Origin of the sequence: Bombilactobacillus bombi (genome assembly GCF_013607485.1) — a bacterium.
In the GTDB taxonomy this organism is placed as follows: Bacteria; Bacillota; Bacilli; order Lactobacillales; family Lactobacillaceae; genus Bombilactobacillus; species Bombilactobacillus bombi_A.
The window spans coordinates 1-57,671 of sequence record NZ_SCHP01000003.1 but is presented as its reverse complement, the minus strand read 5'-3'; the positions used below and the strand labels follow the sequence as shown (position 1 = coordinate 57,671).

The 57,671-nt window shown below is 35.8% G+C and carries 57 protein-coding genes and 4 pseudogenes (1 of these 61 running past the window's edge); 43 read left to right on the top strand and 18 right to left on the bottom strand.

Annotated elements, in window-relative coordinates; translation table 11 throughout:
• On the top strand, nucleotides 1-721 hold the 3' portion of the coding sequence (locus EQ827_RS01645) for an aldose epimerase family protein (RefSeq protein ID WP_181189233.1). It extends 278 nt beyond the left edge of the window; the window shows 721 of its 999 coding nt (coding positions 279-999); its start codon lies beyond the left edge, outside the window; its stop codon occupies nucleotides 719-721.
• 112 nt (nucleotides 722-833) lie between these two features.
• On the opposite strand, the gene EQ827_RS01640 is transcribed toward EQ827_RS01645, so the two are convergent.
• Nucleotides 834-1,280, bottom strand: coding sequence for a Fur family transcriptional regulator (locus EQ827_RS01640; protein WP_181189232.1), 447 nt, complete (start codon nucleotides 1,278-1,280; stop codon nucleotides 834-836).
• A 109-nt stretch (nucleotides 1,281-1,389) separates the two neighbouring features.
• On the opposite strand from EQ827_RS01640, the gene EQ827_RS01635 reads away from it, so the two are divergent.
• The 5 genes from EQ827_RS01635 to EQ827_RS01615 all read left to right on the top strand — a co-directional run bounded on the left by EQ827_RS01635 (nucleotide 1,390) and on the right by EQ827_RS01615 (nucleotide 5,465).
• Complete coding sequence (locus EQ827_RS01635; RefSeq protein ID WP_309109320.1) at nucleotides 1,390-2,283, top strand: metal ABC transporter solute-binding protein, Zn/Mn family; 894 nt, start codon at nucleotides 1,390-1,392, stop codon at nucleotides 2,281-2,283.
• The gene (locus EQ827_RS01630) at nucleotides 2,280-2,924 is read left to right on the top strand and encodes a metal ABC transporter ATP-binding protein (RefSeq protein ID WP_181189231.1); all 645 of its coding nucleotides are present in this window, start codon (nucleotides 2,280-2,282) and stop codon (nucleotides 2,922-2,924) included. The genes EQ827_RS01635 and EQ827_RS01630 overlap by 4 nt, the downstream gene beginning before the upstream one ends.
• Nucleotides 2,911-3,708 (top strand): metal ABC transporter permease, encoded by a 798-nt coding sequence (locus EQ827_RS01625; RefSeq protein WP_181189230.1) that lies wholly within the window; start codon nucleotides 2,911-2,913, stop codon nucleotides 3,706-3,708. The genes EQ827_RS01630 and EQ827_RS01625 overlap by 14 nt, the downstream gene beginning before the upstream one ends.
• A gap of 317 nt (nucleotides 3,709-4,025) precedes the next feature.
• A complete protein-coding gene (locus tag EQ827_RS01620) occupies nucleotides 4,026-4,745 on the top strand; it encodes a RibD family protein (protein WP_181189229.1) in 720 nt (239 codons plus the stop codon).
• A gap of 63 nt (nucleotides 4,746-4,808) precedes the next feature.
• On the top strand, nucleotides 4,809-5,465 hold the full coding sequence (locus tag EQ827_RS01615; protein ID WP_181189228.1) for a flavodoxin family protein: 657 nt from the start codon (nucleotides 4,809-4,811) through the stop codon (nucleotides 5,463-5,465).
• A gap of 159 nt (nucleotides 5,466-5,624) precedes the next feature.
• On the opposite strand, the gene EQ827_RS01610 is transcribed toward EQ827_RS01615, so the two are convergent.
• From EQ827_RS01610 to EQ827_RS01595, 4 genes and pseudogenes are all read right to left on the bottom strand, one after another.
• Nucleotides 5,625-6,665, bottom strand: coding sequence for a zinc-dependent alcohol dehydrogenase family protein (locus EQ827_RS01610; protein ID WP_181189227.1), 1,041 nt, complete (start codon nucleotides 6,663-6,665; stop codon nucleotides 5,625-5,627).
• A gap of 18 nt (nucleotides 6,666-6,683) precedes the next feature.
• A pseudogene (locus EQ827_RS01605) lies at nucleotides 6,684-7,507 on the bottom strand (SDR family oxidoreductase).
• A 17-nt stretch (nucleotides 7,508-7,524) separates the two neighbouring features.
• Nucleotides 7,525-8,169: an NAD(P)H-binding protein gene (locus EQ827_RS01600; protein ID WP_181189226.1), complete on the bottom strand. Its 645-nt coding sequence runs from the start codon at nucleotides 8,167-8,169 to the stop codon at nucleotides 7,525-7,527.
• Nucleotides 8,170-8,179: 10 nt separating this feature from the next.
• Nucleotides 8,180-8,788 (bottom strand): NAD(P)H-binding protein, encoded by a 609-nt coding sequence (locus tag EQ827_RS01595; RefSeq protein ID WP_181189225.1) that lies wholly within the window; start codon nucleotides 8,786-8,788, stop codon nucleotides 8,180-8,182.
• Nucleotides 8,789-8,967: 179 nt separating this feature from the next.
• Between EQ827_RS01595 and EQ827_RS01590 the strand changes: the two genes are divergently transcribed.
• Complete coding sequence (locus EQ827_RS01590; protein ID WP_181189224.1) at nucleotides 8,968-9,402, top strand: MerR family transcriptional regulator; 435 nt, start codon at nucleotides 8,968-8,970, stop codon at nucleotides 9,400-9,402.
• 125 nt (nucleotides 9,403-9,527) lie between these two features.
• Here the strand turns inward: EQ827_RS01590 and EQ827_RS01585 are convergent, their stop codons facing one another.
• A complete protein-coding gene (locus EQ827_RS01585) occupies nucleotides 9,528-10,298 on the bottom strand; it encodes a biotin--[acetyl-CoA-carboxylase] ligase (protein ID WP_181189223.1) in 771 nt (256 codons plus the stop codon).
• A gap of 250 nt (nucleotides 10,299-10,548) precedes the next feature.
• On the opposite strand from EQ827_RS01585, the gene fabZ (EQ827_RS01580) reads away from it, so the two are divergent.
• From fabZ (EQ827_RS01580) to EQ827_RS01520, 13 genes are all read left to right on the top strand, one after another.
• Nucleotides 10,549-10,980: a 3-hydroxyacyl-ACP dehydratase FabZ gene (gene fabZ / locus EQ827_RS01580; RefSeq protein WP_181189222.1), complete on the top strand. Its 432-nt coding sequence runs from the start codon at nucleotides 10,549-10,551 to the stop codon at nucleotides 10,978-10,980.
• 85 nt (nucleotides 10,981-11,065) lie between these two features.
• On the top strand, nucleotides 11,066-11,527 hold the full coding sequence (locus EQ827_RS01575) for a MarR family winged helix-turn-helix transcriptional regulator (protein WP_181189221.1): 462 nt from the start codon (nucleotides 11,066-11,068) through the stop codon (nucleotides 11,525-11,527).
• A gap of 4 nt (nucleotides 11,528-11,531) precedes the next feature.
• Nucleotides 11,532-12,506 carry a beta-ketoacyl-ACP synthase III gene (locus tag EQ827_RS01570; RefSeq protein WP_181189220.1) on the top strand — a complete coding sequence of 325 codons (975 nt, stop codon included), beginning with the start codon at nucleotides 11,532-11,534 and terminating at the stop codon, nucleotides 12,504-12,506.
• Between the two features lie 36 nt (nucleotides 12,507-12,542).
• The gene (locus tag EQ827_RS01565; protein WP_181189219.1) at nucleotides 12,543-12,791 is read left to right on the top strand and encodes an acyl carrier protein; all 249 of its coding nucleotides are present in this window, start codon (nucleotides 12,543-12,545) and stop codon (nucleotides 12,789-12,791) included.
• Nucleotides 12,792-12,795: 4 nt separating this feature from the next.
• A complete protein-coding gene (gene fabK / locus EQ827_RS01560) occupies nucleotides 12,796-13,749 on the top strand; it encodes an enoyl-[acyl-carrier-protein] reductase FabK (RefSeq protein ID WP_181189218.1) in 954 nt (317 codons plus the stop codon).
• Nucleotides 13,746-14,675: an ACP S-malonyltransferase gene (locus EQ827_RS01555; protein ID WP_181189217.1), complete on the top strand. Its 930-nt coding sequence runs from the start codon at nucleotides 13,746-13,748 to the stop codon at nucleotides 14,673-14,675. Before fabK ends, EQ827_RS01555 begins: the two co-directional genes overlap by 4 nt.
• Nucleotides 14,676-14,677: 2 nt before the next feature.
• A complete protein-coding gene (fabG, locus tag EQ827_RS01550; protein ID WP_181189216.1) occupies nucleotides 14,678-15,412 on the top strand; it encodes a 3-oxoacyl-[acyl-carrier-protein] reductase in 735 nt (244 codons plus the stop codon).
• A 12-nt stretch (nucleotides 15,413-15,424) separates the two neighbouring features.
• The gene (gene fabF, locus EQ827_RS01545; protein ID WP_181189215.1) at nucleotides 15,425-16,654 is read left to right on the top strand and encodes a beta-ketoacyl-ACP synthase II; all 1,230 of its coding nucleotides are present in this window, start codon (nucleotides 15,425-15,427) and stop codon (nucleotides 16,652-16,654) included.
• Nucleotides 16,654-17,100 carry an acetyl-CoA carboxylase biotin carboxyl carrier protein gene (gene accB, locus EQ827_RS01540; protein WP_181189214.1) on the top strand — a complete coding sequence of 149 codons (447 nt, stop codon included), beginning with the start codon at nucleotides 16,654-16,656 and terminating at the stop codon, nucleotides 17,098-17,100. The genes fabF and accB overlap by 1 nt, the downstream gene beginning before the upstream one ends.
• Before the next feature lie 15 nt (nucleotides 17,101-17,115).
• Entirely contained in the window at nucleotides 17,116-17,562 is a 447-nt protein-coding gene (gene fabZ, locus EQ827_RS01535) for a 3-hydroxyacyl-ACP dehydratase FabZ (protein ID WP_181189213.1), read from the top strand.
• An 11-nt stretch (nucleotides 17,563-17,573) separates the two neighbouring features.
• Complete coding sequence (locus tag EQ827_RS01530) at nucleotides 17,574-18,944, top strand: acetyl-CoA carboxylase biotin carboxylase subunit (protein WP_181189212.1); 1,371 nt, start codon at nucleotides 17,574-17,576, stop codon at nucleotides 18,942-18,944.
• 2 nt (nucleotides 18,945-18,946) lie between these two features.
• The gene (locus EQ827_RS01525) at nucleotides 18,947-19,813 is read left to right on the top strand and encodes an acetyl-CoA carboxylase carboxyltransferase subunit beta (protein ID WP_181189211.1); all 867 of its coding nucleotides are present in this window, start codon (nucleotides 18,947-18,949) and stop codon (nucleotides 19,811-19,813) included.
• Nucleotides 19,810-20,580 (top strand): acetyl-CoA carboxylase carboxyltransferase subunit alpha, encoded by a 771-nt coding sequence (locus EQ827_RS01520; RefSeq protein ID WP_181189210.1) that lies wholly within the window; start codon nucleotides 19,810-19,812, stop codon nucleotides 20,578-20,580. Before EQ827_RS01525 ends, EQ827_RS01520 begins: the two co-directional genes overlap by 4 nt.
• 165 nt (nucleotides 20,581-20,745) lie before the next feature.
• Here EQ827_RS01520 and EQ827_RS01515 read toward each other — a convergent pair whose 3' ends face one another.
• Both EQ827_RS01515 and EQ827_RS01510 read right to left on the bottom strand, forming a co-directional pair.
• Complete coding sequence (locus tag EQ827_RS01515; RefSeq protein ID WP_181189209.1) at nucleotides 20,746-21,735, bottom strand: D-2-hydroxyacid dehydrogenase; 990 nt, start codon at nucleotides 21,733-21,735, stop codon at nucleotides 20,746-20,748.
• 14 nt (nucleotides 21,736-21,749) lie between these two features.
• A complete protein-coding gene (locus EQ827_RS01510; RefSeq protein ID WP_181189271.1) occupies nucleotides 21,750-22,925 on the bottom strand; it encodes an aminotransferase class I/II-fold pyridoxal phosphate-dependent enzyme in 1,176 nt (391 codons plus the stop codon).
• A 537-nt stretch (nucleotides 22,926-23,462) separates the two neighbouring features.
• Here EQ827_RS01510 and EQ827_RS01505 point away from each other — a divergent pair.
• The 9 genes from EQ827_RS01505 to EQ827_RS01465 all read left to right on the top strand — a co-directional run bounded on the left by EQ827_RS01505 (nucleotide 23,463) and on the right by EQ827_RS01465 (nucleotide 33,153).
• A complete protein-coding gene (locus EQ827_RS01505; protein WP_181189208.1) occupies nucleotides 23,463-24,863 on the top strand; it encodes an amino acid permease in 1,401 nt (466 codons plus the stop codon).
• Nucleotides 24,864-25,035: 172 nt separating this feature from the next.
• Nucleotides 25,036-26,118, top strand: coding sequence for a S66 family peptidase (locus EQ827_RS01500; RefSeq protein ID WP_181189207.1), 1,083 nt, complete (start codon nucleotides 25,036-25,038; stop codon nucleotides 26,116-26,118).
• 164 nt (nucleotides 26,119-26,282) lie between these two features.
• Nucleotides 26,283-26,969 carry an ABC transporter ATP-binding protein gene (locus EQ827_RS01495; RefSeq protein WP_181189206.1) on the top strand — a complete coding sequence of 229 codons (687 nt, stop codon included), beginning with the start codon at nucleotides 26,283-26,285 and terminating at the stop codon, nucleotides 26,967-26,969.
• Nucleotides 26,969-28,237, top strand: a complete 1,269-nt coding sequence (locus EQ827_RS01490) for an ABC transporter permease (RefSeq protein ID WP_181189205.1) — start codon at nucleotides 26,969-26,971, stop codon at nucleotides 28,235-28,237. Before EQ827_RS01495 ends, EQ827_RS01490 begins: the two co-directional genes overlap by 1 nt.
• A 222-nt stretch (nucleotides 28,238-28,459) precedes the next feature.
• Nucleotides 28,460-29,794 (top strand): aspartate aminotransferase family protein, encoded by a 1,335-nt coding sequence (locus EQ827_RS01485; RefSeq protein ID WP_181189204.1) that lies wholly within the window; start codon nucleotides 28,460-28,462, stop codon nucleotides 29,792-29,794.
• A 116-nt stretch (nucleotides 29,795-29,910) separates the two neighbouring features.
• On the top strand, nucleotides 29,911-30,060 hold the full coding sequence (locus EQ827_RS01480; RefSeq protein ID WP_181189203.1) for a hypothetical protein: 150 nt from the start codon (nucleotides 29,911-29,913) through the stop codon (nucleotides 30,058-30,060).
• Nucleotides 30,061-30,287: 227 nt separating this feature from the next.
• Nucleotides 30,288-30,851, top strand: coding sequence for a MarR family winged helix-turn-helix transcriptional regulator (locus EQ827_RS01475; protein ID WP_181189202.1), 564 nt, complete (start codon nucleotides 30,288-30,290; stop codon nucleotides 30,849-30,851).
• A gap of 88 nt (nucleotides 30,852-30,939) precedes the next feature.
• Nucleotides 30,940-31,971, top strand: a complete 1,032-nt coding sequence (locus EQ827_RS01470) for a lipoate--protein ligase (RefSeq protein WP_181189201.1) — start codon at nucleotides 30,940-30,942, stop codon at nucleotides 31,969-31,971.
• A 162-nt stretch (nucleotides 31,972-32,133) separates the two neighbouring features.
• Nucleotides 32,134-33,153 carry a linear amide C-N hydrolase gene (locus EQ827_RS01465; protein WP_181189200.1) on the top strand — a complete coding sequence of 340 codons (1,020 nt, stop codon included), beginning with the start codon at nucleotides 32,134-32,136 and terminating at the stop codon, nucleotides 33,151-33,153.
• A gap of 89 nt (nucleotides 33,154-33,242) precedes the next feature.
• Here the strand turns inward: EQ827_RS01465 and add are convergent.
• Nucleotides 33,243-34,274 (bottom strand): annotated as a pseudogene (add, locus tag EQ827_RS01460) (adenosine deaminase).
• Between the two features lie 170 nt (nucleotides 34,275-34,444).
• Between add and EQ827_RS01455 the strand changes: the two are divergent.
• The 3 genes from EQ827_RS01455 to guaB all read left to right on the top strand — a co-directional run bounded on the left by EQ827_RS01455 (nucleotide 34,445) and on the right by guaB (nucleotide 38,809).
• Entirely contained in the window at nucleotides 34,445-35,785 is a 1,341-nt protein-coding gene (locus tag EQ827_RS01455) for an NCS2 family permease (protein WP_181189199.1), read from the top strand.
• Nucleotides 35,786-35,802: 17 nt separating this feature from the next.
• Entirely contained in the window at nucleotides 35,803-37,584 is a 1,782-nt protein-coding gene (locus EQ827_RS01450) for an adenine deaminase C-terminal domain-containing protein (protein WP_181189198.1), read from the top strand.
• An 88-nt stretch (nucleotides 37,585-37,672) separates the two neighbouring features.
• Complete coding sequence (guaB, locus tag EQ827_RS01445) at nucleotides 37,673-38,809, top strand: IMP dehydrogenase (RefSeq protein ID WP_181189270.1); 1,137 nt, start codon at nucleotides 37,673-37,675, stop codon at nucleotides 38,807-38,809.
• Nucleotides 38,810-39,264: 455 nt separating this feature from the next.
• Here the strand turns inward: guaB and EQ827_RS01440 are convergent, their stop codons facing one another.
• On the bottom strand, nucleotides 39,265-40,116 hold the full coding sequence (locus EQ827_RS01440; RefSeq protein ID WP_309109319.1) for a LysR family transcriptional regulator: 852 nt from the start codon (nucleotides 40,114-40,116) through the stop codon (nucleotides 39,265-39,267).
• Nucleotides 40,117-40,535: 419 nt separating this feature from the next.
• Here EQ827_RS01440 and EQ827_RS01435 point away from each other — a divergent pair, with 419 nt between their 5' ends.
• The 7 genes from EQ827_RS01435 to EQ827_RS01405 all read left to right on the top strand — a co-directional run bounded on the left by EQ827_RS01435 (nucleotide 40,536) and on the right by EQ827_RS01405 (nucleotide 48,906).
• Entirely contained in the window at nucleotides 40,536-41,492 is a 957-nt protein-coding gene (locus EQ827_RS01435; protein ID WP_181189197.1) for a DMT family transporter, read from the top strand.
• Nucleotides 41,493-42,408: 916 nt separating this feature from the next.
• Nucleotides 42,409-42,669, top strand: coding sequence for a DUF1727 domain-containing protein (locus tag EQ827_RS01425; protein WP_181189195.1), 261 nt, complete (start codon nucleotides 42,409-42,411; stop codon nucleotides 42,667-42,669).
• A gap of 269 nt (nucleotides 42,670-42,938) precedes the next feature.
• Nucleotides 42,939-43,955, top strand: coding sequence for a type I glyceraldehyde-3-phosphate dehydrogenase (gap, locus tag EQ827_RS01420; RefSeq protein WP_181189194.1), 1,017 nt, complete (start codon nucleotides 42,939-42,941; stop codon nucleotides 43,953-43,955).
• Between the two features lie 216 nt (nucleotides 43,956-44,171).
• Nucleotides 44,172-44,411 carry a helix-turn-helix domain-containing protein gene (locus EQ827_RS01415; protein WP_181189193.1) on the top strand — a complete coding sequence of 80 codons (240 nt, stop codon included), beginning with the start codon at nucleotides 44,172-44,174 and terminating at the stop codon, nucleotides 44,409-44,411.
• Nucleotides 44,412-44,755: 344 nt separating this feature from the next.
• Nucleotides 44,756-44,839 carry a putative holin-like toxin gene (locus EQ827_RS09210; protein ID WP_219912611.1) on the top strand — a complete coding sequence of 28 codons (84 nt, stop codon included), beginning with the start codon at nucleotides 44,756-44,758 and terminating at the stop codon, nucleotides 44,837-44,839.
• 797 nt (nucleotides 44,840-45,636) lie between these two features.
• Nucleotides 45,637-47,220, top strand: a complete 1,584-nt coding sequence (locus EQ827_RS01410; protein WP_181189192.1) for an ABC transporter transmembrane domain-containing protein — start codon at nucleotides 45,637-45,639, stop codon at nucleotides 47,218-47,220.
• Between the two features lie 6 nt (nucleotides 47,221-47,226).
• Nucleotides 47,227-48,906, top strand: a complete 1,680-nt coding sequence (locus EQ827_RS01405) for an ATP-binding cassette domain-containing protein (RefSeq protein WP_181189191.1) — start codon at nucleotides 47,227-47,229, stop codon at nucleotides 48,904-48,906.
• Nucleotides 48,907-49,184: 278 nt separating this feature from the next.
• Here the strand turns inward: EQ827_RS01405 and EQ827_RS01400 are convergent, their stop codons facing one another.
• From EQ827_RS01400 to EQ827_RS01385, 4 genes and pseudogenes are all read right to left on the bottom strand, one after another.
• On the bottom strand, nucleotides 49,185-50,330 hold the full coding sequence (locus EQ827_RS01400) for an MFS transporter (RefSeq protein ID WP_181189190.1): 1,146 nt from the start codon (nucleotides 50,328-50,330) through the stop codon (nucleotides 49,185-49,187).
• A gap of 77 nt (nucleotides 50,331-50,407) precedes the next feature.
• Nucleotides 50,408-50,698, bottom strand: coding sequence for an ArsR/SmtB family transcription factor (locus EQ827_RS01395; protein ID WP_181189189.1), 291 nt, complete (start codon nucleotides 50,696-50,698; stop codon nucleotides 50,408-50,410).
• A 203-nt stretch (nucleotides 50,699-50,901) separates the two neighbouring features.
• Nucleotides 50,902-51,743 (bottom strand): annotated as a pseudogene (locus tag EQ827_RS01390) (IS30 family transposase).
• A 199-nt stretch (nucleotides 51,744-51,942) separates the two neighbouring features.
• Nucleotides 51,943-53,700 (bottom strand): MFS transporter, encoded by a 1,758-nt coding sequence (locus EQ827_RS01385; RefSeq protein WP_181189188.1) that lies wholly within the window; start codon nucleotides 53,698-53,700, stop codon nucleotides 51,943-51,945.
• Nucleotides 53,701-53,871: 171 nt separating this feature from the next.
• Between EQ827_RS01385 and EQ827_RS01380 the strand changes: the two genes are divergently transcribed.
• On the top strand, nucleotides 53,872-54,432 hold the full coding sequence (locus EQ827_RS01380; protein WP_181189187.1) for a TetR/AcrR family transcriptional regulator: 561 nt from the start codon (nucleotides 53,872-53,874) through the stop codon (nucleotides 54,430-54,432).
• Between the two features lie 3 nt (nucleotides 54,433-54,435).
• Here the strand turns inward: EQ827_RS01380 and EQ827_RS01375 are convergent, their stop codons facing one another.
• The 3 genes and pseudogenes from EQ827_RS01375 to EQ827_RS01365 form a co-directional block, all read right to left on the bottom strand.
• Complete coding sequence (locus tag EQ827_RS01375; RefSeq protein WP_181189186.1) at nucleotides 54,436-54,720, bottom strand: hypothetical protein; 285 nt, start codon at nucleotides 54,718-54,720, stop codon at nucleotides 54,436-54,438.
• Nucleotides 54,717-55,100 carry an AMP-binding protein gene (locus EQ827_RS01370; RefSeq protein ID WP_258231770.1) on the bottom strand — a complete coding sequence of 128 codons (384 nt, stop codon included), beginning with the start codon at nucleotides 55,098-55,100 and terminating at the stop codon, nucleotides 54,717-54,719. The genes EQ827_RS01375 and EQ827_RS01370 overlap by 4 nt, the downstream gene beginning before the upstream one ends.
• A 41-nt stretch (nucleotides 55,101-55,141) precedes the next feature.
• A pseudogene (locus tag EQ827_RS01365) lies at nucleotides 55,142-55,971 on the bottom strand (IS30 family transposase).
• Between the two features lie 207 nt (nucleotides 55,972-56,178).
• On the opposite strand from EQ827_RS01365, the gene EQ827_RS01360 reads away from it, so the two are divergent.
• The 3 genes from EQ827_RS01360 to EQ827_RS01350 are packed head-to-tail and all read left to right on the top strand — an operon-like array spanning nucleotide 56,179 to nucleotide 57,180.
• Complete coding sequence (locus tag EQ827_RS01360; RefSeq protein WP_181189185.1) at nucleotides 56,179-56,556, top strand: carboxymuconolactone decarboxylase family protein; 378 nt, start codon at nucleotides 56,179-56,181, stop codon at nucleotides 56,554-56,556.
• Nucleotides 56,549-56,854, top strand: a complete 306-nt coding sequence (locus EQ827_RS01355) for a hypothetical protein (RefSeq protein ID WP_181189184.1) — start codon at nucleotides 56,549-56,551, stop codon at nucleotides 56,852-56,854. The genes EQ827_RS01360 and EQ827_RS01355 overlap by 8 nt, the downstream gene beginning before the upstream one ends.
• On the top strand, nucleotides 56,836-57,180 hold the full coding sequence (locus EQ827_RS01350; protein ID WP_181189183.1) for an SIR2 family NAD-dependent protein deacylase: 345 nt from the start codon (nucleotides 56,836-56,838) through the stop codon (nucleotides 57,178-57,180). The genes EQ827_RS01355 and EQ827_RS01350 overlap by 19 nt, the downstream gene beginning before the upstream one ends.
• A 202-nt stretch (nucleotides 57,181-57,382) precedes the next feature.
• On the opposite strand, the gene EQ827_RS01345 is transcribed toward EQ827_RS01350, so the two are convergent.
• Nucleotides 57,383-57,671: MerR family DNA-binding protein (locus EQ827_RS01345; protein ID WP_181189182.1), on the bottom strand; the 289-nt coding region annotated here is incomplete at its 5' end.

The following is a 57,671-nucleotide window of genomic DNA, read 5'->3' as shown; positions in this document are numbered from 1 at the left end:
AATGCCTGCTAATGAGAATGATAACTTGTTGCATAGTGGCAAAGCAGGTTTACAGCATCAAAATTTCCAGGGAAAAGAAGTAGACGAGCAAACAGTAGAATTTTCCTATACTTTAAGTGCTGAAAAAAATGTTTTTCCAGGCAGTTTACAACTAAGAGTGCGTTATCAATTAACAGATGATGATCGTGTGAACATTACTTATTATGGCACTAGCAGTCAAACTACTCTATTTAATCCGACTTGCCATGTGTACTTTAATTTGGACCAAGCAACCAGTATTAATGAACAAACTTTACAAATTAATGCTGATCAATACTTAGAATTAACAGATCAAAAAGTGCCGACTGGCAAATTATTAGCTGTAGATGCGGCTACTGACTTTCGTCAGCCTAAAACAATAGCTCAAGGATTAGAAACATTGCACCAGCAAACTGGTAAAACAGAATTTGACCATGTTTACTATACACCCACGGATTTGGTAGCTACGGTTCAAACTTCTAAGTATGCTGTCGATCTATATTCTGATCGGGATGCTTTAGTAGTCTATACCGGCAGTCCAGAAGCGCCCCAGGATCATACTTGGCATGATTATACAGGCTTAGCTTTAGAAATGCAGAGCTTGCCAGATGCAATTAATCATGCTGGTTTTGGCGATATTATCCTGCCCGCCAATAAGACCTGTCAATATATGAGCAGTTACCAGTATCGGTCATTAAAGTAGTAATTTAAACAAATCTAAAAACAAACTTTTGATTTTTAAAAGTTAATAAAAGGGATTGGGACAATAATATTTGTCTCAACCCCTTTTTAGATATATGTTAGAAAGCAAACTTTTAGGCTTTGGTTGTAGAGTCGTTTTTAGTTTGACAGAGGTCACAAATACCCCAAATTTCTACATGATAGTTGTTAATTTGATAATTGCGCAACTGTTCATGGGTTTTAGAAAAATCAGGTAATGGAATTTCGAGAGCACGACCACATTGCTGACAAATGAAATGGCTATGCTCTTGTTTATGAAAATCACATTGGAATTTCACACGTAAACCATTTTGAAACATTTTAGTTTCTAAAACGCCAATTTGCTGCATTTCTTTGACATTACGATAAATTGTATCATGACTCATCTTAGGAAAAAATGTCCGCATGTGCTGGTCTAATTGGGTTAAAGTAATATAAAAATCTTCATGACTAGCGAGATATTCTAAAAGGTAATGGCGTTGTTTAGTAAGTTTATAATTATTTTGCTGTAAAAGCTGTAAAGCCAGGTGCAGATTAGACATGAAAATTCCTCCATATATTTTCATAGACAGCGACTTGAACCTATGCTAAAATGCAAAGCGTAATGATTACTATTTAGATTGTAAAAGGTGATAGGAGAAAAGTCAATTGGTGAAGCTATTGCAACGAATAATGTTAATTATAGGTCTGCTGGGAATAATGATAATCAGCAGTGGCTGTCATCAGGGCACTCAAGCCCCCAAAACTTCATGCCCTATTAAAATTGTTGCTTCAACACCTACTTATGGTCAACTGGCACAAGCTGTTGTAGGAAAGTATGGCCAAGTTACGACTATTATGTCTAACCCGAATATTGATCCACATGACTTTGATCCGACAGTCCGCGACGCTGAAGAGACTAGCAAATCCCAGATTGCACTGTACAATGGTCTGGGCTATGATTCCTGGATGCAGCGGCTATTAGTGAATAATGAGCAGGTAACTTCAATAAACTTGGGCAAGCTAATGCATAAAAAAATGGGTTCTAATCCGCATTTATGGTATCATCCGGATGCTTTGCCTACTGGGGCAGTACATTTAGCAACTATATTAAGCCAAAAAGACCCGGCTCATCGGCATTATTATCAGCAACAAGCACAAAAATATATTCAAACCTTACAGCCTTTACAAAAGCAAATCCAACAGATTAAATCAACACGGCGCCAACATCAAGTTGCTGTGAGTGAACCAGTTTTTGACTATTCACTGCAACAAATGGGCTATCAGGTTGCCAATCCACATTTTGCTAAGGCTATTGAAGAAGGGGCAGATCCTTCGCCGCAAGATATTCAACAAGTCCAGCAGCTCATTAAAAATCGCCAAATTGCCTTTTTTGTGGATAATCAACAGGCAACTAATCCTGTCGTGGCTAACTTAGTGGCACAGGCGCGTAAACAGCGGATACCAGTCATCAAGGTAACTGAAACTCAACCCCGTCATTTGTCTTATAGTCAGTGGATGCAGCAGCAATATCAAAAAATTCTAAAAATTGAGGCACAAAAATGAGTACAAAAGTTTTAATTGAGGCACAAAACTTATTGGTTCAATTTAACCAGCAAGTGATTTTTCGAGACTTGAGTTTTACAATTGATACTGGTGATTTTTTTTGTATTGTAGGCCCCAATGGTTCTGGTAAAACCACTTTATTACGCGTGATTTTAGATGAATTAACACCTACAGCTGGTAAAATCCAGCGTTATTTAACTAATGACCAAATTGGCTATATTCCACAGTTTCGAAATATTGAGACTGACTTTCCCTTATCTGCTCAGGCTTTTGTAGAATTAAAATTACAGCAACGATTTTGGCCGTGGCTAAGTTATGGCGAAAGACAACAAGTCCACCAGGCTTTAGGAGCTGCACATTTGATTGCTAAAAAAAATTTGCGTCTAGGACAAATGTCTGGTGGCGAAAAACAACGAGCATATTTAGCGCAAGCCATTGTCAATCAACCACAATTGTTAATTTTAGACGAACCTACAGCCAGTTTAGATGTAGCTGCTAAATATGAAGTTATGAATGTGGTGCAGTCTCTTAATCGGCAGGGAACGACAGTAATATTTATTACTCATGACCCGCAATTATTAGAGAAATATGGAACTAAGACCCTTCAATTAGGAGATAAAGATAAGAATGCTACAATATGAATTTATGCAAAATGCAGCCATTGTAGCCACAGTGATTTCTATTTTATGTGGTGTTATTGGCGTTTTTATTACAGCCCGTCATTTATCATTTTTAACACATACAATGTCGGAAATTGGTTTTTCAGGAGCTAGTTTTGGTCTGTGGATGGGATGGACACCCTTAAATGGGATGCTATTATTCACAGTGTTAAGCGCTTTGGCTGCTGGCACAGTCAATAAGAATCGCCCTTTAAAAAGTACAGCTATTAGTTTAATTTCGGCTTTTTTTATGGGATTAGGTGTGTTATTTTTATCGATTTCGCAAGCCAGTTCTTCTTATGCTACTAATATCTTATTTGGCAGTATTGTCGGTATTAGCCGGGCTGATGTTGTACAAATTAGTGTCATTGCTGTCCTTGAATTGACAGTAATTTTACTTATTTATCGACCGTTAAAATTTGATTTTTTTGATCCTCTAGGAGCCCAAAGTGGAATTCGTTTTAGCGGGAGTATCAACTTGGTTTTTTTAATCATGATGTCTTTAAGTGTCAGTATGGTTTCTCAAATTGTCGGGGCATTATTGGTCTTTGCCTTGCTCACTTTACCGGCTGCCGCGGCGCAATTTTGGGGTAAAACTGTTCATGCTCTTATTGGCTGGAGTATTTTATTTGCTTTACTGGGAACTTGGCTGGGTTTGGCATTGGGTTATTGGACGAATTTACCAGTGACATTTTTTATTACTACTATTGAAAGTATAATTTACTTAATTGCTTGGGGCAGCAGCAAATTAAAACAAGCCCTCTAGTTATTTGCGCTGATAGTTTTCAAGGACTAATTGGTCTGGGACTTAGGCAGGTGTAGTTTTTGGTAATGTTATCCGCTTTAGTTTCCGCAAGAAAATTATGCAATTTTATTTAAAATTTTCATTATATAATTAATTCAAGTTAGGTTAGAAGCTCGGTCCAATTATGGCCTGAGCTTTTTTCATTATTATAGCGACTTGTTAAAAACTCTAATAAGGCCCTATTTACAATGGTTAAGTTACTACAAAATCCTTGACTTAGAGCTTACTGGAAGGAGTAATTTTGATAGTAGATAAGGGTTAGGAAAGAAGGAGTTTAAATGCAACGACCTTATATTTTTTGTCATATGGGCATGTCTTTGGATGGCAAGATTACAGGCAATTATATGGATGCACCTGGTAATGAAGCGGCAGGAAAGTTATTCTATCATGAAGCTTTTGAAAAAGATGGCGTTTATCCTAATCAAGGATGGTTATCTGGGAGAACTACTAGTGATGATAATTTTACATTTTATAAAAAACCAAAACTAAACTTACATGCTGCTCCTGTCCCGAACGGCGATTTTATAGTGCCAACTAAGTTTAAGAAACACTATATTTCGATTGATCCTCATGGAAAATTGGCCTGGCAGTCAAATGAATTGGTTTATAATACCACTCATGCAGCGGTTTTAGAAGTCATTACGCAACAAGTAAGTAATGGATATAAAGATTTTTTACGGCGTCAAAATATTTCGTATATTATTGCTGGTACCAAAGAATTAGATGCAGCCTTGGCGCTAAAGAAGTTAAAGGAGCTCTTCCACATGCAGACCGTAATGTTGGGTGGCGGGGGTGTCTTGAACTGGTCTTTTATTCAAAAAGGATTATGTGATGAGATTAGTATTGTAATTTCTCCGGCGGCTGATGGTTCCACAAAGACTCCCACATTATTTCAAGCTCAAGCAGGTTTATCAGATACGACACCAGTAACTTTTACGTTAAAGGACGTACAAGCGGTTAGTAATGCTGTTTGGTTGCGTTATTTAGTTAATAAATAATCCTATTAAAAATCAATAATCGTTTGAAGGGCAGCCATTTTTTATTTAAGAGAAGGTAAGATAATGGATTTTAAAAATAAATTATTCTCATTTAATTTAGAAGAAGATATTGCTAGAGCAAAACAGCTGCAGCGTGATGAGCATTTGTGGCAGCATGGACGGGGCACAGCGTCTGATGGACAAGATACTAATGCTCATTGTCAGCCGACTTGTCATTTGACAACAGCCGCAGATAGTATCGTGATTTATTATTCAAGATCAGGCAGTACTGAATTGTTAGCCCATTCAATTGCTTCAATCATTAAAGGCGATATTTTAGAGATTGTGATTCAAAATCCATATGATACTAATTATCAAAAGACGCTCGAACGTGCCAATTATGAACGCGTAAACCAGAATTATCCTTTATTAAAAATGAAGATGCCTAATTTAGATCAGTATCAAACTATCTATTTGGGTTATCCAGTTTGGGCAATGACGCTTTCACATCCGATGACTGCCTTTTTGAACACTTATGGTTCAAAATTGCATCAGAAAACGATCGCTCCTTTTATGACTCAAGGAGGATATGGTGCTGGTGATAGTATTGATAAAATTAAAGAAATTTTGTATCAGAAGCATAGCAATAATAACTTTGTCAATCCCTTAGTGATTGATGGGAATAAAGTTAATCAAGCTCATAATCAAATTGAACGGTGGTTAAGTTCTATTAGGAAATAGTAGTGTTAATAGTTTAGTAAAAAGTAGAATTTGTAGCGTGATAATATTAAAAAAATGGGTCTGGGATAATATTTATCCCAAGCCCATTTTTATGCAATAATCTTAAGCTAAATTCTAGATTACAATTGTGTCAAACAGTTTTGCCTGAATTGATTGGAATTACTCACTAACAATTAATAATGACTTAATGGCTTCCCGCCGATCCATGGCTTCATAAGCAGCTTGAATTTGTTCTAAGGTAAAACGCTTAGTAAAGACTTTGCCAGGATGGATTTGGCCCTTTAAGACGGCCTCTAATAAAACCTTGCGGTCATCAGTTGTTACCGAAGCAATACCACCACGCAGTCCAATATTCTTCCAGAATAAGTTATTGGTATTCATTTCCGCTTTTTGTGGGATTCCCACGCGGCCAATCACTGCTCCGGGACGGCCAACTTGTAAGGCGGTTTGGACCGATTGTTCAGTACCCACACATTCTAAGATAGCATCAGCGCCGTTGCCCTTGGTTAAGTCCATGACCCGTTCAACGGCTTGTTCGCCTCTTTCGGGAACAATGTCAGTTGCACCAAATTCTTTTGCTAATTGTTGACGATCTTCGTGACGGCTCATGGCAATAATTCTTTTAGCACCTAATAGTTTGGCAGCAATGACACCACACAAACCGACAGCACCATCACCAAAGACCACTACCGTATCGCCATTTTTAACCTCAGCGCTGGCAGCAGCATGGTAACCGGTAGCCATCACGTCGGATAGGGTCAATAAATCGTTGAGTTGGTCGTCGGTATAATCACTTGGTTGGCCAGGAATCTTGACTAATGCCCAAGCAGCGTTTGGAAATCTGAGGTATTCGCCTTGATAACCGCCATTGGCTTCATCACTCTGATTAAGACAATCACCATCAAAACCAGCTAAACAAGCAGCGCAATGACCGCAGCCATGGGTAAAAGGTGCAATCACAAAATCACCTGGTTGAACAGCTGTTACTTGGGAGCCGACCTCTTCTACAATACCGATGGCTTCATGACCAACTGGGGTATTATGAGGACGTTGGGAGATTCCACGATACCACCATAAATCAGAACCACAGACGCATGCCCGAACAATTTTGATGATAGCATCTGTATCAGCTTGGATTTGAGGTTTTGGATATTCTTTCAGTTCCATTTTTCCTGGTTCTATAAAAGTTGCTGTTTTCATGATTACTTTTCCTCCATTCTATTTGTCACCATAATAATAGTTGGCAGTGGCGCCTCCGTCAATTAAGAATGTTGCGCCGGTGATAAAAGCACCTTGGGAACTCATCAATAATTGGGCTACATTAGCAACTTCGTCGGCCGTTCCTGGGCGCCCTGCTGGGGATTTGGCAAACATTTCTTTATAAAAGTCTCCTCGAATACCATTAAATTCATCTAAAGCCAAGGGAGTAACAATAATTCCGGGAGCAATTGCATTTAATCGAGCTTTGCGTTGTGTCCATTTCAAAGATTCTGCCATTACTCGTTTTTCGTTACAGCGTTTAGCCAGTTGATATGCTTGTAAAGTATCCTTAATATTTGAAGCTTGTAAAAGTTCTAAATTCAGCAGTTCTTCACTAGGAGTAAGAGCCAATTGCTTGTCTTGCTCAGCGGTTAAGGCCGGCATTCGATGCCCTGATTGACTAGAAATAGTTACTCCTACACCGTCTTCAGCAATAACTTGACCCACTTCTTCGAGTAAAACAGCCGTACCATAGAGATCAACTTTTAAAATAGCTTCAATGGAGTCTTGACTGGGTGATAAGCCCGCGCCGTTAATAAGAGTCTCTTAATAGGGCCAAATTTTTGACCGACAGCAATCATATTTTTGATGGAAGGGCGAGAGGACAAGTCCATTTCAAGAGGTTCAACGTCAAAACCTGCCTCTTGTAATATCTTGCCCGTGTCCTGGGCATTTTTTAAATTTTTATCTCCTAAGATGATTTTTTGGTCGGCACCGATTCGGCGGGCAATGGCCATACTAATTTGGCCTGCACCGACAACTAACATTACTGGTTTAGTCATAATTATAATTCTCCTTTTTAATATAATGGGCGGTTTTCACCTTGAGTATCAGGATCAGCAATTCCAATACTTTCATTAACAAATAAACTCGGGTTAATGACAATTTGTAAAATCACATCAGCAATGCTTTGACGGGAGGCGCAAACGCCATTATAAGGCTGATTATGTGTAGTAATTGTATATTTGATTTCATTACGATCATTAAGCCAAGGTAAGCGTAAAGTAGTGTATTGAAGACCAGAATCAGATAATAATTGATCGGAATTAATTGCTGATTGTAAACCGGGCAAGACACGCTCATGGTTCCAACGACCAAATTCACCGCCTACTTCGTTATACAATCCAAGAATATTAGCGAAGATAACTCTGGGAACGTGATGCTTTTTCATAGCGGCAATCACATTTTTAGTGATGACATTATTAGGGGTGCGGTCGACGACTCCTACAAAAACTAGGTCTTGACCAGCAACTGCTTGTTCAACATCTTGGGCATTAGCTAAATCGACTTCTAAAATACGGGCTTGTTTTTGTAAGTTAGCTAGGCGGCTGCTATTACGGAGTCCTAATGTTAAGTGCACATCTTTAAATTGTGGCTCATTGAATATGCGGTGTTCAACAAGTTGTGATATTTGGCCATTAGCTGCTAAAATTAATAAATTCATTATTATCTCCTTATATACGATTAATTCCTAAGCTATCACGACTACCGAGTTGAGGATCATGGGCTAAGTGTAATACTAGGTCAGCAATGCTCTTACGTGAGACATCATGACCGCCAAACGACTCACCTTTATGGGTGATTTGATAGTCAAGATCATTACCATTGTCGAACCATCCCGGGCGAATGATTGTATAATTCAAAGTAGAAGCTGCAATGATGTCGGCCGCTTGGCGATAGGTTGACAATAGCGGATTATTTTTCAGATTACCTTTGGTACCGATGGTCGCAGGAATTTCATTATAGATACCCATTGAACTAATAAAGAGTAATCGCTGCACCTCTGATTTGGTCATTTGTTCGACTAGTGAATGAGCCATTTTGGGTAAATCACCACTCAAAGCGGCGAAAACGACCTCTTGCTCTTGTAAAGCAATTTTCAGATCCTTAGGATTTGTAACATCTCCAGTGATTAAGCGCTCTCTTTGAGGATTTAACTGCTTTTGCAAAGAGTTTGTGTGACGTGCCATTAAAGTCAATTGATCATCAGAATTATTTAAAAAATATTGCCGGGTAACTCGACCTATTGAACCGGTAGCTCCAATAATTAAGACATTGGTCATTGATACTCTCCTTTCATCGCATGCTTAGCGCTATTGTATTCCCTTAGTCTTACTGTAAGGCAACGTAAACTTTAAAAAAATTGAAGCCTAATGCAGTAGGAAAAGACAACTTAAAAGTGGCTCTTATTCTAAATAAGCCTTATACTTGGTAATAAAACAAAGATAAAGGAGACTAATTGATGAATTATAGTGTCCAACAAGCAGCGGATAAAATGGGCTTAACTACCTACACTTTGCGCTATTATGACAATCATGGAATGTTACCCTATGTCAAGCGCGATGAAAATAACAACCGAATTTTTGATGATGTGGATTTGGAATGGGTTCAAATCATTATTTGTTTACGGGAGACGGGGATGCCCTTAAAGAAGATCCAGCATTATTTACAATTGGTTGTGCAAGGAGAACAAACAGTTCCAGAACGTTATCAGATTATGCTAGAACAACAGCAACAAACTTTAGCCGAAATTAATGAGCTTAATCAGCATTTAGTAACTATTAATAAAAAAGTTGCCCACTATGCGGATATTCTCATTAATAAAAAACCGGATTCTTATGAGCCGTCCAATATTGCCAATAAAAATCCTCAATCACAGCCACAAAAAGTGTTGTAAAAGGACGGTATTATAAAAAGGTGTTGCGCAAGATTATGACGCAACACCTTTTTTAGATATAATTGCTAAAAATATAACATTAATGTACAAAGGCAAAAATCTAAGATAGATACTTGCTCAGTTTTTTATGTTTTAGAATTCCAATTAACTTTAGTCACTTCCCCCATGCTAAGAGAAGTAATGCCAGTTTTTGTTTTAAGCAGTAAATTTCCTTTGTCATCAATATCAGTGACTTGTCCTGTAATTACCTTATGTCCTAGCTGGATTTGAACGGCTTTATTTAATAATATGAGATGTTGTCGGTAAAGATTTAAATAACAAGATTTAGAAAAATCCGGTAAAAATTCTAGTAAGTTACGAATTAAGAGAGCCGTGAATTGAACAATTTCAATGTTTTTAGGAATATAGGCTAATAAATTTGCAGCTTGTGGAAGTGTTGCAGTTAAGTCTTTTTGGTATAAGTTTAGGCCAATGCCGATAATTACTAGTTGAGATGTGGGATGTTCCACAAGAATACCAGCAATTTTTTGGTGCTTAAATAAAAGATCATTAACCCATTTAATTTGACAATTAATTTGCCAATATTGGTTAATTGATTGCTGCAAAACAGCTACAATACCAGTTGTTAAGAGCCCAATATTATCATTATTTAAGTTGTGAATTGGCGTAAGTAAAGATAAGTACAAACCTCCTGGTTTAGAGATGAATTGACGACCTCTTTTGCCATAACCACTAGTTTGTTGGTTACTGATGATAACAACAGGTGTTTGTAAAGCTGAATTAATCTGGTCAGCAGCTTTTAGATTGGTAGAATTAAGGCTTTGGTACCATTCTATTTGTAAAGTAAGATCGGATAATAATTTTTGTAATTGCAGCTGCTTAAAATAATCGTTCATACTAAGTTTTCCTGTCTAAAATTATTAAAAACTAGTTTTGTGCTATCTGCTAATATTAACAAAAGGTAATTAATTTGCAATATACTTTGCTGTTCAAAGTTTTATTATAATTATGCTAGTTATGCTTTAAAGGGCACTATCAAAGTTTTTTAAATAAAACTTGACAATAATAATGATATAATATATTGTGTTTTTTAATCAAACACTTTGATGTTTGAAATATTTTTGAAAAGGGGTTATGTAAATAAATATGCAATTAAATGCAGATGAAATACAGGAATTAATTCCTAATCGTTACCCGATTTATTTCATCGATCAAGTAGAAGATATTCAAACTGATAAATCAATTCGAGCTATTAAAAATGTTACCGTTAATGAGTGGTTTGTCAAAGGTTATATGCCTGGACAATATGTTATGCCTTCAACTTTAATTATAGAAACATTAGCTCAAGCAGCTTCAATATTTATTTTAAAATCACCGATGTTTCGTAATAAAACGGCTTATTTAGGAGGTATCACTCAGGCCAAATTTAAACGTCGAGTTTATGCTGGCGATCGTCTTGTATTAGATATTTCATTAAAAAAGCAACGTCAAAACATCGGATTGGTCAGTTGTTTAGCAACTGTGAATGGAGAAACTGCAGTCGAAACAGAATTAATGTTTATTGTCGAAATGAAGTAAAGATTGCTTAATGGTTGACGTAGGTGGTAACTGTTGCTAATATTTTGATATTCAAAATATTAGAATATCAAAATAGGTGGTATTAATGAAAAAACAGCAGATGGAAAAAATTAGTCGACTTTTAACAACAATTTATACAGAGATTATTCAAGTAGAGCAGCGAGAGCTGCGTAAAAGTACTTTTAATGATGTTTCGATTCATGAAATGCATGCAGTAAATGCGATTACGATGTACGAACATAAAACTAGTTCCCAAATTGCTAGGGAATTAAAGATCTCTCCGGGTACAGTAACTTCTATGATAAATAATTTAGTCAGAAAAGGCTATGTTATTCGGATTAGAGGTAATGATGATCGCCGCTTTGTTAGATTGGGTTTAACTCGAAAGGGACGTTTATTATATCGGGCTCATGACGCTTTTCACCGTTCCTTAGTAAAAAGCTTTATTGAAGGTTTTAGTGAAGAACAAATTTCTTGGATAGAGCAAGCACTATTGAATATTCATATTTTTTTAGAATATCCACCTGTAAGTAGTGACAAGGAGTAATTTAATGGGATTAAGAATTATGCAAACGGCGCATTATGTTCCAGACAAAATTATCCATAATAATGATTTGACTAAGCTATTAGATACTTCAGATGAGTGGATTAAGACAAGAACTTATATTAGACAACGCCATATTTCGCAAACTGAGCAAACTTCAGAATTGTGTATACAGACAGCAAAAAAGCTTTTATCACAGTCTTCATGGACTGCCGATCAATTGGATTTTATTATTGTAGCTACTATGTCTCCTGATTACTTATCACCATCTACGGCGGCAATTGTTCAAGGAGAGATTAAGGCTGATAATGCTTTTGCTTTTGATTTAAATGCTGCCTGTTCAGGTTTTATATACGCTCTGGTTCAAGCTGATCAATTGCTGAAGGGATCATATCGTCGGGGGATGATAATTGGCGGAGAAACACTATCTAAGTTAGTAAATTGGCAAGATCGCTCAACGGCAGTTTTATTTGGTGATGGTGCTGGAGGTATCCTGGTAGAATCTCAATTAGATTCACAATCCAAAGTTGTCGGCCATGATTTACACACTTTTGGACAATCAGCACAGTATTTAACGGCGGGTTATCAACCGTTAGATTCGGCCTTTGCACATGACTTAACTGAACCCGAAAAAAAGTATTTTATTATGGATGGACGTCAAGTTTATAATTTTGCGACTCGTGAAGTGCCTAATTCGATTCTGAGAGCCTTAAACAAGGCAAAGTGGACAGCAGCACAAGTTGACTGGTGGCTGTTACATCAAGCAAATGGTCGTATTAATAGAGAAATTGCAAAACATTTAAAGCAGTCAAGCGAGCGCTTTTTATTAAATGTTGATGCCTATGGTAATACTTCAGCAGCTAGCATTCCAATTTTGCTGGATGAATGTGTTCGTTCACAGACTATTAAAAGAGGTCAAAAAATAGTTTTAAGTGGTTTTGGCGGGGGCCTGACCGTGGGCTCCATTGCCTTAGTATATTAGTTTTAACAAATAATTATAAGTTAGAGGAGAATTATCATGACTGAAGAAGAAATTTTTACAAAAGTACAAGCTATTATTGCTGATCAAACAGGCGAAAGTAAGGATAAAGTTACATTAAATGCCAATATCAAAGATGATTTAAATGCTGATAGTTTAGATGTTTTTGAAGTTATTAATGAATTAGAAGATGAATTTGATATCAAAATTGAAAATGAAGATGGTATTAAAACGGTTCAGGATTTAGTGGACTTTGTCAAGAATCAATTAGATTCGAAAGAGGGATAATTTTATGCAATTAAGTCCATTTATGCGGTCATTAGGTCTAAAGTATCCACTATTTCAAGGTGGAATGGCTTGGGTTGCTGATGGCAAATTAGCGGCAGCGGTATCGAATGCTGGCGGTTTAGGTATTATCGGTGGCGGGAATGCTCCCGGAGAGGTTGTTTACAACGAAATTAAAACCGCTATTTCACTAACAGATCGTCCTTTTGGAGTCAATGTTATGTTATTGTCTCCTCATGTTGATGAAGTAGTAGAAGCAATATTGCAACAAAAGGACAATATAGCAGTGGTAACAACTGGTGCAGGCAATCCTTCTCGTTATTTGAAAAGGCTTCAAGAAGCAAATATTAAAGTAATACCAGTCGTAGGTTCTGTAGGATTAGCCAAAATTATGGAGCGTAGTGGTGTCGATGCAGTTATTGCTGAAGGTATGGAATCAGGGGGACATATTGGTAAATTAACAACTATGACCTTGGTTCCTCAAGTAGTTGATGCCATTAAAATCCCAGTTATCGCTGCTGGCGGTATTGGAGATGGACGCGGCTTAGCAGCAGCCTTTATGTTAGGCGCTCAAGGGGTCCAAATGGGGACTAGATTTTTAGTAGCTCGTGAATCTAAAATCAGCCCTATTTATAAGCAGGCAGTATTAAAAGCCAAAGATATTGATACTTTAGTTACGGGAGATTTTGCTGGTCATCCTTCTCGCGTTTTAAAAAATCCTATGGCTCGAAAATATCTACAAATTGAAAAAGCTGAAGCGGCCAAAGATCATCCAGATTTTAATTCTTTAGATGAGTTAGGCAATGGTAGTTTGAGACGTGCGGTCGAAACCGGTGATCCTAATACAGGTGCTTATATGGCAGGTGAAATTTCTGGAATGATTAAAAAAGAACAAACTGCTAAAGAAATAGTAGAAGAAGTCTGTCAAACAGCCAGCGACCTTTTAGGTGGTGTGCAATGATTGGTTTATTGTTCAGTGGTCAAGGATCGCTGAAAACTGGAATAACTCAAGATATCTATCAGCAAGTACCTGAGTATCGGCAAACAATTGATAAGGCTAGTGAAATATTACAATTAGATATTGGCAAGTTGATGTTTGATGAACAAAAAGCGACCCAGTTATTACAAACCCAGTATTCTCAACCTGTAATTCTTTCCATTAGTTTGGGACTATATCAAATTCTAAAGCCAGCTTTATCTGGTCACAAGCTAGTGGGTATGGGATTAAGTTTAGGTGAATATAGTGCTTTGGCTTGCAGTGGTTATCTAGATTTTTCTAGTGCGCTTAAAGTTATCAAGCGTCGGGGAGAATTAATGCAGCAAGCTAGCGAACAAATAGATAGTAAAATGGTGGCAATTTTAAAAGCTGATTTGACTGCTGTGCAGCAAGCTTGTCAAAAGGCACAGAAAAAGGGAATAGTGAGCATTGCAAATGTTAATACTCCAGATCAAATCGTAATTGGCGGTCAAAATCAGGCCGTAGATTATGCTATAGAACTACTAACTGCAGAAAAATCTTTGCGAGTTGTAGAACTGAAAGTTAGTGGTGCCTTTCATACTCCGATAATGCATTCAATTCAAGCTGGTTTAAAACAAACACTTGCCCCAATTAATTGGCAAGAAGGCGATTTTGAAGTTATTAGTACTACTACGCAAAAACCTTTTGCCCAGTCTAATTTGACAGCCAATCTGACCCAGCAATTAGTTTCGACTACGTATTTTTCCCAAACATTTCAAAAAGTTGCCTCTCAATTGGAAGCTGTGATTGAAATTGGACCAGGGCACACCTTATTAGGATTTGTGAAGAAAATTGATAAGCAAATACCTCGGTATAGTGTAGATAGTTTGGAGACTTTGCGCCAAACTCAACAGTTACTAGGAGTGTAAGTATGGAATTAAAAGATAAAGTAGTGCTCATCACTGGTAGTTCACGGGGAATAGGTTTAGCCATTGCTCAAGCGTTTGCAAAACAAGGTGCTAATATTGTTTTAAATGCTCGTAAACCCATTGATGAGACAGTGATTGCCCAAATTAAACATCTGGGCAGTGATTGTTTAGCCTTAACTGCAGATGTCACGAATATGGATGAAGTAAAGCAATTAATTGCTGATATTATTTCTAATTGGGGACACTTGGATGTAGTCGTAAATAATGCAGGTATTGTACACGATGGTCTGTTGAATCGAATGAGTTCATCTGATTTTCAGAGTGTTTTGGATACTAATTTAGTTGGAACTTTTAATGTAACTAAACAAGCATTACGCCCAATGTATAAGCAGCGTTCTGGTTGTTTTATCAATATGGCTAGTGTAATTGGACTAACGGGTAATATAGGTCAAGCTAATTACGCTGCTAGTAAGGCCGGAATTATTGGTTTTACAAAGTCTGTAGCGCATGAATCAGCTTTACGTAATTTGCGCTGCAACGCGCTTGCTCCAGGAATGATTGCGACCCAGATGACTCAACAGCTAAGTGATAAAAGACAAACAGAGATTATTGAACAGATACCCTTAAAACGATTAGGAACTGTTAATGAGGTTGCTCAAGCTGCTATCTTTTTAGCGCAAAATGATTATATTACAGGACAAACCATAACAATTGATGGTGGCTTAACAATGCAATAAAAGGAGAAAATAATGGTAAGAGTGGTAATTACAGGCATGGGAGCTGTTACTCCTATTGGCAATGATGTGCCTAGTTTTCAAAAGGGATTATTTCAGCAAAAGGTCGGTTTTCAACCTATTTCTACCTTTGATCCTTCGGCAACTGGTGTTACATTGGCCGGAGAAATACACGATTTTGACCCTTTACAGCATTTAACGCGCAAAGATCTTAAAAGAATGGATCAGTATACTCAATACGCAGTTTATGCTGCTGAAGAAGCTATGCAGCAAGCTCAAATAACTGATGATGTGGTAGATAATGATCTTTTCGGAGTGATTTTAGGTACTGGCATTGGAGGCTTAACTACAATCCAAAATCAAGTGATTAAGATGCATGATAAGGGTTTAAATCGTGTATCGCCAATGTTTGTGCCAACAGCTATTTCTAATATGGCATCTGGTAATTTGGCCATGCGTTTTCATGCTCACGGTATCTGTACAGCTATAGTAACTGCTTGTGCTTCAGGAACTAATGCAATTGGGGAAGCTTATCGGCAAATTAAAAATGGCCAGTGTGAAGTGATGATTACTGGAGGCGCAGAAGCAGCCGTTAATGAAATTGGTATTGCTGGCTTTGCAGCTTTATCTACTTTATCGACAGCAACTGATCCATCTCAAGCTAGTCTTCCATTTGACAAAAATCGTTCTGGATTTGTGATGGGTGAAGGTGCTGGAATATTGATTTTGGAATCTTTAGAACATGCTACTAATCGCGGCGCCAAAATTTTAGGAGAAATAGTAGGATATGGAGCTACGGCTGATGCTTACCACATTACCTCACCTGATCCAAGCGGTAAACAAGCTGCTCGAGCAATGAAGTTGGCGGTCCAAGAAGCTCAAATTAATCTGGAACAAGTTGATTATATTAATGCCCATGGTACTGCTACCAAAGGCAATGACGCTGCCGAATCACGAGCTATTAAATCATTATTCACTAATCATTTGCCTTGGGTTTCTAGCACTAAAAGTATGACCGGACATTTATTAGGTGCTGCGGGAGCTATTGAAGCAATAGCAACTGTTATTGCCTTGCAGCAGCAAAAGCTGCCTGTGAATGTCGGTTTAACTAATATTGATCCTGAATGTGATATTCCTTTAGTCACGCAGTCTGATTGTGCACAAACAGTTAATTATGCTTTAAGTAATTCATTTGGATTTGGTGGTCATAACGCAGTTTTAGCTTTAAAGAGGTGGTTGGATTAATGACTTTTGAAGAAATTCAAAAATTGATGCAGCAACTTAATCAAAGTGATTTTACTGAGTTGGAATTAGATTTTGATGGCGGACATTTATATTTAAATAAAAATAAAACTGCAACTCAAGCCGTTAAACAAATAGAACGTCCTAATTTGACTCCTAGTAATCAGCAAACTGAATCATCAACTTCAACAACAAAAACAAATAAAATTGATGCAGACTTTATCAAAGCCCCTTTAGTAGGGATTGTTTATTTACAGTCTTCACCTGAGCAGCCACCTTATAAAAAGGTTGGTGATCATGTTTCAAAGGGTGATGTAGTCTGTGTGATTGAAGCAATGAAAATGATGACGAAGGTTAAAAGCCAAATTAGTGGGACAATTAGTGAAATATTAGTGTCTGACGAAGAAGTTGTGGAATATAATCAGCCATTAATTAAAGTAACTCAATAAAAAGAGGATGAATTTATGGATTCAGCAAATACAAAGAAAATTTTAGAAGCTAATCAAATACAAAAGATATTGCCACATCGCTATCCCATGTTATTAGTCGATCGAATTTTAGACTATCAACCAGGTGAATATGCTATTGGTGTGAAAAATGTCTCTGTTAATGAAAACTTTTTTCAAGGTCACTTTCCAGGCAACCCAGTAATGCCAGGTGCCTTAATTGTCGAGGCTTTAGCGCAAACGGGAGCAATTGCCCTATTGAGCTTGCCTTCTTTTAAGGGAAAAACAGCTTATTTCGGTGGTATTCGAAAGGTGAAATTTAGACAAATGGTTCGTCCAGGTGATCAATTAAAATTGGAAGTACATTTAGATAAATTACGTGGAAATGCTGGCTTAGGCCATGCTAATGCCTATATTGGTGAGAAGTGTATTTGCAGTGGTGATTTGGTTTTTGCGATCGAATAGTAGGTGATGAATTGTTTACCAAAGTTTTAGTTGCAAATAGGGGCGAAATTGCTTTAAGAATTATACGGGCTTTACGAGAAATGCAGATTAAATCGGTAGCTGTTTACTCTACTGCTGATCGCAATGCTCGTTTTGTACAAGCAGCTGATGAGGCTGTTTGCATCGGGGGTCCACTTCCAAGTGATTCTTATCTTAATATGGAAAATATTATTAGTGCGGCTGTTCTCACAGGCGCTCAAGCCATTCATCCGGGTTACGGCTTTCTAGCTGAAAATGCAGAATTTGCACAATTATGTACTGATTGCCAGTTAAAATTTATTGGACCAGATCCTAAGATTCTCTCACTAATGGGTAATAAGGCTAATGCGCGAACTACTATGCAGGCTCATCATGTGCCCGTCATTCCTGGAAGTACTGGATTTGTTGAAAATTACAATCAAGCTAATAAAATTGCCCAGCAAGTAGGTTTTCCTGTTATGTTAAAGGCAGTGGCCGGTGGCGGCGGTAAAGGAATCCGCAAGGTGCAATGCTTAGAAGACTTACCCAGTGCCTTTACAAGTGCTCAAAAAGAAGCCCAATTATCTTTTGGTGATCAACGTATGTATTTAGAAAAAGTTATTTCACCAGCTAAACATATTGAGATTCAAGTCATAGGAGATCAATTTCAAAATGTAGTTGCTTTTCCCGAAAGAGATTGTTCTTTGCAACGTAAACAGCAAAAAGTAATCGAAGAAAGTCCGTGTGCTTTAATTGATTCGAAGCAACGTCAAAAAATTCAACAAATTGTAATTAAAGCTTTACAAGAAATTGGTTATCAGAATGCAGGAACTGTAGAATTTTTGCTGGATGATAAACAAAATTTTTATTTTATGGAAATGAATACCCGCATACAAGTAGAACATCCCATAACTGAAGAAGTTACTGGGATCGATTTAATAAAAGCCCAGATTAAAGTAGCAGCCGGCGAGCGATTAGACTTTAATCAAGAAGATATTATCTTAAATGGGGCTGCCATAGAAGCACGTATTAATGCTGAAGACCCTCAGTATGATTTTCGACCACAAGCGGGTCTAATTAGCCAGCTAAATTTACCCGGAGGCCTAGGAATTCGCTTAGAAAGTGCAGTCAAAAGTGGAGATCAAATTTCCCCTTATTATGATTCTATGATTATTAAGATTATCGCGCATGCCGCTAATCGTAGGGAAGCTTTAATTCGCTTACAAAATGCCTTACAAGAATTAGAGATTCAAGGTTTAAAGACTAATCAATCGTTTTTACAAGAATTACTTAATCAGCCTATGGTGACTTCTGGAAAATATCAAATTAATTACATTGATCAAAATTTTAGTCAAATCCTTAAAAGGCAGCAAAAGGGAGCTTAAAAATGGACGCTAATGATCGCTTTCGTAATTTTGTACGTCATCCCAAAGATGCATTACAACATTATAAGATTAATGTTCCTCAAGGTTTATTCCGTACTTGTCCGAAATGTCATGCCCATTTTTATTTTCGAAAAGCTGGTCATTACCAAGTGTGTCCGGATTGCGGTTATGGCTTTCGCGTATCTGCCCATCAACGTTTAAAAATGCTAACCAAGACTTACCAAGAGTGGGATGCCCAAATTTCAACGCAAGATCCTTTACAATTTCCAGATTATTTGAAAAAGATTAAAGATGCGCAAAATAAAACGCAACTGCAAGATTCTGTTTGGACAGGAAAAGCAAAAATTGGTGATTATTCCGTAGCATTAGGAATAATGGATCCCTATTTTATTATGGGCAGCTTGGCACCTGCGACGGGTGAGCGTTTAACAAAATTATTTGAGCGAGCTACTCAGCAAAATTTGCCGGTAGTTCTTTTAACGGCATCGGGCGGTGCACGTATGCAAGAAGGTATATTGTCTTTAATGCAGATGGCCAAAGTATCCCAGGCAATTAATGACCATCGGCAAGCTCATTTGTTATATTTGGCAATTTTGATGGATCCTACAACTGGTGGGGTAACAGCTAGTTTTGCTTCTCAGGCTGATATAATTTGGGGAGAGCCGCGAGCTTTGATCGGTTTTGCTGGACGGCGAGTAATTGAGCAAACAATAAACAAAAAATTACCCCGTGATTTTCAAAATGCAGAGAAAGTTTTACAAAATGGCTTTTTAGATGCTATTGTCCCTCGCGAGCAACAAGTAGCACAATTACAGCGGGTTTTGGCTATTTTTGCAGCGCAAACATGGAGAGGTGAACAAGTGGTATGAAAGAAAGTAAAGTCAGTGAAATAATGTCCGGTGCGCGCAGTGATAGTAAAGCCGATATGAAGGCAATTATTTCCAACCTTTTTGATGACTTCGTAGCTGTTTCGGGAGATCGAGTTAATGGTGATGACCCAGCTATGATTGCTGGTTATGCAACTATTGGTGACCGCGCAGTTGCAGTTGTAGCAACTAATAAGGGTCAAGAATTGGAAGAACGCCTGCAAACCCATTTTGGCAGTCCGGTTCCCGCAGGCTATCGCAAGGCTTTGCGCATTATGCAAACAGCGGCTGACTTAAATCTTCCTATTATTAGTTTGATTAATACTCCAGGTGCCTATCCCGATGAGCAAGCGGAAGCCGAAGGACAAGGCCAGGTAATTGCTCAAAATATTAGTAAAATGCTCCAGTTGCCTACGCCTATTTTAACTATTATTATTGGCGAAGCTGGATCGGGGGGAGCTTTGGCCTTAGCATGTTCAGATGAAATTTGGATGCTAGAAAAAAGTATGTATACGGTCTTGTCCCCCGAAGGTTTTGCTTCAATTATGTGGAAGGATGCTCATCTTGCGGAGCAAGCAGCAGAATTAATGCATATTAATCCGGAGTGGCTAAAAGAGCATCACGTTATTGATAAAATAATTCCTGAATCGTGGTTGAGGGATGATAACAATCAGTTGCGGCGTCACATAATTCAGCAATTAGTAAATTTTGATCAGTTGACACCAACTGAATTATTAAATAAACGCAAACAAAAATTCCGGTCTTTATAAAACCGGAATTTTTTAGTGATTCATGAAGATAATTAGTTCTTTTGTTACTGTCATATCCTTTAATTGCCATCAACAAAAATGTATTTTTCTTAATTGAAAAATAAACTGGAGTATTGCGTCTATGCTTTATTAGGGTTTTAAATTCTGCATATATAATGGAAGAAACTAGTTCAACACATGTTCGCAAGGCTGATCTTTAATCAATTGAACGGCATCATCGAGGCTAATATCGATCATATTTTGCACAGCAATATTGGTGTAAAATCCGATATGTGGGGTAATAATGACATTATCCATGGCACGTAGTTGCTTTAATTGCTCACTAGGGAGTTCTTGACCGTGTAGATCAACATTAAAGAAGTTCTCTTCACCAGTCAAAGTATCTAAAGCTGCACCAGCAATCTGTTTTTTCTTTAAAGCTGCAATTAAAGCATCGGTGTCAATAACGGGTCCCCGGCACTCATTGACGATGTAAGCACTTGACTTCATGAGGCTGAGGGCTTTAGCGTCAATTAAATTTTTAGAAGTTTCGTTTAAGTCGACATGTAAGCAGACAACATCTGATTCTTGTAATACTTCTTCCTTACTTTTGAAGGTTAAGATAGCATCTAAGTCATGATTGGGCTTGGTATCGTTGGCGATTACTTTGGCACCTAAAGTATGGAAGATTTTAGCAGTGGTGCTGCCAATGCGTCCAGCTCCAATGATACCAATGGTTAAAGAGCTAATTTCTTTGGCTTGTAGCCCTTGCCAGCGAAAATCTTGCTGAGCCATACGGGCATCAAAAAGTGGTAATTGCCGAATTAAGCGCATAGTATGAGTTAGGGCTAATTCAGCCACTGAATGGGGCGAGTAAGCAGGAACATTGCTGACTTTTAGTCCATTAGCAGTCGCTAGTGGTAAGTTAATCACGTCAAAGCCGGCAGTTCGTGTTGTTAACTGTTTGAAACCTAATTCTTTTAATTGTGGGTAAACTTCATCTTCAATTTGACTCCGCTGTTGTGCAATCACACCGTCAAAGCCTTGCAAGCGTTGAACGGTATCAGGATGTAGTTCCCAATTGGCAGTTTGTACTTTAATATCAGAGTGGCGGGCTTGCCATTGTTTAATGGCTGGTAATTCATCATCACGTACACTAAGTAAAATTAATTTCATTGTTTAACTCCTCCTTATTTTTGGCGTTGCTTTTGGACGTAAGTTTGCATCAGCTGCATACCGCGTTGGATTTCTTCCATACTGGTAGCGTAACTAAATCTTAGATAGCCAGCGCCACCAGGTCCAAAGTAGGAACCGGGAACTGCAGCAACTTGGCCATTGGTAGCTAAGTCATGAGCAAAACGATCGTCATCTTGATCTAAATCAGACGGAATATGAGCAAAAATGTAAAATGCGCCACTAGGTGTTGCACAGTCAAAGCCCATTTGACTCATTTGTTCGACGATGTAATCACGGCGTTTTTGGTATTGCTGACGCATAGGAATGGCATCATCTTGGCCATTTTGTAAAGCTTCTGCAGCGGCATCTTGTGTGACTGTGGCTGCTGAAGTAATGGTGAATTGATGGATTTTGCTAAGTTCATCAGTAATTGCTTGAGGTGCACAGAGCAAACCAATGCGCCAACCAGTCATGGCATGTGACTTGGAGACACCAGTAACTAAAATCACTTGCTCATGCAGGCTTTTGGATAAACTGGCATGTGGTCCGTCATAATTTAATTCACTATATATTTCATCACAGAGGACAAAGATTGGTTGATCTTTGAGGACTGCCGCCAAACCATCTAATTCTTTTTGGGTATAAGTAACACCTGTTGGATTGCTAGGGTAATTTAAGATGACTAATCTCACGCCAGAACCAGCATCTTGGATTGCTTGCTTTAACATTTGTGGTGATAATTTAAAGTTATTGCTGGAAGTATCAACTAAGATAGGCTGTCCGCCAGCTAAGATAGTATCAGCAATGTATAAAGGAAATGTTGGTGTAGGAATAATTACCTTATCTCCAGGATTTAAAACCGACATGACTGCAGTATAAATACCTTCAGTAGCGCCAGCAGTGACAATAATTTCTTCAGGAGCATAATGCTGGTCATATTTTTTGGCTAAGAAATTTGAAGCAGCTTGGCGTAATGGCTGGGTACCATTGCTAGGCGCATAGTGTGAGTGATTATCTTGAATGCTGGTGATTGCAGCCTGTTTGATATGCTCAGGTGTATTAAAGTCGGGTTCACCGAGAGTGAATTTCACGACATTCTCAATTTTGTTAGCGAACATAGAGAAGGCCAAAATTGCTGAAGGCTTGACTTGGCTGAGTTGATGATTAAGATATTGGTTCATTTGCATAATAATTCCATCCTTTCCAAATAAAAAACCCAACAGATTTGTTTTAAGAAAATCTGTTGGGCTACTTTAAGTTTAATTATGATAGCGGCCTAGCAGATTTTCTTGAACCTGTTAGGTCGAAGTTTACTCAAGTAAATAAGCTTTCGTTCCTACAGGTGTCAAACACTTGTCTGGTGTTTGCACCCATATGATTGAGTACAAACACTAACTAAAGAAACGAAAGTAATAATACGCATTCAATTGTCGAACTTGAAGATTTAACATAATGATTTCTCCTGACTTAAATTGAATTGTCTCTAATTTAATATATCTAACCGGTAAATGTCAAGCTTTTTTTAATTTTAATTTAATTTATTAAGTTAAAAAACAATTTAAAAAAATATTTTAGGCTCGATAATGTTGTTATACCAAGGGCTTGGAGGCTACTGGCAAAATTTGCCTTTATTAGTAGATTTAATTTGTTTATAATTAGAAGCTGTTGACAAGAGGTGAATTTTCACCTATTGTACGAAGTACAAATTAATTAAAGGGATGATGCTTGTGTCAATCTGGCAGAAAATTACACAAAAGGCCGATGTACAACAATATTTGCGAGAAGACGTACATTTTCAAAAGACACTGCGTGCTAAAGATCTAATGGCCTTAGGGATTGGCGCAGTTATCGGAACAGGAATATTTATTTTACCCGGAACTGTGGCTGCAACTGTTAGTGGCCCCGGAGTTATTTTGAGCTTTTTGATAGCGGCAGTTGTGTGTGCAACAGCGGCTATGTGCTATGCAGAATTTGCTTCTGCCTTGCCAGTTGCTGGTAGTGCTTATTCTTATGGGAATATTGTTTTTGGACAGTTGATTGGGTGGATTATTGGTTGGGCCCTCATTTTGGAATATATGTTAGCGGTCGCGACAGTTTCTGTAGGATTTTCTGCTTACTTTAGTGCTTTTTTGAAAGGCTTTGGCATTAGTTTGCCGCAAGCTATTTCCGGACCACTGAATTTGCAGCAGCATACCTATGTGAACTTAGTTGCCGTGATTGTTGTTTTATTGATTTCGGCTATGTTATCACGGGGAATGAGAAGCTCTATGAAAATTAATGACTGGATGGTCGTAATTAAGATTGTGATTATTGCAATTTTTATTGCAGTGGGAATTTTCTATGTTAAACCAAAGAATTGGTCACCTTTTATGCCCTTTGGAACTTCCGGTGTTTTGACTGGTGCTTCGACTGTTTTCTTTGCCTACCTTGGTTTTGATGCTGTGTCATCATCAGCACCAGAAGTTAAAAATCCACAAAAGAATTTGCCTATTGGAATTATTGGTACTTTGATTGTTGCAACCATCTTGTATATGGCGGTCGCGACTGTTCTAACCGGGATGGTTCCTTATACCAAATTAAATGTTGCTGATCCTGTGGCCTTTGCACTGCAATTTTTCCACTTGAATACTGTGGCGGGTATCATTTCCGTAGGAGCCATGGCTGGTATGTTTACGATGATGGTGACTATGATTTATAGTAGCTCTCGGCTGGTTTATGCGATTGGTCGTGATGGTTTGCTGCCGAAATTTTTAGGAAGCATTAACGATAAGCATTTACCTAATAATAGTTTAATTGTTGTAACCATTATCATCGCAGTTATGGGTGGCTTTATTAATCTGAACCAGTTAGCTGAATTAGTTAATATAGGAACGTTAATTGCCTTTGCTTTTGTTTCGATTGGAGTTGTACCTTTACGAAAACGCCAAGATATTAAAAATGACGGTTTTAAGGTACCATTATACCCAGTTTTGCCGATTATTTCGCTAATTTTATGTCTTTACTTGATGACTAAATTGAAACAAATTACCTGGATTGCTTCAGCTATCTGGTTTGCGATTGGAATCGTAATTTATTTGACATACAGTATTAATCATAGTAATTTAAACCAAAAAAAGGCTCATGATTAACACTGGCTTTTAATAAATAAACAATGGTGCTCTTTAGTTCATGAAAATGAACTGAAAAGCACCATTATTTGCTTTAAGAAGTGATATAAATTAACACCAAAATTAATTGACGCTGACCTTAATTGCGGTATAGTAACTTTAACATTTTTAAATTATTAAAGGAGGTATAGTGATGTTAGTTAAACCACCAATGTTACATAAGGGTGATCAAGTAGCTATAGTTAGTTTGTCTCAAGGAACATTAGGAGAAAATTTTGCCCACCATCAACGCCAACTGGGCATTCAACGCTTGCAAGAATTTGGGTTGCGGCCTGTTTTTATGGACAATACTTTAAGAGGAATTAATTATCTCAAAACCCATCCTCAAGCTCGCGCCCAAGATTTGAAGCAAGCATTTGCAGATGAGCAAATCAAAGGAATCTTTGCGGCTATTGGTGGTGAAGATGCTTTTAAATTAGCTCCTTATTTACTAGAAGATGAAAAATTTAAGCAAAATGTTCTCCATCATCCCAAGCTATTTAGTGGCTTTTCAGATACAACAGTAAATCACTTGATGTTTTATCAGATAGGAATGCAGAGCTTTTATGGTCCTAACTTTTTAAATGACTTAGCTGAATTGAGTCCCCAATTGCTGCCTTACACTAAAAGAACTTTGGAGCATTATTTTGTCAATTCAACACAAACAACTGTGGAAGCTAGCACTGTTTGGTATGAAGAGCGGACAGATTTTTCGGCGGCTCAAGTTGGAACCTTACGTCCACAGCATAAAGATGAAGGTTATGTGGTTTTACGCGGACACGGTCTAGTTGAGGGACGATTATTAGGCGGTTGTATTGAAACTTTGACTGATTTGTTAGTAGGATCACGCTATCATGAAGAAATAGCTATTAATTCTAAGTATCAGATTTTTCCGTCAGTCCAAGAATGGCAAGACAAGATTTTATTTATTGAAACCAGTGAAAATCAGCCAACGCCAGATAAATATCGCAAATTACTGAATATTTTAAAAACAGCTGGTGTTTTGCAGGCTGTGAAAGCCATTATTGTGGGAAAGCCACAAAATAAGAAATATTATACCGAATATCAGCAAGTACTTTTAGATATGACTGACCTAGAGCAAACGCCTATTTTGTATAATTGCAATTTTGGCCATGCTTATCCGCGGGCGGCTCTACCATATGGTGCCCAAGCTCAAATTGATTTTGATCAACGCAGCTTAACAATTATGGAACCATGGTTTCAAGATGTTGATTAATAAGGCCATCTCTGATTTGAAAAAGTATTGACATACCTCATGATTGTTAGTTAAAGACTAATGATTGTGGGGTTTTTTAAAAAAATTTTTGAAAAGACTTTTATTTTAGCAGGGTTGTGGTATACTATGTACATAATACACAGTAACACGAGGAGGATAATGAAATGAGCTTATTAACTACCCAAGATATTGTCCGTACATACGGCAAAGGTTCCTCACAGTTTCAGGCTTTGCGTGGCGTAAGTTTACAAATTGAACAGGGCGAATCAGTAGCCATTGTTGGTAAAAGTGGCTCCGGCAAGTCGACTTTAATGCACATTATGGCTTTATTAGATCAGCCAACTTCGGGCACAATTACGCTAAACGGTCAGCCTACTCAAAATATCAAGGCTAAGACCTTAAATAAAATTCGTAATCAAACATTTGGTTTTGTTTTTCAACAATTTTTCTTAAATGCTAAGGATTCGGTTTTAGAAAATGTAATGCTGCCCTTAAAAATTGCTGGTATTACAGGTAAGAAGCGCCGAGAAAAAGCCCTGGCGGCAATTGAAGCAGTTGGTTTAAGCGAGAAGAAAAATAATCGTGCCAGTGATTTATCTGGAGGACAAAAACAGCGGGTCTGTATTGCTAGAGCTCTAGTGAATAATCCTCAAATCATTTTTGCGGATGAGCCAACTGGCAATCTGGACTCTAATACTAGTGAAATTATTGAAAATATTTTGTTTGATTTACACCAAAAGCACAATATCACTTTAATCATTGTGACTCATGATGACGAATTAGCAGCTAAATGCCAGCGGCAAATTCAAATCAAAGATGGCCAAATTGTAGCAGAAAAAGGAGAAAACTAATGAAATTTTCGGATATTTTACGTTCAGCAAATACTAATCTTTGGCACAATAAAGGCCGGACCATCTTGACGGTAGTTGCGGTCATGATTGGGGCATTAACAATTGCGATTACGCTGGGCATTAATAATGGCGTTAATGATTATGTCTCCAAGCAAGTAGCCAATGTTGGCAGAAAAGATGTAATGCAGATTATTCCTTCCACCGGTGCCGATCAAAAAACCGATGCACCCAAAAAATATGATGCTAATCGGGGCAGTGCTACCGATCAAGAAAATATCACGCCTAAAAAATTAAAAAAACTTAAAGCAATGAAATCTTTGAAGAATGTTCAACCGATCCAAGATTCTAGTATTGACTATGTCCAAGGTCCTAATCATTCTAAATACATTATTCAAGCCCAACCGCCAACTGGGGTAAATGTTGATTTGAAGCAAGGTCGCCAAGCGGCTAAAAAAGGCACCAACTCAGAAATTGTTTTAGCAAGTGATTATGTCAAAGTCTTAGGTTTTAAGTCTGCTAAGCAAGCTATCGGCAAGACCATTAAAGTGGCTGCATCGGCACAAGCTACCAACCAGCAAACTGTTGTATCAGCGAAGATTGTTGGCGTTAGAAATCCAAGTATTCTTTTAGCTGGCCAATCTATTATTAGTCAGGGCTTAGCAGATAAAGTTTCGGATATTAATCAAACTGGGTTACCGGCCAAGATGAAACAAAACTACTATGGGGCTACTGCCACAGTGAAGAATCCCACTGATGCAAACATTGCTAAAGTTAAAAAGCAGTTAGCTGACCAAGGCTATCAAGCCCTAACACTTCAGGATACCATCAGCAACTTGCGGCAAATAGTAAATGCGATTACTGGAGTTTTAATTGTCTTTGGTGCTATTGCCCTCTTAGCAGCCAGCTTTGGCGTAATTAATACCTTGTACATGTCCGTGCGCGATCGGACTCGGGAAATTGGCTTAATGAAAGCCCTTGGTTTGAGCCGTGGTAAAGTCTTTTTAACCTTTAGTTGTGAATCCTTATTAATTGGTTTAATTGGTTCAGTTATGGGTATTTTATTAGCTGCCGGTTTAGGGAAAATCTTAAATCAAGTAGCTGCAAACAGCTTTTTGAAGGGATTGGCCGGCTTTACATTAGTGCAATTCACCTGGAGTTCAGTGCTGCTGATTGTTCTTGTTATTTTGCTGATTGCCTTTTTGGCAGGAACTTTACCAGCACGGCGAGCAGCTAAACTAGATCCAATGACGGCTTTGCGTTATGAATAAAAATTCAACAATATTGGGCGTTATTACTAGTACTAATGCTAAATAAAAATTAGTTATAAAAAGTCGAGGTAAACATTGGCCTCGGCTTTTATTGTATATTATTTTTAATAGTGTATTGACAAATCTTTGTAAATGTTAGATGATATTAATCATATTTTAATTGATTAATAATAAGTTATATATAAATTAGAGATTATTTTAATTAAAAAGGGGTTGATAGTTATGAAACAACAAGATGTTTTGAAAACTGAAAAAGAAGTTTTAGCACCTGCAGTCAGGATTCCATATTTTGATATTGTAATTGAGCGGGGCCAAGGCGCCATTCTAACAGATTTAGATGGCAAAGATTACATTGATTTATTAGCCAGTGCTTCTTCGACTAATACAGGTCACTCGCACCCCCATGTGGTAGAAGCCATTTGTGCACAGGCTAAAAAGCTCATTCAATATACACCTACTTATTTTGCTAATGGACCAGCCGCTCAATTAGCCCAACGCTTAGCTCAATTAGCTCCCATTAGTGGTCCAGTTCAGGTGGGCTGGGGCAATTCTGGTTCAGACGCCAATGATGCCATTATTAAATATGCTCGTGCTTATACCAAGCGCCAATATATCGTGAGTTTTACAGGGGCATATCATGGTTCGACCTACGGTTCGATTAGTATCTCTAGTGTAAGTTTGAATATGAGCCGTAAGATTGGTCCTTTACTGCCAGGAATTGTTAAGGCACCTTATCCAGATATTAGTCAAAAACCCGCAGCTGAAAGTTTGACTGATTTTATTGAGCGGCAATGGCAGGCCTTTTTACTGCCATTCTCTACATATTTGCCAGTTGAAGAAGTGGCGGCTATTATTATTGAACCAATTCAAGGTGATGGCGGCATTGTCAAAGCACCAACAGAATATTTGCGTCGTTTACGCCAATTTGCTTTAGAGCATGGGATTGTTTTTGCTATTGATGAAGTTAATCAAGGCATGGGGCGGACAGGCAAATGGTGGTCAATTCAGCAATTTGATTTGGAACCGGATTTAATGTCTGTAGGTAAATCTTTAGCTTCAGGGCTGCCTTTAAGTGCAATTATTGGGCGAACTCCAATCATGCAGTCCTTACAAGCACCAGCTAACACTTACACTACTGCTGGTAATCCTGTCACGACGGCAGCCGCTAATGCTACTATTGATGTTTTGGAAAATGAGCACTTGCTCCAACGCTCACAGCAGTTAGGTCTCCAAGCCCAGGCCTTCTTTACTAAAATGCAGCAGCAATTTGATTTTATTGGAGGTGTACGATTTTATGGATTAGATGGGGGCATTGATATTGTTGACGCAGCCACCGGCAAACCTGATCCTCAAATGACTACGAAGTTGATTTATCGAATGTTTGAATTAGGCGTCTTAATTATTAGTTTACGCGGATATACATTACGCTTTCAGCCGCCGTTAGTAATTAGCAGTGAACAATTACAACAAGTGTTTGCTAAATTTGAACAAGCGTTTGCTGAATTAGCAGCTGGTAAATTGAAATTGCCAGCGAATGCTGAACAAATCGGTTGGTAAAAATTATTAAAGCTTATTACATTAAGTGATAGTTTTTTAAAATGATTCTAACCCTTTTTTCTCATTCAAATTGATGTATAATAAAGATAGTTGTAAAATATGAGGAGGAATTTTTTATGAGTAAATTGGATAACATGAAAGATAAGGTTGAAGGCGCTGCTAAAGAAGTTGAAGGCAAAGCACAAAAGGTTGCTGGTAAAGCAAAGGATAAGGCTGAAGATTTAAAAGAATCAGCTAAAGATGCAATTGATAAAGCTAAGAAATAACGAAGCTTAATTATGAACATTACTTATGACAGGATTGGGACAATTGTTCCAATCCTATTTTTGTGTTTGGCAGTTTTGCTATGACTATACTTGAAGTGCAGTTATTAAATCTGAATATTTTAATTGACGATAAGCAGGAAATGTTTTATTATAAATATTAGTTAGTTAAATATAAATCTAACTAATTAATCGATTTGTTAAATAAACCTGTGAAGGAGTGTCTTAAAATGTCTGAGAACACGCAAAATTTATTTGATCTTTTTACTAAATTACTCAGGAACCCGGAATTTATTATGGCAATTCACCAAAATCATTATCGGCATAGTGATTTTGGTGTTGAAGGCCGGGGCCCCGGTCGCGTCTTGCGTTTGATTGCACAGCATGATGGATTAACTAACAGTGAAATTGCAGAAATTCTCGATATTCGCCCTAGTTCGGTAACGGCTTTAGTTAATAAGTTGGTAGAACGAGATTTTGTGGAAAAAGAGCCTTTAGAAAATGATAAGCGTGTGACAATTTTAAAGTTGACTGCTAAAGGCAAGCAGGCTATTTCCCACGTTCAGACAGCCCAGGAGTCTTTGAATCAAGAGGTGTTCGCTAATTTAACTGCCGCAGAGCAGGAACAATTCGTACATTTGTTAACTAAGTTATTAGATAATTTAAAGCATATTGACTTAAGAGATCAACGTTATCAAGCCTTACATACTTATTGTTCACCAAGACATCACTTTCCTCGTTTTGAACCTGGTAGTTGGGAGCGATATTCAGGATTAAAGCATCATCATTGGTAGAATCAATTAGAAAACAAATCGTAGCGCTTTCAAATTTTCGTTTAAAATGCTAACATCTACTTGAGAAACATTTTAGTGGAGGTGCTGCATGTTCTTAATTGATACAAATAGAGATTCTAAGCCGCTTTATGATCCAATTATTAATCAGTCCTTGGATAATTATTTAATTCAAACCAAAAGGATTCAAGGACATGGCATTATTGCCTATATTAACCATCCTGCTGTGATTATTGGCGTCCATCAAAATGCCTACGCTGAAGTCAATTTATCTTATTTAAAGGCACATAATATTGATTTAGTCCGGCGATCTTCTGGCGGTGGGGCGGTATATCAAGATTATGGTAATATAATTTTTGAAAATATAGTAGTTAATGATCCTACTGCAAAGGTTGATAATTATGCGGCAATTGGCGCACCGATTTTAAGTGCTTTACAAGATTTAGGAGTAAATGCACAGTTAAGCGGCCGTAATGACCTCGTGATTGAAGGCAAGAAGTTTTGCGGCATGACCATGGTTAAAGTGGGCGATTCCTATGCTGCTGGTGGGACAATTATGTTTGATTTGGATAATCAAGCGGCACGCCAAGTTTTAACACCTAATCAAGAAAAATTGCAATCAAAGGGCGTTAAATCAGTTGACAAGCGGATAACTAACATTAAGCCTTATCTGCCCGCACAATATCAACATTGGACTGGAGAAGACTTTAAAAATTATTTATTGTGTCATATGTTTGGAGTCAAGAATTTAGCGGAGATTGAGACTTATTCTTTAACAGCTGCCGACTGGCAAAATATTGATAATAATTTAAAGACCAAATATAAGACCGACGAATGGAATTTTGGTAAGAATCCCGGTTATCATGAATATGTTTCGCATCATTTTGATATTGGGACCGTTGCTTTTAATTACACGGTTACTGATGGCATAATTACCGAATGCCAAATCTATGGAGACTTTATTACTAAAGGGGATGTCGAAGTTATCGATCAGCGTCTTATTGGGACAAAGTATGAGCGCTCGGCTTTAATTCAAGCTCTAGAAAAAAGTAATCTTGAACAAAATTTAGGTAAGATTGGGCCCAAAACGGTGGCAGATTTAATTTTGAAAAAATATGAATAGTTAATTGAACTGGATCTAATTTAGCTGAAAAGTAATATTAATAAAGCGTCTTTTAATCTAATTGATTAAGAGGCGCTTTAATATTATTATGATAGTTATTTATATACGTAAATTTGTAGTGTTGTTATAATTATTCTAACTGCAAAAGAGAAGGTAATAACAATGTGTACAAGTATTTCTTTAACAGCAGACAATGGGCAAGTATTTTGGGGTCGGACTATGGATTTAAATGTTGGCGTATTTGAAGATGATGCTGGATTGCCTGCTGAAATCATTAATATCCCTAAGGGTGCTAAAATCACCAGTCGCTTGAAATCTTGGCAAAGTAAATATGATGTGATGGGCATTGGGTCAGCTAAGAATCTTAATATGTTTGATGGGGTTAATTCTGCCGGTTTAGCTGGGGATTTACAGGTATTACTGGAGAGCAGTCATGGCTCCTTACAACAGTTACAAAAGCGCAATTTGCAGCCGCTCTTGGGAGAAGAATTAGTTACATTTGTTCTATCTAATTTTAAAAGTGTGGCCGAAATCAGACAGCACATTCAAGAATACGGGCTCTTATATCATCCTTATCGCCATGGTTTTATTCGTTCACAGTTTTCGGGACACTATGTTTTTATTGATGAAACTAATGACAGTGTCATATTAGAGCCGACTGATCAAGGTGCATTTAAAATTTATGATAGTGTAGGTGTGATGACAAATAGTCCGGAATATATTTGGCATGTGACTAATTTGCGAAATTATGTTAATTTAACTAATTTGAATCCGCATAAGAGTAGAATTGTTTATAATAATCGTCTGGCATTAACTCCGATTGCGACCGGGACGGGTTATGGCATGTTAGGTTTACCGGGTGATTACACTTCACCTTCACGCTTTGTTCGGGCTGCCTTATTGGCTAATAGTTTAGAGAAATTCCCGGCTCAAGATGGGATGAACCAATTATTTTCTGTTTTACAGTCTGTTATTGTCCCTCGGGGTATTCAGCGTGGCTACAAAAATAGCCCGGTGAGTGATCATACTCGTTATTGGGTAGGTTATGATTTAGCCGCTCGGAAATTGTTTGTCCGTACCAGCCTGGGTCTGGCCTTTAATACTAGTACTTTAACTTTGGGCCGCTCCGGGATTACGCGAACTAAAATCAAGATATCTAATCAGGTAATTGAATTGGATTAATAATTTATTTTTTAATAGGTGGTTATAGTAAAGAAAACAGGGTAGGATATTTCGTCCTACCCTGTTTTTGTGAGTTAGATAAGTAATGCTTAGGAATTTTGTTTTTGGTAGTTAGTCACATACTGATCCAATTCTGCTAAGTAGATTTGTTTTTGTTCAGGACTAATCCAAGAAGTTGTAAAGGAATTACGAGCTAATTGGACAATTTGCTCTTGAGTTAAATTAAATTGTTGTGCGATTGCGTAATAATTGTCGTTAATATAGCCACCAAAATAAGCAGGATCATCTGAGTGAATGGATACGGGCACACCTTGAGTTAATAGTTCAAGAACTTCTTTACCCTTCATTTCAGGAGTAACAAAAGTGTTGGAGAGCGGACAAGAAGTTAGGCCAATATGATTTTTAGCCGCAAAGGCTACTAAATCAGCATCTTCAACTATGTTGGTGCCGTGATCTAATCTTTCAACTCCCATAATTTCTAAGGCTTGTCGGATATGCTCAATGGAATCTTTTTAGTCAATATCACAATGCGTAGTTAAATGCAGACCTGCAGCAGCAGCATCTTCAAATTGACGGGCAAATTTTAAAGGTGGATTGTTGTGTTCATCTGAATCTAAGCCAATGCCGATAATTTTGTCTTTATAATGTAAGGCTTCTGCTAAGGTCTGACGGGCGGATTCTTTGGAAAAATCACGCAAAAAACACATAATCAAGCGGGCATCAATATTTAAAGCACGCGCGTCAACAGTGGCTTGATATAAGCCGTTAATGACAGTAGCAAAATCAATCCCGCGGCTGGTATGAGCCTGGGGGTCAAAGAAAATTTCGACATGGCGGACATTATTGGCTGCTGCTCGCTTTAAGTATGCCATAGCCAAGTCATAAAAGTCGGCTTCATGTTGTAAGACATTCATAGCGGGATAATATACTGCTAGAAAAGAAGCCAAATCATGGTAATTATAAGTCTTTTTAATTTCAGCAATCGAAGTTTGACCAATATCAATGTGGTTTCGTTGGGCTAATTTTAATTTTAATTCAGGTTCTAAAGTACCTTCAATATGCAAATGTAATTCTGCCTTGGGCAGGCCTTCGGTAAATTGTTGAGTGACAGTAGTGGACAATATGACTACCTCCTTGAATTAATGTTCGTTTATAACTGAATAAATTTAGCATATCAGATTTTATTAAGATTTTCAATGATTAAAATACGAACTTTAGTGTTGTATTTTAGAAAAATGTATGGAATAATACGGACATAAACAAATTCTGATAAGGGGTGTTTAAAGTAGTGATGAACGATAATCAGGGTATTTTAGATCAGGTCTTTCATTTATCTGAACAACATACGACTGTTCATAGAGAGATGTTGGCCGGTTTAACGACCTTTGTATCTATGGCTTATATCTTGTTTGTTAATCCTAGTATTTTAGGTGCTTCAGGAATGGATAAGGGCGCTGTTTTTACAGCAACAGCGCTTTCGGCCATTATTGGCTGTTTGTTGATGGCTTTTTTGGCTAATTATCCAATTGCTATTGCTCCCGGGTTAGGTGATAATGCCTTTTTTACTTATTCAGTGGTTTTGGGAATGGGTATTTCCTGGCAAAAGGCTTTAGCAGGGGTATTTGTTGCCTCAGTACTTTTTACGATTTTATCCTTTTTTAAAATTCGCGAAATTGTTATTGATGCAATTCCCCAGGAATTAAAATCAGCGATGGCGGCTGGAATTGGTATTTTTATTGCTTTTGTCGGCTTACAAGGTGGCGGTTTAGTAGTTGCTAGTAAGTCTTCTTTAGTCGCAATTGGTTCTTTTACCAAACCTACAACTTTGCTAACTATTTTTGGGATTTTTGTTATTGGAATTTTAATGGCTCGAAAAATTCCCGGGGCAATTTTTATAGGTCTAGTAGCCACTACGCTTTTAGGATTAGTTACCGGTTTAATTAAAGCCCCACAACAATGGATTTCTTTAACGCCGAGCTTAAAGCCAACTTTTGGTGTGGGTATTGCTAATCTGTCGATTATCACGGATCCGCAAATGTGGGCGGTAGTGCTCATTTTCTTATTAGTAGCCTTTTTTGATACTGCTGGGACACTGATTGGTCTAGCTCAGCAGGCTGGAATTATGAAAAATAATAAAATGCCTCGAATTGGTCGCGCTTTAATGGCCGACTCGTTATCAATGTTAGCAGGTGCAGTTATGGGCACTACGCCTACTTCAGCTTATGTAGAATCTTCGGCTGGCATTGCTATCGGTGGGCGTACTGGTTTAACAGCTTTGACCACGGGCGTCTTATTTGTTTTGAGTTTGTTATTTTCGCCGTTATTGACAATTGTAACTAATCAAGTTACTGCGCCTGCTTTAATTGTTGTAGGAGTTTTAATGATGTCATCCTTGCGCGAAATTGATTGGGATAAATTTGAAGTAGCCTTGCCAGCTTTTTTGGTAGTGATTGGAATGCCGCTGACATATAACATTTCTTATGGTATTGCCTTTGGCTTTTTAACTTATCCTATTTTAATGACTGCTGCTGGGCGTCGCAAAGAAGTTAACCTAATCACTTGGATTTTATTTTTTGTCTTTATTTTATTACTATACATTTTAAATATTATGCCGAATGGAACTACCGCATAACTGGGGAGGAAATTTTAATGACAACAGTTGATCAACTAGAATCATACATTACTGCTGGTGCCGCAAAAATTCCGGCTGATTTGGTGATTGAAAATGGTACTTTAGTAAATGTTAATACCGCTGAATATTACGCTGCTAATGTAGCTATCTATCAGCAACGCATAGTCGCGGTAGACCAAGATATCACGGCATATATTGGACCGCAGACACGCCATATTAATGCCGCAGGTAAATACTTAGTTCCTGGACTGATTGATGGCCATATTCACGTGGAGTGCAGTAAATTAAGCATGACACGCTTTGCACAGGCAGTAGTTCCTCATGGAACTACCAGTATAGTGACTGGCTTGGATGAGTATATTTCAGTTGTAGGAATAACAGGCCTAAAAGAAATTTTTGCTGAAATCAAGCAAACACCGCTAAAAGTTTTTTGGGGATTGCCTTATAAGACGCCCTATACTATTCCTAAGTCTACAATTGCTTATGAAGTATCCGCTCAAGATCATGAAACTTACTTACCGAAACCTAATTGCTATGGAGTTTGGGAAACCGTGCGTGAAGCAGTTCAATTAAAGGACAAAGATACTTTAAAAGCATTAAGCCTTGCCCAAAAATATCATAAACCTATTTTTGGATGTTCACCCATGGCGACAGGTGTTGATTTGAATGAATTTTTAATGAGTGGAGTCCAAATTGATCATGAAAGCTATAGTCCTGAAGAATTACTAGAAAAAGCCCGTAAGGGCCTTCACGTGGTTCTAAGAGAGTCGTCGGTAACTAAATTTTTACGTAAAAATATCCAAGCTTTAACTAAAGGCCCTGCCGGGATAGCTCGCCAGATGAGTTTTTGTACAGATGATGTGACAGCGCATGATATCCTAACTCAGGGTCACTTAGATCATTTAGTGCGCTTAGCTATTCAAGCGGGTGTAGACCCTATGACTGCAATTCAGATGGCAACGCTCAATAGTGCCCAGGCTTATCAAATTGAACAAAAGGTTGGCTCAATTGCGCCTGGTAAAGACGCGGATATTCTTTTGATAGATCGTCCGGAGTCATTTCAAGTAGAAACAGTTATTAGTAAAGGTCAAGTAGTTATGTTGCAAAAGCAGATTCTACCGAACTTTCAACCGCCTCAACGTAGTGCACATCTACAAGCAACAGTGCAGCATGCACCACTAACGGAGCATGATTTTGCTTATCCAGTAAATATTAATAAGGGCCAAGTTACAGTTCAAACAATTAATAGCGTAGGACCCTTTGTTAGAAAACGGCGCGATGTTCAATTGGCTGTACAAGACGGCTTAGTATTACCTAGTGTGCAACAAGATACAGCTTTGGTGTCCGTTATTGAACGCTATGGCATCAATCAAAATCATGCTCGCGGCTTTATTTCGGGTTGGTCACTACAACAAGGTGCTATTGCTACGACGGCTGCTCCGGATGACAATAATTTAGTAGTTGCTGGCGTGGACACAGATGATATGGCTTTTGCGGCTAATACACTCATTGAAAATGGGGGTGGCCAAGTGGTAGTTGCAGCTGGGAAAGTACTAGCATTTTTAAAATTGCCGCTTGCCGGTATCGCTAGCGACTTGCCGCCGCAAGAGTTAGCTCAAAAAGAATTAGAATTAAAAGCTGCCGCTGAACAATTAGGCTGTCATTTACCCGATCCCTTATTTTATTTATCATTTCTTCCCATCACGGCAATACCAGATTTAGCGATTACTGATGGCGGAAATGTTGATTATACACATTTAACTTATTTTGACCCCATTTTAGACATGCATGCCGAATAACTTTTCCCTGAAGGGTTATGTACTAGTTTACTTTTAGATAATTTTTGTGCTAAAGTAGATTAAATTTACACTATTATGGAGGTAAGAAATTTTGGACCGTTCGGAGAAGTTTACAAAATTGGGGCTCACTTTTGACGATGTGTTATTAATTCCTGCTGCTAGTGATGTTTTACCTCGTGAAGTGAATACCGCAACACAGTTGGGAACAAACTTACATTTGAAAATACCGGTATTAAGTGCAGGTATGGATACTGTCACAGAAGCTCCCATGGCAATTGCTTTGGCTCAGCTGGGAGGATTAGGCGTAATTCATAAAAATATGAGTATCGCCGATCAAGTTAAGCAAGTTACAACAGTAAAACAACGTGCATCTTTGTCGGCAGATTCAGCAGTTGACGAAAAAGATCACTTGTTAGTGGCGGCCGCTATTGGTATTTCTGAAGAAACCTTTACTCGGGCTCAAGCTTTAATTGATGCGGGCGTAGATGCAATTGTAATTGATACAGCTCACGGACATTCTCAAGGTGTTCTAAATAAAATAGCCGAAATTAGAGCTACTTATCCTCACCAAACACTTATTGCTGGTAATGTTGCTACAGCAGCTGGCACGAAAGCCTTATTCGAAGCTGGAGTTGATGTGGTAAAAGTAGGAATTGGACCAGGTTCAATTTGTACTACCCGAGTCATTGCTGGTGTGGGTGTACCTCAAATTACAGCAGTTTTTGATGCAGCACAAGTTGCACAACAATATGGTAAACAAATTATTGCTGATGGGGGAATTAAATATTGCGGTGACATTGTAAAAGCCTTAGCAGCTGGAGGTAATGCAGTGATGTTGGGCAATATGTTGGCCGGAAGCCTGCAAGCACCTGGTGAAGTCTTGACTGATGAAAAGGGTAATCAATATAAAACCTATCGGGGAATGGGATCCGTAGCTGCTATGAAAGAAGGCTCTTCAGATCGTTATTTCCAAAGCAAAGTTCATGAAACTAAAAAACTAGTGCCAGAAGGTATCGAAGGAAAGTTGCCTTATAAGGGCGATGTGAATGATATTATCTATCAAATTGTCGGCAGTTTACGTTCAGGTATGGGTTACGTGGGAGCTCATACAATTGCTGATTTGATTAATAAGGCTCAATTTATCCAAATTACTAATGCTGGTTTAACAGAGTCACATCCACATGATATTACAATAACTAAACAAGCTCCGAACTATCACCGGTAATTTATTCTTCTTTATCTTTATAAGAAGAGTAAAAGTAAAACTAGAAATAGCCGCAAAATTGAAAAACATATTTTGCGGCTATTTCTATGCAGCACAGAGTCCTAAATCTAAATTAAAATAGGAAATTTAAGGTGCAATTTGGTGTATCATCGTGCCCATGTCCAGAGCAAAACGGTTCACATATCAACTTAAATTAATTGGTAGATTGTATTAAAAAGATTACGGATTAACTTAAAAAATATTATTAGATACTTAGTTCGTCGCCATCTTTAGCAGCAGATGGGAGGCGACTACGATGCAATAATTGATCGATAAAATAAAACAAGTGTCTATCTATTCTCCCACAATAATGCAATGTCTCTCGATCGCTAGTATTGTCTAAAAATATGAGAAACTTCAATTATGATGAGAGCTGTCTTATTATTTTAATATGAATTTGAAACTGTTTTAGAAAACTAATATAAAGAATTATATACATAATTTAAAACTCTATTATCTCGAGCAAATAATGAAACTTTTCTCCTAAACGTATTGTCAAGTTGCTTCATGGCTAATTTTGTTGGGGCAAGAGTTACTTTGTTTACAGCTAATGATTTTGGCAAAATTGTTACATAATTTGATCTTGAAACTATGGAAATAGTAGACTCACTATAATCTACTTCAATAATTTTAGGTGCAGTAATATTCAATTCATTATAAATTTGAACTATACGTTTATGTATAGGACAATATTTAGGGTACATTATAATGTTTAATTTTTTAATATTATTAGCACTAATACTATTTTCCTTAATTCGTGCAATATCTGGGTTTTTACTAGAAAATACTAAGCAGTAAGGCTCCTCAAATAACTTTATTTCTTCAAATTTTCCCAGTATTTCTTTTTTAAAAGCAGTATCCATTAATATAGCATCAAGTTTTTTATTGTTAAAAGGAACTATTAAATCAAATATTTTATTAGTTATATTTATTTTTTTGAAATTTGATATAGATATTGCAAAAAATGAAGGATACATGTATGAAGAAATACTATCTAAAGTTCCTATCTTTAGATTTTTCATGTTAATATTGTTGTCTTCAATAATGTTATTACGCAATTTTTCAAACTGATCTATTATTTTTTGAGCTTCTAAGTATATTTTTTGACCATCTAATGTTAATTCCATTCCAGTTGAACTTCTTATGAATAATTGTTTACCATAGTAATTCTCTAAGTTCTTTATTTTTTTACTTATTGCTGGTTGAGTTTGCATTAGTATACTGCTAGCTTTATTAATACTTTTTAAATCAGCTACAGCTATCAATATGTATAAAAGCTCAATATTAAAAGAATTGATATTTATTATGATTTCTCCCCCATATATTTTAATTTCAACGATATTCTTATAAGTTATACCCCCATATTATAAATCAATTATTCTATATTTAAAATGTAAATGTTATTCTTCTTTTAATAAAGGAGGTGATTTTTATATGCGTAGCAAAACTACAAGCTTTATCAAATATTCTAATATTTTAGAAGTTCTTTTCATGCATTACCTATAGCTAAAAATAAATTAAATGATGAATCTACTATATCAAAGAAAAATATTTTGTGTGTCATTGAAAATCTATTAAAAAATTTAAATATTAATACATCAGTTAAGCTCGTAGACAATATAAATTATAGTCTATCAGGCAAAGTAAAGTATGATAATTTTTTAAAATAAAAATAGGAGTAGAGAATATGTCAAAAAAATACCTTTATGGCTTGTTACTTTGCCTGGTTTCCGTTTTATCATGGGGTGGGATGTTTCCAGTTATGGCTCCCGCTTTAAAGATTATTGATCCATTTTATTTCACATTACTAAGATATGGTAGTGTTGCAATCATTTTTGCCATTATCTTATTAATTGTAGAAGGACCTAAAGCTTTTCAAACTGAGGGTCAAACTGGTAAATTATGGATTTTCGGCACCTCAGCTTTTGCTGGCTTTAGCTTTTTAGTATTTTTAGGTCAACAAATTGCTGGATCATCTGGTTCAATTATTGCTTCGGTTATGATGGCAGTTCAACCCTTATTAGGTGTACTTGTGAGTTGGGTATATCGCGGAGTCAAACCTACTACAGTCTCACTTATTTCTATGATTGTAGCTGCTATTGGTGTATTTATGGTCGTTACTAAGGGTAACGTTTCAGTTTTAGTTTCTGGTCATAATACAGTTTTAGCAATGGTGCTAATCTTATTGGGAGCTTTATGTTGGGTTATTTACACTACTGGCGGTGCAGATTTTCCTGAATGGAGTATCTTGCGGTATTCTACTTTAACCTCAATTTTAGGAGTGTTTTCTGTTATAGCCGTATTAATAGTAACAACTGCAATGGGGTGGTTGAAGGTACCAACAATGACGCAAATTGGTGGTGTCAGAAACGCCTTATTATATATGATTAGTCTTGCAGGAGTCATCGCAGTTTTTGCTTGGAATTTAGGTAATCGTATTGTTACTCCCATTAATGGAATTCTTTTTATGAATTTGGTGCCAATTACTTCTTTCATTATTACCATAATTAATGGTTATCATGTTTCATCATTTGAAATAATTGGTTGTTTAGTAACTATTGGGGCTTTGGTTGGGAACAATCTTTATAATCGTTATATTACAAAAAAGAAAAGTCAAGCAACAGCACAAGAAACTGTTAAATAAATGAGCATAAAAAACGAAGTTAGCACGTTCTTCGTCAAGGCAGTTCCCTTCCTGGCAAAATAGCTTACTGGATTGATCCTACTATTTTAAAATTCCTCAGCCAAGGTTATAAAATAATTATGGTAACAGGTACTAATGGCAAAACGGTAACAACGGCATTAATTAAGAATATTTTACAGCAAAAATATTCACATGTTCTAACAAATGCAAGTGGTTCTAATATGATACAAGGGATTATACGACTTTTTTAGCTGACTACATTAACGGAGAACAATGCTATAAAATTGCAGTTTTAGAAGTTGATGAATCAAATGTAGAAATAACTTGTTTTTCTATTACTCCTAGTTATTTTATTCTTACTAATATTTTTAGAGATCAGATGGACCGCTATAGTGAAACTTACACAACACTTGACAAAAACAGTAGCAAGTATTAAAAAGCTCCAAAAGAGTAGTTAATTATTAATACAGATGCTAATGTTTTCAATTTTACTAATTAACCAATCCAAAAATTTATTACGGCTTTAGCGATTATGGCAAAGAACAAAAAGATTTATTGGCACTAAGGAACGTAGATGGTGTCTTATGTCCTTATTGCAGACGGATTATGCATTATCATATTTTGACTTATAGTGGTTTGGGCAGCTACTTTTGTTTAAATTGCGAATTCAAACGACCAAAGATGAAATATCAAATTATAAAATTGATTAGCTTATTGCCTGATAAATCTGAATTTTCTATTAATAATAGTATATATTCAATTAATATTGGTGGTTTATATAATGTTTATAATATACTGGCAGCCTACGCAATAGAGAGAATTTGGTATTAAAAATTCTCAAATTAGGCAATCATTGTCTAAAAATAAACGGATCTTCGGTCAGCAAGAAGTTGTTCAATTGGATAATAAATAGCGGATGATTATTTTAGTAAAAATTCCCGTGGGATTGAATCAAGTAATCACAATGTTAAAAAACGATTCGATTAATTATTGTGTAAGTTTTGTTTTAAATTCTAATTATGCTGATGGATTAGATACCAGCTTGATATGGGATGGTAATTTAGAAGAATTGCCTTTTAACAGGATTAACAAAATAATTACTGGTGGCGAACGTGGTCATGATTTTAATTTTTGCTTTCAGGTTGCAGGAGCTCCAGAAGCGAGACTTTGGAACTAAGCAAACCTTGATCATTTGATTGGTGCATTGAGACAGCAATTATGTGGAAAGATTTATCTTCTTGCAACTTATACTGCAATGGTGCAAATAAGAAATAAGCTGCAATGTTAAATAAAATAACAGGAGGCGTTTTTACAATCCTTTATTTTATCAATATTACACAATACGTGTTAAATAGTTTGTAATTGTTGGTTATAACAAATGAAAAATATTTTAATGGGAATAAAACCTTTTAAAATAATTAATTTTCTTAAAGGAGAAAGAATATTATGGTTACAAAAGTGGGTATTAATGGTTTTGGTCGAATCGGTCGAATGGCTTTACGGAGAATTTTTGAAGTAGCAAAACATGACTTAGAAATAACTGCGGTTAATGATTTAACTTCACCAGAGATGTTAGCACATTTATTAAAGTATGATACTGCACATGGTATTTTTGACCATGAAGTTTCAGCAACTGATAATGCGATTGTTATTGACGGTAAAAAAATACCTGTATATGCTGAGGCTGATGCGCGTAATATTCCTTGGGTTAAAAATGATGGCGTTGAATTAGTTCTTGAAAGCACTGGATTTTATACTTCTAAAGAAAAAGCACAGGCTCATTTGGATGCTGGAGTAAAAAAAGTTTTAATTTCAGCACCTTCAGGTGACATGAAAACTATTGTGTATAGTGTTAATGATGATACTTTAACCAAAAATGATCGAATTATCTCGGCAGCTTCCTGTACTACTAATTGTTTAGCACCACTAGCTAAAGCGGTAAATGACGCTTTTGCAATTAAAGTTGGTACAATGACCACTGTACATGCCTACACTGCCACCCAAAAGTTGCAAGATGGTCCTGATCGTAAGGGCAATAAACGTTCAGCTCGCGCAGCAGCTGAAAATACAATTCCTCATTCTACAGGAGCTGCTAAAGCAATAGGTTTAGTAATTCCAGAATTACAGGGTAAGTTAAATGGTCATGCACAAAGAATACCAGTTATAACTGGCTCTCTTACTGAATTAGATGTGGTTCTGAGTAAGAAAGTGACAGTTGAGGAAGTAAATTCTGCTCTCAGAAAGGTCACCTTAGGTAATGAATCTTTTGGCTATAATGATGAAGATATTGTTTCTTCTGATGTTATTGGCTCTCAATATGGTTCAATTTTTGATCCTACTCAAACAGAAGTTGTGACAGCCGGTGATTTACAAATGGTCAAGGTTGTAGCTTGGTATGATAATGAATCGGGCTTTACCGCACAAATGATTCGGACATTACAAAAATTTTCAAATTTATTATGATAAAATTGAGCTATTTAAAAATATAAATAGCAGATTCTATAATTTATGATTATAAAAAGACTTTTTAGTTACTTGATTTAGAAGTAAATTCAAAGTCTTTTTAATTTAATTGATCTCGCAGATTCTATAATTAATCCGAACAGCTTTAATCTAAAAAACCCAAAGTAATTCCTTTACAATGGTAGTTACTACACAAACCATGAAAGAAGGATTATTTTGAGCACTACTACTTTAACACAGTTTGACCGCGGAGCGATAGCTCTTTTACACCAACAAGGTAAAACACAGCAACAAATCGCTACTTCAGTGGGCATAGCGGACATTCTACAATTAGTTCTTGTTATAATTAATGTTGGAACTTTCGGCATTGAGTTAACCAGATTAATTATAGAATTGATGAAATTCAACCAAAAAAATAACCGCCATGACTTTGACCAGTTAGCGGTTATTAAATAACTGTTATTGCGTCACCGTCTTTAAAACGGCTCTACATAAGAGTTGGTGTTACAGCACCAGCTCTTTTATTTATCTACATTATAGTATATCTGGTTTTGTTTGAAAGATGTTTGCAGATGAAAATGAGGAAAAGAGAGGGAAAATAGCTTATTTTTAAAAGCAAGCAATATTAGAACTAATTAAAATTTGATTTTATCAATCAGCAACTATCAATCAGAGTTATCATAGAGCTATGATATAATAATTTGGTAAGAAGTTTTATGGGCGGTGGCTGTTGGATCTTCAAGGAGGTGCTTGCGTATGAAGATACGGAAGAAAACTCATGAAAGGATATAACAGCACTCTTGAGTACTTTTCAAGTTTTGTCACTGATGATTTCATTTGCACTATTGGTAGTAGCAATTATGGATCATCATGATGACAAATAAAAAAGCTGTCCTCATCATAAACTTTAGTCGGTTATAGGACAGCTAATTTGCTTCTATAATGTATGGCTACCGCTCTTAAAGCGGCTTACATCAAGAGTTGGTGTTACAGCGCCAGCTCTTTTATTTATCTACATTATAGCATATCTGGTTTTGTTTGTAAGATATTTGCAAAGATCAAATTAATAATATTCTCTTTTTGAATTTCAAGCTTTTTGTACGTTTATGGCATCGACTGCATAGTTACTTTAGCTATAGAATTAATCAAAAATTAGTTCAAAATAATCGCCTACACTATAGTTGTACTTGATAAGCTGATTAATATTATTTTCTTGTAAAAATTTGTAATTTAATTCCAATAAAAGACATCATATCAACACCGCCATGAAGGCAGTAATATAAATTTTCTTTCATAAATAAAGTAGCAGGGTAATCTGATTAGTAAAGTTATATGTGACTTTAAAAAATTAATTATCTCCAAATTAAAATTCAACTTTACTGCAAATAATATTAATACTATTCTAATGTTATCGAATTAATTAGCAATGCAAGCTATGCAAAGGTTTGATAGGACACTACTTTCACAAATCAACTTTTAAACCGAAAGGACTTTTTGAAATTGTTGTTGGATAGATGATAATTTTAACATAATCTAAGGATAACCACTTTTTCCAGTTCTATGTACATCAGTCTAGAATGGATTTTCAGTTAATTTTGGAAAGATTAAATAATAATTATAAATGGAGTGAGCTTGAATAATATTTAAAATAATTTCATTCTCTGTTCAAGGAGCTGATGAGATGGAAATAAGACAATGCAATAAAATATTAATGATTATAATCTGGAGTATTTTTGTAGCTTTACTTACTGTTCAAATACCGAACATTATTGGCAAATTAACAGACGCATTTTTGAATAATAGGAATATTGATTACTTTCTCTTAACACTATTTGCTTTTTTGATCTTATCTAATTTACTAGCGTTAATTAACGAGTATTTAACAGAAAGAATTGGTTGTGATTACGCTAATGAAACCAGGCAGAAACTGATAAATAAGTATTTTACAATTAATTATGAAGCCAATATGGAGTATCAAAATGGAGATTATCGACAAATATTCTCTAATGATATTAATAACCTACAGTTAATGTTTTCTAATACAATACCAACATGTGTCCAGCAAGTCACAATGTTTATCGGAGCAGTTTATTTTCTATTCTGCATTAATAGTTGGTTATTGGTATGTGTGCTGCTCTCAACCTGTATTTATATTTTTCCATTTAAATTTTTCGGTAGAAAACAACATCAAGCAATACATGACTTTAGAAAAGCACAGGCTGATTTACAAGGAATTGTAGATAATACTAGTGATAATAAAGAAGAAATATATCAGTATGATAATATTAACTTTTTTGCACGTATTTATAATGAATTACAGCAAAAATGGGAAAAAGCTTTTTTACAAATAGACATTTCAAAAAATTTATTTAAAACATTTCCCAGAATATTAGATGCATTATCTCCGGCTTTGGCCTTGCTAGTTGGTGGCGTTATGAGTATGAATCATATTATTTCTATGGGACAATTGGTTAGTGTTATTGGATTAATATCATACATAAATGCTCCTTTTAAAGCCTTCTTTTCAATCTTTGTTGACCTACAGCAAGCCATGATTTCTAAAAAGTCTATTGAAAGCTATTTAAATTCTACTGAAATAACTACAGGATCTAAAGAAATAGGCGAAGTAAAGAAGATAGCTATCTTTTATGGTTCTAAGTTGGTTGTAAATGCGTTACCAGGTATGCATATTTATTTGATTGGAGGAATCGGTTCGGGAAAAACAACCTTTTTGCGGGGGCTATGCGGAGAACAAAATAACTCCAAATATCAATATATATTCAACAATTATTTATCAACAAAAATTAAAAAAGAATTTCTTAAAAAACAGATAGCCTTTGTTGACCAGCAAACTATAATTATCCAGGGAACTATTCGCGACAATATCTTCTTTGCAGAGAATACACATCTATCTGAGGAAGAAGCGCTATTTTTAAGCAATTGGGCTAAAAGATTTCCTGAGGGTCTAGATACAAAAATTGCTCCAGGTGCTTACCAATTATCAGGTGGAGAAAGACAAGTTATATGTATTTTTCGTTCTTTAGTACAGTCACATTCAATCTTATTGTTAGACGAAATCACGTCTTCCATGGATCATGAGACAGCAAGACAAATCAAAACGTTAGTTAATAAGCATCGAGATACTATTATTTTTGAAGCGCTACATAGAACAGAGGAAATCGGCATAAATGACACAGTTATGCTTTTTAAGGGCGTTAATTATCCACCACTTTTTGGTAAGTATGGCAACATAACAGGAGATTGATGTTAAATGAAAAATAATTCTGATTTTTATAATGTTCTTTGGCATGGTAATCATGGGCGCAAGCTACTTATTTTCATAATAACTATAATAAGATCTACTATTCTATTATTGCCTCCTATTTTAACTAAGGTGGCCTTGGGTAGCTTAATACCTAATAAAAGGGCGAATGAATTACTTGTAATTACTTTATCATTAATAATAATTCCACTGATGACTTGTGGATTAATTATTTTGGATTTATATCTTTCTTCTTTTGTTATCAAAAATAGCAAGGAATTTCGAGAGCATATCTATACTAAATATTTAAGTTGTTTTTCAATTCAATTAAACAAAGAAGAGGTAATACATCGTTTATTAAAGGAAACAGAACAAGTTACCGGGATGATTTTTCGGGGCATTGGCAATCTTTTATGGTTAAGTACAACTATTGCAATCGGATTTGCTCTTATTTTATTTTTTAACCTAAAAATCGGTCTTATCTTGTTGCTTGTTAACGTATTTGAATATACATTTATATATTTACAATCATATCGCTTGGAAAAAAGTAATTCCAAATATTTATCACAGGAAACTAGCTGGAATCAAATTTTAGATACTTCCTTTTCCGGAACTATTAGTATCCGTAATAATTCGAATTTTGCAAAATTTATTAAAAATAGATGGCATCAACAAGCAAACAGCTTATTTAAAAGTCAACTATTGATAAATAAACAAACCGCTTTTTTGAACTTGCTTCAAGGGGTTTCAGAAGTAATATGTACTCTGGTAATATTCTTAGGACTAATCTGGTACGTTGGCTCTGACAGCAAAGTAAATACGCTGGCCAATGTTGTTGCAATTTATCAAATATACCAATGGATTGTGCCGGCAATGGCAGTTCTTGTATCTTTAATGATTAATTTTCAAGAGAATAAACCTGCTATTAAGAGAATTAATGAACTGAGTAGCCAAATTAATGAGGCAACTTTTTTTGAGGGAAAGGGGGATATTACTCATCCGTTTCCTATCACTATTAAAGATGGATCTCAATTAATTAATGGTTCTATACTTCAAGGAAAAGTTATTATTAACTCTGGTGATAGAATTCTGATAAGCGGGAAATCTGGTGTGGGTAAATCTTCATTAATTAATACGGCATTACTGTATCCAGTGGATAAAAAAGACAACCTTTGGAGATCAAAAATCGTTACTTTTAATGATGCTCATTTTAAAGATGTTTCCAGAAAAAATTGGCAAAATTTTTGTGTAATAATTCCTCAAAATATTAAACTCTATAAAATGACGCTATTAGATAATATTTGTTTGGGTGAAAGTGTAAAAAATAGTCGCAAAGTAAAGGAAATTTTAAAAATTCTCCATTTCTCCGCTAATCTCAAGGATCGATTACAAGAAGTGATTCACCCAGATGGCAGAGGATTATCTGGCGGACAAATTCAAATGATTGGCATAGCCAGAGCATTAATTAAGTTACCAAAACTAATTGTCTTTGATGAAAGTACTAGTGCGTTGGATTATAAACTTGAAAGAGAAATTTTCTCAAATATTATTAAAAAATATCCAAAAATAACTTTTATATTTATATCACATCGGAATTATTCTGCAACCCAATTATTTACAAGGCATGCGATACTTTATTCTAAAGGAAATAACGTGATTTGGAGTGAGCGTAATAAGAATATCTGTTGAGCTTAATGGAATCTGTAAACTTTGAGGACAAGGGACTTTGAGGAATCAACAATTGCTTCTGATACATTCAGCACGTAAATAATCAGCCTAGTATAAAAATTTTTAAAAAAATAACCGCCATGACTTTGACCAGTTGGCGGTTATTAAATAGTTAATATTGCGTCACCGTCTTTAAAACGGCCCAGCATGAGTTGGTGTTCGAGCATCAGCTCTTTTATTTACCTAATTATAGCATATCTGGTTTTGTTTAAAAGATGTTTACAGATTATATCTTTAATCTACTGTTTAAAAATACCAGATCTTGTATAGAGTATTAATGCTATGAGGATCATAATAGCGACAAATGGTCCAATGCCACTATATCCTGTAAATTGTTTGAATAAAATACCACCTGCAATACCTGCGATGGTTTCTCCTAAATACATGGCAGCATTAGATAATGAGGAAATTGTACTTCTTTCGTTTTTGACAGTACTTTGCAGAGTTGTCATGAATAAGGGGAAAATAAAACCATTAACTAAAAATACTATAGTCAATAGTATTTCTGCCGACCAAAAGTTGTGAACTAATGGTGTGAGTAAATATAAAACAATTAAAGCAATTAATTCATACAGAAACGTTCTTTCTAATCCGAGCTTATTTACTATTTTGCTACCGGTTAAAGATCCAATCAAATTACCAGCACCGATTGCAATCATAGCAGTACCAACACCTGATAATGATAAGCCAAAGCTACCTGTAAACCAAGTTGACACAAATGTTGTTGCTGTGAAAGAGCCTGTTTGAAATACACAATAGGCAAATAAGTAGCTTAATGCCAATCTATTATTAAGAATTTGTACATAAGTTTTTAAAAATGATGAATGTTCGCGTTTTCCAATTTCTAATTCCGGTAATGCGTAAATTAATAATAATAATAAAACTATTGACGCTGCAGATATTACATAAAAAGGTGTTCGCCAAGAAAGTACCGCTAAATAGCTACCAATAGGAATGCCTACTAATTGGGAAACTGACAAGCCTGCAGTAGCATAGCCCATTACCTTTACAATATCTTTTTTATCAACAACTATGGGAATAGATGCCCATACTTGCGGTGTAACAAAAGAGGCACTAATACCAGCTAATAATCTGAACAAAAGCATGAAAGGAAAGCTGGTAGCAAAGGCGCATAAAAGAGTAGAAATAGCAAAAGCTAGTAGTCCCCACAACATCACTTTTTTGCGATCACGACCATCTGAAATAGGTCCTGATATTAAAGCGAATACAGCATATCCAATTGCATATGCACTTACCATCCATCCAGAAATAGAAGTAGATATTCCATATAGCTTACTTAGTGTAGGAAGTAATGGTGAAATTAAAAAAGTATCAGTTCCAATTAAAAACATAGTTAGGAAAAACATTAAAGAATATTTTTTCATTGAGTAGCCCTCTTTTGTAGTTTTAAAACTATCAAACAATTTTAATAAAAAAAATACCTTTTTTAAGGTATTAATATTTACAAAGTTTCCAAGAATCCGGGCAATATTTCTTCGATGAAGTTCCTGTTTAAATACACAAATCTATTTTGTCCAGATTTTCTGGTAGTAGTAAGTCCAGCTTCCCTCAAAATTTTAAAATGGTAAGAAACTGTTGACTTATTAATGTCTAAACTCTCTCCAATTTCTCCACAGCTCCATTCCTTATCTTGAGAATTTAGAATTCGAACGATTGTTAAACGTGCTTCATCGGCTAAAGCCTTAAATACTTGAACTCTGATTTCGTCTTTAGTTAATTGTTTGATAATCATAAAATAATGATACTATTGTGATAATTTTAAGTCAATGATATTAAAGAATTTTTGTTTTACAGAACATTTGTATTAGCAAGCTTAAATGAAAAAAGAGAAAAATTCAGTTATTAAAAATTGGTAAATTTCTATTTAAATCCATTTAGAGATGCAAGCATGTCAATTTTTTTGATCTTATTAATTAAAAATCGCAGATTCTATAATTAATCCGAACAAGCTCTAAAAACTTCAATGGCAGTCCGATAATTGTGCAGTTTTAAAGGTCGATTATTAATCAGTTCAATTGTTGCCAACACTTGATCGGCAGTCACTTGATTAAAGTCCGTTTTCTTCGGAAAGAACCAGCGCAGTTTGCGGTTAAAGTACTCATTGCTGCCCCGTTCCCAAGGCGAATAAGGATGACAGAAATAAGTAGTTAAGCCAAAACGCTGCATAAAGCTTCCAAAAACCTGGTTTAAAGACTGGACCGTTCGATCTGGAGCTTTCAGAGCCCAAAGTAAGCGACTGCTGCGTTCGACAAAGGTCACTAAACAAGCCTTGCTTTGCCCACGACTGGATAAAACCGTATCGACTTCCCAATGACCAAACTCTGCCCGCTGATTGACCATTGCCGGCCGTTGCTCAATACTGGTGCCGGTTTGATATTGTCCACGTTTTTCTTGGCTGTGTTGCCGCCGACGATTACGATCGGGCAAGTCCTGAAGCTTAAAATCCAGTTTACCTTGATTCAACCAGTTATAAATTGAAGCTGTCGCTAACTTAAATTTAGTGGCAATCGTTTCCGGGGACCAAGTTAAGCGTAAATGGTTTTCGATCAGTTGCTTCAGGCGCTCATCTAGAATCGTTTTACGGCCACAATGCTTTCTTTTTTGATCGGCATCTTGTTGGGCTAAGAGGGGATCATAAGGCTGCACCCGTTGTAATTCCGTACAGAAGTGGACTTCGCTACACCCACTGCAGTAGCGATTTGTTGCTGTGTTTTACCTTGTTGGTGTAAAAGAGCTATGGCTCCGCGGTCAAACTGTGTTAAAGTAGTAGTGCTCAAAGTAATCCTTCTTTCATGGTTTGTGTAGTAACTACCATTGTAAAGGAATTACTTTGGTTTTTTTAGATTAAGGCTGTTCGGATTAATTATAGAATCTGCGAAAAAAATTAAAATTATGAATCATAATATCAACACCGCTTTTTATAAGATTGGAAGCACAAAATTACCTTCAAATTTTTAATCCATAACTGTAACTATTTTAATTAGAAGATTTTTGTTTTTTCAAAAAAACTATAGGGATTAATCCAAGAATAATGAAATACGAAATTGTAACATATATATTTAAAAAAGCACTTTTAATTTCATGGATCGATATTCTATGGATTTTCCTAATTAATTGAGAAATTGTCTTTTTAATTATAATTTCTTTGTGATCAATTTCCTTATTAACTTTTTTAGCAATCTGTTGACGTAACAATTTTTGTTGTCCTATCGGCATTTTGTCTAGAGATACTCCCTTTTTTGCTAATAAGTTTACTAAATTATTTTCTATAATTGAATCACGTTGAGCTTTTGTTACTTTAATCTTATTCAAATTAATAGTATTTTGATTTAACTTATTAGAGCTATTTTGACTTGCACTAGCTTCAACATTAGAATTTATTTTATGCTTCATTTTACTTTTTATATTGTTAGGTAAATCAGATCTATCAATTTTACTATCTGCATAATTAGTAATATTAGTTCTAGCAGTTATCATATTAGATGATAATAAAGACATACAAATTGCAATCGATATTACTAAGCCTACTTGACGCAAAACATTAGTAACACTTTGTGAAGTGGTCAATTGTTTGCCCGTAAAATCAGATGCTGCAATTACGACGGATGGCCCAGCAATAATACCGTAACCTATGCCTAATAGTATAGAAGCATAAGTTAATTTCTCTTGCCAATCAGTATAAAGTTTGCCTAATAGTACATAACTACTAAAGATAAAAATGAACCCAAATAATAGTAAAAATTTTGAATTTATTTTTTTCATTAGTAATGATGAACCCACTGTGGCAATTAAAACCGTAATAGAATAGGGCAAAATCATTAGCGCAGCTTGCAATTCCGTTAAGCCTTCTATTTTAACTAAATAGGTAGGTATAAGAATTACAAACCCGCCTAGTAAAAAATTACAAAATAATAAAATTAATGCTGCACCCACGAAATTATGGCTGCTAAAGAGTTTTGTATCAATCATAGGATAAGAGAATTTTCTTTCATTAAATATAAATAAAATTAATGAAATCAAAGAAAGAAAAAGAAGTGAAACAATACTAAAAGAATTCCAGCCCCAATCTTTACCTTTAATTAAAGCTAAAGTAAAACTAAACATCATTACAATACTTAATATTGCACCAAAAAAATCAAATTTTTGTGATTTAATTCCTTGTTCTTTACTTTTTTCCAATGGTAAAGCAATTAAGAAAACAATTATTACAATTACTATAAGAGGAACATTTATAAAAAATACCCAGCGCCAGCCTAAATATTCTGTTACCAATCCTCCAATTGTAGGACCAATAGCAGCAGCTAATCCAGAAACACCACCAATTAAAGCTACAATCTTATTCCTCTTATCAATAGATACAGATGATAAACCAATGATACTTGCTAAAGGTAAAATTAATGCCGCGCCTATGCTTTGAACAATTCTTCCAATAAATAGAATCAATAAAGTAGTTGATAAACCACTGACTAATGAACCTACACCAAACAGTGTAAAACCTAATAACATAAAGCGATTCTTACCATAAATTTCGGCAATCCGTGCCATTAATAAAGTTATAGACGAAAAAACAATGGTGTATAAGTTAATTGCCCAAGAAACCTGATTTAAGCCTATATTAAAAGCATCTTGAATTTTTGGAATTGTTATTGTCATAATTGTAGTATCAAGCATGCACAAAAATGCGCCAATACAAAGAATTAACAAAATAATTCCTTTTTTTCCTTGATTTTGCATAAAATCCTCCTTAATTATTGATACAATGTTATCTATTTGATACACTTGTATCAAGTAGATAACATTAGTATAATTAACTTTCAAAGTACTTTCAATAGAATTAATTAAAGCTTAATATGTGTCTATTAAAAATAATTAATGTATCCAAAAGACACAAAAAGGAGAATATGTATGTCTAATCGTATGACTGAACAAACTAAACAATGGATTATTGAAGCTCTATTTCAATTATTAAAAAATAAAGAATTATCACAGATCACTGTACAAGAAATATGCATTCAGGCTCAGATTTCACGTAAAACATTTTATAGACGTTTTAAATCAAAAAATGATGTACTAAAATTATTTTATGAAAGAACAATTTTAGAATATAAAGAGACGGCTGCTAATATTTCTCTTAAAGATTTAAAAGATTTAATCGCTTTCTTTTTTGATTTTTGGAATAAATTCAAAACTGAATTAATAATATTACAAAATAGAAATTTATTGTTTAATCTTCAAGATGAATACAATAGACAAGCTAGGACGATATACTTATCAAACAATTTCCCCTGGCATTTACAAAACAAAAAAAGCAACGAATTAAAGATATCGTTGCTAATGTTTTGGTCTATTGGAGGATTATGGAACATAGTAAGTACATGGCTAAAAGATTATCCTGATAAAAGTTCTAGCGAAATAGCCAATTTAACTATTGAAGCTCTTTCAGAAACGTCAAAATTATTTATCTAAAAACTATTTTCGAACGATCTTACCTGATGCTGTCCTTTGAAAATCCTTATTTACAATAATAACATTTGCAATTCTTTCAAAGCTAGGTAATTGATAGTTTAAAGAATTAATAAACTGGCAGACACTCTTTTTATTGTCCTCATAATTATTATCCACTTCAATATACATTTTGACATATATACTGTCTTTTTTTTCATAAACAACGCATGCCTGAATTAAGGGATTTTTCATTATTTTTTGTTTCAAAAGTTCTGGAGATACATTTTTACCGTTAGAAAGAATTATCAAGTTCTTTTTCCTTCCGGTAATATGCAATCACCCTTATTATCAATAAAACCCATATCTTCAGTATTTAACCATCCATCTTTAATTTTTTCATTTGTTAATTCTGGCTCCTTAAAATAACCACTCATTAAAATGCTGCCAGAAACAAGAATTGTGCCGTTAACAATTTTTATTTTACAATGGGGGTTAATTTTGCCAACTGTATTAGAATTAATATTAGAACCAATACTTATAATTGATGAACATTCAGTCATACCATATCCATTTGTTAACTTAATATTTAAATTATTGAAAAATGTTATTAAGCTTTTAGGGAACATAGCACCCCTGCAGCAAATTTTTTTAATATTACCACCTAGAACTCTTCTAGAACGACGAACCAGATTAATCTTATCCTTTTTTTATTTAAAGGCAGATTACAAGTTTAATCCGAACAAACTCTAAAAGCTTCAATGGCAGTTCGATAATTGTGTAGTTTTAAAGGTCGATTATTAATCAGTTCAAGTGATGCCAACACTTGGTCGGCAGTCACTTGTTTAAAGTCAGTTTTCTTAGGAAAGAACCAGCGCAGTTTGCGGTTAGTATTCCCCCGTTCCCAAGGTGAATAAGGATGACAGAAATAAGTAGTCAAGCCATAACGCTGCTTAAAGCTCACAAAAGCCTGGTTTAAAGACTGGGTCATTCGATCCGGAGCTTTCAGAGCCCAAAGTAAGCGACTGCTGCGTTCGACAAACGTCACTAAACAAGCCTTGCTTTGCCCACGACTGGATAAAATTGTATCGACTTCCCAATGACCAAACTCTGTCCGCTGATTGACCGGTGCTGGCCGTTGCTCAATACTGGTGCCGGTTTGATATTGTCCACACTTTTCTTGGCTGTGCTGCCGCCGGCGATTACGATCGGGCAAGTCCTGAAGCTCAAACGCCAATTGTCCCTGATTCAACCAGTTATAAATTGAAGCTGTCGCTAACTTAAATTTAGCGGCAATAGTTTCTAGGGACCAAGTAAGCGTAAATGGTTTTCGATCAATTGCTTCAGTGGCTCATCTAAAATCGTTTTACGGCCACAATGCTTTCTTTTTTGATCGATATCTTGTTGGGCTAAGAGGGGAGCATAAGGCTGCACCCGTTGTAATTCTGTACAGATAGTGGATTTACTACGCCCACTGCAGTAGCGATTTGTTGCTGCGTTTTACTTTGTTGGTGTAAAAGAGCTCGCTCCCCGGTCAAACTGTATTAAAGTAGTAGTACTCAAAGTAATTCCTTTACAATGGTTGTGTCGTAACTACCATTGTAAAGGAATTACTTTGGGTTTTTTAGATTAAGGCTGCTTGGATTAATTATAGAATCTGCGTTACTAAATTAAAAAGAAAAAAACTTGACATGGAGTAAACTCCAGCATTTATATTTTTGACTGGTAAATATTTTTTATGATATTTACACATCTAAGGAGGTTTACAAAATGACAGAATTAAATAGATTAGCATTAGGAAAGAAAACTTTAGCAAGCGTTGATGGACCGGCAGCTGATAATGTTATGAATTCATTAAAAGATGTTGCTCCCGATGTTGGTAAATATATTTTTGAATTTGCTTTTGGCGATATTTATAATCGACCTATTTTAAATTTGAAACAAAGAGAAATGATTACAATTACTAGTTTATTAACTCAAGGAGATACTGCTGCACAATTGGATGTACACATAAATGCGTCTTTGAATGTAGGGTGGAAAAAAGAAGAAATCATAGAAACTTTTATTCAATGCATACCTTATGTAGGGTTTCCAAAAGTTTTAAATGCTATTAATGTTGCTAAGGAAGTATTTAAAGAACGTGAATAAAACAGATATAGTAAATATAGAATTTTTATGTCAAAAAATACTGGAATCAAAACATCTTGTTGCCTTTACAGGAGCAGGTGCATCTACAGATTCTGGAATTCCAGATTTAGACGGAATAAATAATATTTTAAAAAGTGATGGTTTATTTAGTTATTTACATTTTCACCAGGGAGTTTTTGGTTTACTAAATCCTAATTTTGCAATAAATAACTCGGTAGAATTTTATAGATTGTATAGAAAAACTTTTTTAAGCCTTATGCTATTCCCAGTACTACACACATGGTGTTTGCTGATTTAGAAAATGCAGGTATATTAAAAAGCTTAGTAACAATGAATATTGATACATTACATCAAAAGGCAGGTTCAAAAAACGTTATTGAATATTGGGGAAACATGCGTTTGAATAGGTGCTGTAAGTGCAATAAAAAATATGATTGGGATTTAGCAGCTTATGATCAAAAGAAAATGCCAATTTGCAGCAGCTGCGGCGGTGCGGTAATCCCTGAATTTGTTTTACGTAATTTAGCTAGTTACTCGGAGGCAGTTAAAAATGGTGAAGAAGAAATGAAGAATTCAGACATTCTTATTGTAGTTGGGAACGAAGAGAAATTTTTCTTCTTTTAATAATAAAGGGGTTAAATTTGTTATTAATAGTGATATTAGCCCTTATAAGAGTAATCAGCAGCTCATTAATATAAATAGGAATGCAGCAGAAGTATTCAGACTTGTTAAGGAAAAATTACAGTAATGAAAATAGGGATTTGTGAAAGATATTTTTGCCTTCACAAATCCCTATTGCTAATAAATACAACTTTAAAAAGTTTTCCTACCTGTTATTTACAGTTGCTAATTTTGATTTATAAATATTGATTTTTTGTTCTAAAAACACAATATGCGCTTCTATTTCTTTATTATTTTTTTCTAAACGCTGCTTTTGATCATACAGCAATGACAACCTAGCTTGAATAGTGCTGTCGCCTTTATATCTTAAAATGGAATATTTTTTTATTTGTTTTAAAGGCATACCAGTTTTCTTGAGTCTTTTTATAAATTCAATCCATTTAAATCTGCTTTTGTATAAATTGGGATATTTTTCTTTATTATTTTTGGTTTTT

What these genes read in the sequence shown, in the direction of transcription:
- EQ827_RS01400 (WP_181189190.1), bottom strand. Translation starts at nt 50,330, where the DNA reads ATGAAAAAATATTCTTTAATGTTTTTCCTAACTATGTTTTTAATTGGA.
- EQ827_RS01585 (WP_181189223.1), bottom strand. Translation starts at nt 10,298, where the DNA reads ATGAACGATTATTTTAAGCAGCTGCAATTACAAAAATTATTATCCGAT.
- EQ827_RS01475 (WP_181189202.1), top strand. Translation starts at nt 30,288, where the DNA reads ATGTCTGAGAACACGCAAAATTTATTTGATCTTTTTACTAAATTACTC.
- EQ827_RS01410 (WP_181189192.1), top strand. Translation starts at nt 45,637, where the DNA reads ATGGAAATAAGACAATGCAATAAAATATTAATGATTATAATCTGGAGT.
- EQ827_RS01465 (WP_181189200.1), top strand. Translation starts at nt 32,134, where the DNA reads ATGTGTACAAGTATTTCTTTAACAGCAGACAATGGGCAAGTATTTTGG.
- EQ827_RS01360 (WP_181189185.1), top strand. Translation starts at nt 56,179, where the DNA reads ATGACAGAATTAAATAGATTAGCATTAGGAAAGAAAACTTTAGCAAGC.
- EQ827_RS01500 (WP_181189207.1), top strand. Translation starts at nt 25,036, where the DNA reads ATGTTAGTTAAACCACCAATGTTACATAAGGGTGATCAAGTAGCTATA.
- EQ827_RS01380 (WP_181189187.1), top strand. Translation starts at nt 53,872, where the DNA reads ATGTCTAATCGTATGACTGAACAAACTAAACAATGGATTATTGAAGCT.
- EQ827_RS01600 (WP_181189226.1), bottom strand. Translation starts at nt 8,169, where the DNA reads ATGAATTTATTAATTTTAGCAGCTAATGGCCAAATATCACAACTTGTT.
- fabZ (WP_181189213.1), top strand. Translation starts at nt 17,116, where the DNA reads ATGGATTCAGCAAATACAAAGAAAATTTTAGAAGCTAATCAAATACAA.
- EQ827_RS01625 (WP_181189230.1), top strand. Translation starts at nt 2,911, where the DNA reads ATGCTACAATATGAATTTATGCAAAATGCAGCCATTGTAGCCACAGTG.
- EQ827_RS01525 (WP_181189211.1), top strand. Translation starts at nt 18,947, where the DNA reads ATGGACGCTAATGATCGCTTTCGTAATTTTGTACGTCATCCCAAAGAT.
- fabG (WP_181189216.1), top strand. Translation starts at nt 14,678, where the DNA reads ATGGAATTAAAAGATAAAGTAGTGCTCATCACTGGTAGTTCACGGGGA.
- fabF (WP_181189215.1), top strand. Translation starts at nt 15,425, where the DNA reads ATGGTAAGAGTGGTAATTACAGGCATGGGAGCTGTTACTCCTATTGGC.
- accB (WP_181189214.1), top strand. Translation starts at nt 16,654, where the DNA reads ATGACTTTTGAAGAAATTCAAAAATTGATGCAGCAACTTAATCAAAGT.
- EQ827_RS01425 (WP_181189195.1), top strand. Translation starts at nt 42,409, where the DNA reads ATGATTATTTTAGTAAAAATTCCCGTGGGATTGAATCAAGTAATCACA.
- EQ827_RS01480 (WP_181189203.1), top strand. Translation starts at nt 29,911, where the DNA reads ATGAGTAAATTGGATAACATGAAAGATAAGGTTGAAGGCGCTGCTAAA.
- EQ827_RS01470 (WP_181189201.1), top strand. Translation starts at nt 30,940, where the DNA reads ATGTTCTTAATTGATACAAATAGAGATTCTAAGCCGCTTTATGATCCA.
- EQ827_RS01615 (WP_181189228.1), top strand. Translation starts at nt 4,809, where the DNA reads ATGGATTTTAAAAATAAATTATTCTCATTTAATTTAGAAGAAGATATT.
- EQ827_RS01350 (WP_181189183.1), top strand. Translation starts at nt 56,836, where the DNA reads ATGGTGTTTGCTGATTTAGAAAATGCAGGTATATTAAAAAGCTTAGTA.
- EQ827_RS01610 (WP_181189227.1), bottom strand. Translation starts at nt 6,665, where the DNA reads ATGAAAACAGCAACTTTTATAGAACCAGGAAAAATGGAACTGAAAGAA.
- EQ827_RS01515 (WP_181189209.1), bottom strand. Translation starts at nt 21,735, where the DNA reads ATGAAATTAATTTTACTTAGTGTACGTGATGATGAATTACCAGCCATT.
- EQ827_RS01630 (WP_181189231.1), top strand. Translation starts at nt 2,280, where the DNA reads ATGAGTACAAAAGTTTTAATTGAGGCACAAAACTTATTGGTTCAATTT.
- EQ827_RS01590 (WP_181189224.1), top strand. Translation starts at nt 8,968, where the DNA reads ATGAATTATAGTGTCCAACAAGCAGCGGATAAAATGGGCTTAACTACC.
- fabK (WP_181189218.1), top strand. Translation starts at nt 12,796, where the DNA reads ATGCAATTAAGTCCATTTATGCGGTCATTAGGTCTAAAGTATCCACTA.
- gap (WP_181189194.1), top strand. Translation starts at nt 42,939, where the DNA reads ATGGTTACAAAAGTGGGTATTAATGGTTTTGGTCGAATCGGTCGAATG.
- EQ827_RS01405 (WP_181189191.1), top strand. Translation starts at nt 47,227, where the DNA reads ATGAAAAATAATTCTGATTTTTATAATGTTCTTTGGCATGGTAATCAT.
- EQ827_RS01575 (WP_181189221.1), top strand. Translation starts at nt 11,066, where the DNA reads ATGAAAAAACAGCAGATGGAAAAAATTAGTCGACTTTTAACAACAATT.
- EQ827_RS01485 (WP_181189204.1), top strand. Translation starts at nt 28,460, where the DNA reads ATGAAACAACAAGATGTTTTGAAAACTGAAAAAGAAGTTTTAGCACCT.
- EQ827_RS01640 (WP_181189232.1), bottom strand. Translation starts at nt 1,280, where the DNA reads ATGTCTAATCTGCACCTGGCTTTACAGCTTTTACAGCAAAATAATTAT.
- EQ827_RS01490 (WP_181189205.1), top strand. Translation starts at nt 26,969, where the DNA reads ATGAAATTTTCGGATATTTTACGTTCAGCAAATACTAATCTTTGGCAC.
- EQ827_RS01495 (WP_181189206.1), top strand. Translation starts at nt 26,283, where the DNA reads ATGAGCTTATTAACTACCCAAGATATTGTCCGTACATACGGCAAAGGT.
- EQ827_RS01565 (WP_181189219.1), top strand. Translation starts at nt 12,543, where the DNA reads ATGACTGAAGAAGAAATTTTTACAAAAGTACAAGCTATTATTGCTGAT.
- EQ827_RS01555 (WP_181189217.1), top strand. Translation starts at nt 13,746, where the DNA reads ATGATTGGTTTATTGTTCAGTGGTCAAGGATCGCTGAAAACTGGAATA.
- EQ827_RS01435 (WP_181189197.1), top strand. Translation starts at nt 40,536, where the DNA reads ATGTCAAAAAAATACCTTTATGGCTTGTTACTTTGCCTGGTTTCCGTT.
- EQ827_RS01595 (WP_181189225.1), bottom strand. Translation starts at nt 8,788, where the DNA reads ATGACCAATGTCTTAATTATTGGAGCTACCGGTTCAATAGGTCGAGTT.
- fabZ (WP_181189222.1), top strand. Translation starts at nt 10,549, where the DNA reads ATGCAATTAAATGCAGATGAAATACAGGAATTAATTCCTAATCGTTAC.
- EQ827_RS01385 (WP_181189188.1), bottom strand. Translation starts at nt 53,700, where the DNA reads ATGCAAAATCAAGGAAAAAAAGGAATTATTTTGTTAATTCTTTGTATT.
- EQ827_RS01620 (WP_181189229.1), top strand. Translation starts at nt 4,026, where the DNA reads ATGCAACGACCTTATATTTTTTGTCATATGGGCATGTCTTTGGATGGC.
- EQ827_RS01570 (WP_181189220.1), top strand. Translation starts at nt 11,532, where the DNA reads ATGGGATTAAGAATTATGCAAACGGCGCATTATGTTCCAGACAAAATT.
- EQ827_RS01450 (WP_181189198.1), top strand. Translation starts at nt 35,803, where the DNA reads ATGACAACAGTTGATCAACTAGAATCATACATTACTGCTGGTGCCGCA.
- EQ827_RS01395 (WP_181189189.1), bottom strand. Translation starts at nt 50,698, where the DNA reads ATGATTATCAAACAATTAACTAAAGACGAAATCAGAGTTCAAGTATTT.
- EQ827_RS01520 (WP_181189210.1), top strand. Translation starts at nt 19,810, where the DNA reads ATGAAAGAAAGTAAAGTCAGTGAAATAATGTCCGGTGCGCGCAGTGAT.
- EQ827_RS01455 (WP_181189199.1), top strand. Translation starts at nt 34,445, where the DNA reads ATGAACGATAATCAGGGTATTTTAGATCAGGTCTTTCATTTATCTGAA.